Consider the following 56,012-nt stretch of genomic DNA (forward strand, 5'->3'; position numbering starts at 1 on the left):
CGCTCTTCAGCAAAGGCACCGACTGACGCTGCATGTTCGAACCCATCAGCGCCCGGTTCGCGTCGTCATGCTCCAGGAACGGAATCATCGCCGTCGCGACCGACACCATCTGACGCGGCGACACGTCCATGTAGTCGACCTCGGACGGGTGGACCGCCTCGAACTCGCCGCCCTTGCGGCGGGCGAGCACGCGGGTCTCGGCGAAGGTGCCGTCGGAGTTCAGGCCCGTGTTGGCCTGCGCCACGACGTGCCGGTCCTCCTCGTCCGCCGTCAGGTAGTCGATCTCGTCGGTGACCCGGCCGTCGACGACCTTCCGATAGGGCGTCTCGACGAAGCCGAAGGAGTTGACCCGCCCGAAGGAGGACAGCGAGCCGATGAGGCCGATGTTCGGGCCTTCCGGCGTCTCGATCGGGCACATCCGGCCGTAGTGGGACGGGTGCACGTCACGGACCTCGAAGCCGGCCCGCTCACGCGACAGACCACCCGGGCCGAGGGCCGACAGACGCCGCTTGTGCGTCAGGCCGGCCAGCGGGTTGGTCTGGTCCATGAACTGCGACAGCTGCGAGGTGCCGAAGAACTCCTTGATCGACGCCACGACCGGGCGGATGTTGATCAGGGTCTGCGGCGTGATCGCCTCGACGTCCTGCGTGGTCATGCGCTCGCGGACCACGCGCTCCATGCGGGCCAGGCCCAGGCGGACCTGGTTCTGGATGAGCTCGCCCACCGTGCGCAGACGACGGTTGCCGAAGTGGTCGATGTCGTCGGTCTCGACGACCACCGAGTTGTCCTGGCCCATCGTCTCCTCGCCGGCGTGCAGCCGGACGAGGTACTCGATGGTGGCGACGATGTCCTCGTCGGTCAGCGTGCCCTGGGTGATGTCGGCCTGGACGCCCAGCTTCTTGTTGATCTTGTAACGGCCGACCTTGGCCAGGTCGTAGCGCTTCGGGTTGAAGTACAGGTTCTCCAGCAGGGCCTGCGCCGACTCCTTGGTCGGCGGCTCGCCCGGACGCAGCTTGCGGTAGATGTCCAGCAGCGCGTCGTCCTGGCCGGAGGTGTGGTCCTTCTCCAGGGTCGCCCGCATCGACTCGTACTGGCCGAAACGCTCCAGGATCTGGTCGCTGGTCCAGCCGAGCGCCTTGAGCAGCACGGTGACGGGCTGCTTGCGCTTGCGGTCGATCCGCACGCCGACGCTGTCCCGCTTGTCGATCTCGAACTCGAGCCACGCGCCGCGCGACGGGATCACCCGGCAGCCGAACAGGTCCTTGTCGGAGGTCTTGTCGACCGAGCGGTCGAAGTAGACGCCGGGCGACCGGACGAGCTGGGAGACCACGACACGCTCGGTGCCGTTGATGATGAAGGTGCCCTTCGACGTCATGAGCGGGAAGTCGCCCATGAACACCGTCTGGCTCTTGATCTCACCTGTGGTGTTATTGATGAACTCCGCCGTCACGAACATCGGGGCGGAGTAGGTCATGTCCTTGTCTTTGCACTCGTCGACCGAGTACTTGGGTGGCTCGAACCTGTGATCCCGGAACGACAGGGACATGGTTCCGGAGAAGTCCTCGATGGGACTGATCTCCTCGAAGATCTCTTCGAGACCGGATTGGGTCGGAATGTCCTTGCGCCCGGCCTGGCGAGCCGCCTCGACCCGGCCCTTCCATCTCTCGTTTCCGAGCAGCCAGTCAAAGGACTCGGTCTGCAGGGCGAGAAGGTCGGGTACTTCGAGCGGCTCCTCGATACGTGCGAACGACACGGTACGGGGACCGGCGGGTACGGCGGAGGCGTTGCGCGAGGCTGCCAACAGATGTCCTTCCGAGGGCTCGCGGACTGACTACACGCACGCCAGACGACCAAGACTAAGAGTTACTCAGAGAGACGGTCGTCAAAGGGCAGCGCAAAGGGGCAGTGTAGCCGATCGGCATACACCTGTCCACTCCGCTATCGCTCTGCGCTCCACGTTGCTGGCAGCATCACCCGTCAGCGCCGAAACGTCAAGCCCGAGAGCCGACATTTCGCCTAACCTACGGGCGTCACGCTGGGTTTTTCCCGCCCTCGGGACCGAGCGGCCGTCAGGACCCTGTCCCTACCCGGGACCGGAGACGGGTAACGCACAGTCACGCGAACGGGCCAACGCTGACCGTGGGTCGACGCCGCCACGGCCTGGATACCCAGCACCAGCCCTGGCTTAAACGCCTTCTTTGCTAACAATTTAGCCACGGGCCTCAGGGAACGGGCGTGTCACCCAGGAGCGTGGACAGCCGGGAGACCCTCCAGCCGTCGCCCTGCGTCACCATGACCAGGCGCGCTCTCCCCTGGCTGACCTGCTGTTCAGGCTCCCCCTTGGCCGGTGCGGAACGTGTCGTGACCATGTTCACGAACAGCAGCACCCGGACCTCTTCCGGCGACGCCGACTCCACACCCGCGGCGGCCACGACCGCGTGCTGAACCGTCCGGCGCTCACGCGCACGGGGGCCGAGTGTCGCCGCGAGGGTCCGGTAGTGCTCCGCCAACTGCCCTGTCGCGTGCGCGCCGGCCCTCAGCATGTCGCGGTCGATCGTACGGTAGTCGTACGACAACATGTCGGGGGCGTAGGACCGGGCGGCCGCGAGAGCCTCCCGGGAGGCCGTCTCCGCGGCCCGGAGGCGGCGCAGGTCGAGCAGCAGCCATACGGCGGCGACGGCCAGCCCGGCCGCCACGAGGGCCGTCAGCGCCGTCAGGAGGCGTCTCACTGGACCAGCTCCGCGTGGGAGACCAGCCACAGGCCGGATGCCTTCGTGACGTCCATGCGCCAGCGGAAGAAGCGCTCCTCGGGAGGGGCCTTCCTGCCGTCCTCCCAGTGGATCACCGCGTCACCGACGATCAGCACCTGCGCCGTACGCCGGCCTCCGTCGAAGGAGGCGAGCGCGGAGGCACGCAGCACCCCCGTCTGCACGGCCTTGTTCCGCACCGTGGTGTCCCTCAGCGCCGCCTGCCCCGCGGCGTACCTCGCCCGCTGCTGACCGGTGGAGGTGGCGAGCGCCCGCTTGATGTCGTCGTCGATGCGCCGGTGGTCGACGGACATGAGACTCACCGCGTGCGCCGCGGCGGCCCGCACGGCCATCTCACGCTCCTGTTCCGCCGCCAGCGCCTCCGTACGGGCCTGGACGAGGCGCAGGACCGCCAGGGCCGACACGGCCACGAGGAGGACCAGCCCGACGGTGAGCGCGCGCCGCATCCCCGCACCTCCTGAGCACCGGTGGCCTCGGCCCGATCATGTCGCGCGGATCCTACGTCGCACCATAGGTCAACGATCGCGTCCTGCTCATATGGGTCTGGATCGAGTACGACTTACGGGCATGCGAAAGGGGCGGTCCCATCCGGCACCTGGATGGACCCGCCCCTTCGGTGAAGCGTGGAACTACTTGACCGTGACGGTCGCGCCGGCGCCCTCGAGGGCCGCCTTCGCCTTCTCGGCCTGCTCCTTGTTGACCTTGCCGTCGAAGACCGGCTTCGGAGCGCCGTCCACGAGGTCCTTGGCCTCCTTGAGGCCCAGGCTCGTCAGGGCGCGGATCTCCTTGATGACCTGGATCTTCTTGTCGCCGGCGGCCTCGAGGATGACGTCGAACTCGTCCTGCTCCTCGGCCTCCTCGGCGGCGGCCGGAGCGCCGGGGGCGCCGACGGCGGCGACGGCGACCGGGGCGGCGGCCTTGACGTCGAAGGTCTCCTCGAAGACCTTCACGAACTCGGACAGCTCAAGGAGGGTCATCTCCTTGAAGGTCTCGAGCAGCTCGTCGGTGCTGAGCTTCGCCATGATGTGTTCCTCCAGTGGATCTAGCAAAAAACGTGTAAAGGGACCGCGGTGCGCGCTTCCCCCGTCCGCTTCGCGGACCTACTCGCCGGCCTCTTCGCGCTTGGCGCGCAGAGCCTCGGCCAGTCGAGCCATGGTGGTGGGCAGCGCGGCGAAGGTGGCGGCAGCCTGGGACTGCTTGGCCTTCAGCGCACCGGCCAGCTTCGCGAGGAGCACCTCACGGGACTCAAGGTCGGCAAGCTTGGTGATCTCGTCGGGGGTCATCGACTTGCCGTCGACGACGCCGCCCTTGATCACCAGGAGGGGGTTGGCCTTGGCGAAGTCACGCAGACCCTTGGCCGCCTCCACGACGTCGCCCTTGACGAACGCGATGGCGGTCGGGCCCTGGAACAGGTCGTCCAGGGAGGAGATCCCGGCGTTGTTAGCCGCGATCTTGGTAAGCGTGTTCTTCGCCACGGCGAACTTCGCATTCCCACCGAGAGAAACGCGCAGCTGCTTGAGCTGGGCGACGGTGAGACCGCGGTATTCGGTCAGAACGGCGGCGCTGGATCCCTCGAACTCACTCTTGAGCTCGGCGATCGCGACGCTCTTATCCGCCTTCGCCATGGGCCTCCTTCCAGATGTGCCGCCGGCGAAGGCCCTCGGAAAACAGACAAGCCCCGGCGCAGGCGCACGGGGCTTGAACGGACGTCGAACGTCCTCAAGCTTCTCCACACCTACGCGGGCCGTCCACTCATCGTGGATCCTTCGGTCGCCTGGCTGTGGGCCCGGCGACGACCGGCGGTCTTTGGCAGGAGACAGACTACGTTGTCAACCGTCTGGACGCCAAATCAGCCGCCCAGGCCGGACGGCTGCTGTAGCGTCTGCGGCAGTTCGCCCACCTGGTCGGCGGCCGGCGCCTCGATCGAGACGGGCTCGTTGAACAACTTGAACATCGCGGTCGCCTTGAACGTGCCGGTGCCCGGCTTTCCGCCGTTCAGCTCGACCTTGCGAGGCAGGCCCTGGGCGTCGACCCACGCGTCGAACTTGACGTCCTTGGCGTTCGCGAACTCGCCCTGCATCCGGCCGCGCTGCTCCTCGGGAAGCTGCTTGACCGCCTCGTCCACCGGGAACGTGCCCGAGTAGTGGGTCGTCTCCACCCCGCCGACCTGCTCGGTGCCGACGGACTTGACGTCCTTGGACGCCGTCAGCAGGGCCGCGCTCGTCTTCAGGTCGAACTGCTGGGCCTGACGGAGGAACTGGTCGACGTTCACCCCGGCCTGCGAGCCGAGCTGGCCCAGGTCGAGCCTGATCCACGGCTTGGTGGCGCCCACCAGCGTCTTGAGCATGTCGAGCTTCACGTACGCCACGTCGTCCTGCAGGATCACCCGCACCCCGCCGGGAACGTCCTGCCCGTTGAACGACACCCTCGTGAGGTTGACGTCGGAGGCGATCTGCGGGGTCTTCTGGTAGCGCATCGTGCCCTGGACGACGCCGCCCTGACCGCCCCCGGTCTCGGTCACGTTGACCACCAGGTCCGCGGCATAGGTGTTCACCTCGTCGACCTTCTTCGAGGTCTGCTGGATGACCTCGGCGGCCGAGAGCTGCGCGTTCTGGAGAGACGGAGTCGCGGTCGTCCCGCATCCCGCGACCGAGAGCGCGGCCACCGCTCCGGCGGCCACCAGTATTCGTCGCATGTCTGTCATCCCTTCGGTTGCCCCCTTTACCTGCCCTTGACCCTATGCGGCTAACGCGCCGGGCGCGTTGCCCGAGGACGAACCGGCATGAGCTCTACACAAACCCTGCACAACAGACGAGGCGGTAGACGTGCGGAAGCCCCCGCCCGGGCAGGGCGGGGGCTTCCGTCGTCGTTCTTGCCGGGGTGACGGCTCAGGCGTCGATCTCGGCGGTCATCCCACGCGTCACGTTCGGGTCGACCGGGATGCCCGGGCCCATGGACGTGGTGAAGGTGACCTTCTTGAGGTAACGGCCCTTGGCCGCCGACGGCTTGAGACGCAGCACCTCGTCGATGGCGGCGGCGTAGTTCTCCACCAGCTGACGGTCGTCGAAGGACGCCTTGCCGATGATGAAGTGCAGGTTCGCGTGCCGGTCGACCCGGAACTCGATCTTGCCGCCCTTGATGTCGGTGACGGCCTTGGCCACGTCCGGCGTGACGGTGCCGGTCTTCGGGTTCGGCATGAGGCCACGGGGACCGAGCACGCGGCCCAGGCGACCGACCTTGCCCATCAGGTCCGGCGTGGCGACGACCGCGTCGAAGTCGAGACGGCCCTTGGACACCTCGTCGATCAGCTCGTCGGAGCCGACGATGTCGGCGCCCGCCGCGCGAGCCTCCTCGGCACGGTCACCGGTCGCGAAGACCAGGACCCGGGCGGTCTTGCCGGTGCCGTGCGGGAGGTTGACGGTGCCGCGGACCATCTGGTCGGCCTTGCGGGGGTCGACACCCAGCCGCAGGGCGACCTCGACGGTCGCGTCGAACTTCGTGGTCGCGGTCTTCTTGGCCAGCCGTACGCCGTCGAGCGGGTTGTACAGGGCCGTGCGGTCGACCTCGGCCGCCGCGTTCTTCCAGTTCTTGCTGCGCTTCACTTCATGCTCCTCGTGGAGATCGTGGTCGGGGCCTGCGCTTCGGCCCTCCCACAGCGTTTGATTGCCACGCCAGCGGCGCGGCGCCTCGGGGCGCTACGGGCCCTCGCGGAGATTCTCAGTCGGCGATCGTGATGCCCATGGAGCGGGCGGTGCCGGCGATGATCTTCTCGGCGGCCTCGACGTCGTTGGCGTTGAGGTCCTGCATCTTGGTCTCGGCGATCTGGCGAAGCTGCTCGCGCGTCAGCTTGCCCACCTTGTCCTTGTGCGGGTTCGCGCTGCCCTTCTGCAGACCGGCGGCCTTCTTGATCAGCTCGGGCGCCGGCGGCGTCTTCGTGATGAAGGTGAAGGAGCGGTCTTCGAAGATGGTGATCTCGACGGGGATGATGTTGCCCCGCTGGGCCTCCGTCGCAGCGTTGTACTGCTTGACGAAGTCCATGATGTTGACGCCGTGCGGACCGAGCGCGGTACCGACCGGCGGCGCGGGGGTGGCCTGTCCAGCGGGAAGCTGGACCTTCACCAGGGCCGCGACTTTCTTCTTTGGAGGCATTTATCCTTCTCCGGGTCCTTGTCCTACAGAAGCCTCACGGGCACGCCGAAGCAGGGCATGCGTGAGGACGGCTATCGAGTCTACGCGAGGCGGTCAGATCTTCGAGACCTGGTTGAACGACAGCTCCACCGGGGTCTCCCTACCGAAGATCGACACGAGGACCTTGAGCTTCTGCGACTCGGCGCTGATCTCACTGACCGTGGCCGGCAGCGTGGCGAACGGCCCGTCCATCACGGTGACGGACTCGCCGACCTCGAAGTCGACGGTCGCGGTGGTCGCCTTCGTCGTGGCCTTCTTCACTTCCTCGGAAGGCTCGGGGGCGAGCAGCTTGGCGACCTCGTCGAGGTTCAGCGGGCTCGGCTTGTTGGACAGTCCGACGAAGCCGGTCACACCGGGCGTGTTGCGCACCGCGGCCCAGGATTCGTCGGTCAGGTCCATCCGGACCAGGACGTAACCGGGAAGCACGCGCTCCTTGATCGGAGTCTTCTTGCCGCCCTTGAACTCGGTGATCGTGTGGGTCGGCACCTCGACCTGGAAGATGAAGTCCTCCATGTTGAGGGACCCGATGCGGCTCTCGATGTTCTGCTTCACCCGGTTCTCGTAACCGGCGTACGAGTGGATGACGTACCACTCGCCGAACTGACCGCGAAGCTGCCGCTTGAACTCCTCGACGGGGTCGACGTCCGGGAGGACGTCGCCGTCCTCGTCGACCAGCGGGGCGGCCTCGGCCGAGTCCTCGCCGCCGTCACCACCGTCCGGCGCGGCGACCGTGGTCTCCTCGGTCTCCTCGACCTCTGCTACGGCCTCGTCCTGCTCGGTGCCCCACTCGTCATCCTCGTCATGGGAGCGGTCGGCCGGCATCGGGGACTCGGACACGGGACTCTTCCTTCTTCGCTTGGTGTCTTGACGCGCTGTGACGTCTCGGGCGGGATCAGGATCCGCCGAAGAGCCAGAGCACAGCCTTACCCAGCAGCGTATCGATCCCGAACACGATCCCAACCATGATCACAACGAAGACCAGGACGACTACCGTGTACGAGATCAGTTCAGTGCGCCGGGGCCAGATGACCTTGCGCAGCTCGGCGACGACCTGCCGATAGAACAGAGCGGGCGAGGTGCGCTTTGCCTTCTTCTCATTGGTCGGCTTGCCTGGCTTGCCAGCGGTCTCGCCGCGGGTATCGATCGCCACAGTCCTCACCTGATCCGTCGTGTCCGTCGCAGTTGCGGCGCGCTTTCACGCCATTGTTGCGCGGACCGCACTCCGCAGGGCACGAGGGACTCGAACCCCCAACCGCCGGTTTTGGAGACCGGTGCGCTACCAATTGCGCTAGTGCCCTAAGCCGTGCACCACGATACCCGAGAAACGCGGAGAAGCGCCCATCCCGTCGTTCACGTGGCCCACTAGTCGGTGAAGTGTACGCGGGAATCACCGGTCCGTCGAACCACATGGTCGCCGCGCCGCCCCGAAGGTGGCGCGGGTGCCGTTCGTGCCGTTCAAAGCTACCGTGCCGAGCCGTCCGCATCCTGGATATGGAGACGAAACCGCATGGCGCGTCTGGAACGATGGAGGCATGACCCGACCTCGCATCTCCGCGCGTATTTCCGCGATCTCCGAGTCCGCGACTCTGGCGGTGGACGCCAAGGCCAAGGCGATGAAGGCGGCCGGTCGGCCGGTCATCGGTTTCGGCGCCGGCGAACCCGACTTCTCGACGCCCGCCTACATCGTCGAGGCGGCCGTCGAGGCGTGCCGGAACCCCAGATTCCACAAGTACACCCCCGCCGGCGGCCTGCCCGAGCTCAAGCAGGCGATCGCGGACAAGACGCTGCGCGACAGCGGGTTCCAGGTCGACGCCGCCAACGTCCTGGTGACGAACGGCGGCAAGCAGGCCGTCTACGAGGCCTTCGCCACGCTGCTCGACCCGGGTGACGAGGTCCTGGTCGTGGCGCCGTACTGGACGACGTACCCGGAGGCGATCAAGCTCGCGGGCGGCGTCCAGGTCGACGTGGTCACCGACGAGACGACGGGTTACCTGGCCTCGGTCGAGCAGCTGGAGGAGAAGCTGACCGACCGCACCAAGGTGCTGCTGTTCGTCTCGCCGTCGAACCCGACGGGGGCCGTCTACTCCCCCGCCCAGGTCGAGGAGATCGGCCGGTGGGCGCTCGACAAGGGCCTGTGGGTGGTCACCGACGAGATCTACGAGCACCTCGTCTACGGCGACGCGACGTTCTCCAGCATCGCCGCCGCCGTGCCCGAGCTGCGCGACCGGGTCGTCGTGCTGAACGGCGTCGCCAAGACGTACGCGATGACCGGCTGGCGGGTGGGCTGGCTCATCGGGCCCTCCGACCTCGTCAAGGCGGCGACGAACCTGCAGTCCCACGCCACCTCGAACGTCTCCAACGTCGCCCAGGCCGCCGCGCTCGCGGCCGTCTCCGGTGACCTGTCCGCCGTCGCCGAGATGCGGGCGGCCTTCGACCGGCGCCGGCAGACCATCGTCCGGATGCTCAACGAGATCCCCGGCGTGGTCTGCCCCGAGCCGCTCGGCGCGTTCTACGCGTACCCGTCGGTGAAGGCGCTGCTGGGCAAGGAGCTTCGCGGCAAGCGCCCCGCGACCTCGGCCGAGCTGGCCGAGCTCGTCCTGGAGGAGGCCGAGGTGGCGCTGGTGCCCGGCGAGGCGTTCGGCACTCCTGGTTACTTCCGCCTGTCGTACGCGCTGGGCGACGACGACCTGGTCGAGGGCGTCAGCCGGGTGGCCAAGCTCCTCTCCGAGGCGCACTGACAGACCGAGGCGCACTGAAAGTCCGAAGCGCACCGAAAGACCGAAGCGCCCCGCCACGGAGGCCCGGTCCCCATCACGCGGGACCGGGCCTCCGGCATGTCCGTCCCACCGCCCAGGCCCTCCGAAGGAGGCGGAGACGGCGGGACCCCGGGGTTCACTTCACGACGGCGACCTCCGCGGCGATCTTCTTGAGCTCCCTGTCGGCCGCGGCGGCGCCGATCTTCGCCGCGTAGTCGGGGCTCATCATGACCTCGACCCCGACACCGGGAGCGAGGTTCCACGCGATCGTCCTGGTGCCCCCGTCGTTGAGCTCGTCTCCGCCCTCCGACAGGCTGACCAGGTACGCCTTCCTGTCGCCGGCCTCGACCGCCTTGGCGCCCTGGGCGGCGAAGCCCTTGAGCCGCTCACCGAACTTCTTGGCGGCGTCCTTCCGGTAAATGACTATCTGGACGCTGTACATGCCGGGTTCCAGCCCCGGCTCCACCCAGCTGGTGGTGTAGCTCCGGGTGCCGAACCCGTCTTTTCCGGACCACTTGCCCCATTCGAGCCCGTCGGGCAGGTAGCCGACGCGCACGCCGCCGAGCGTCCGGCCGTCGCCGAGATCGCCGAGGTCCTGGGGCATCCCCGGGCTCTCCGTACCCTCCGTGGTGTCGGGGGCCGGCGCGGCCGTCGCGGCGACGATCAGCGTGACCGCCGCCCCGGGGGGAGCGCTCGTCCCAGGAGCCGGCGTCTGGTCGACGACCGTCCCCGCCGGATCCTTATCGCTGACCACCTTCGTGATCCGCACCGTGTAGCCGGCCTCCTTCAGGGCGGCGCCGCCCTCCTCGGCGCTCTTGCCGACCATGTCGGGGACGAGGTTCGCCGGCACGGCGACCGTGTCACCCGAGCCGGTCGCGGACGCGACCGGGGCCCCCTGGCCGGCGGCGGCACCGTTCCCCTGGCCGTCGCCCACGGCCGGGGCCGTGCCCGGCCCGCCGGTCAGCACCACGGGCACGGTCACCGCGACCGCCGCGGTGAGCAGAGCCGCTCCCGCCACGCGAAATCGCACCACGTGCCGCCGGTTGCGCCGCCGTACGGCCTGGCCCAGCGACGGCGGCGCCTGCACCCCGGCCACCTGAGCGGCCATCGCGTCTCTCAGCGCCTCTTCGACGTTCATGCGGACGCTCCTTCCAAGTTCTCCATGCGTGCGCGCACACGCGCCAGGCCGCGGGCGGACTGGCTCTTGACGGTGCCGACCGAGCAGCCGAGCAGCGCCGCGGTCTCGGCCTCGGACAGGTCCTCCCAGTAGCGGAGAACCAGGACGGCCCGCATGCGGGGCGGCAACTTCCTGAGTTCGGTCAGGAGCACGTCCCGCAGCCCGGGGTCGTGCGACTCCACGGGCGTCTCCGGCGGCTGGGCGAAGGTGATCTCCTGGATCACCCTGCGCCGCCTGGCCTTGCTGATCGCGCCGTTCACCACGACCCGGCGCGCGTACGCCTCCGGGTTGTCGTGCCGGATGCGCGGCCAGTGCCGGTAGACCTTCTCCAGCGCGCTCTGGACCATGTCCTCGGCGTCGGTCGCCGAGGCGCCGCAGACCAGGATCGCGGTGCGCAGAAGAGCGGTGCTGCGCGCGGCCAGGAACTCGTCGAATGCCGCCTCGTCTTCTTCGGTCATGAGCTCCCCTTTCGCCCCTCCCCAACGCGCCAACTCGGCAGCGGGTTGTCAGCGGAATGCGGCAACATATGGAGATGGCACGTCCACTCGACACGCTCCCCAAGGCACATCTGCACCTGCACTTCACCGGCTCGATGCGGCATTCGACGCTGATCGAGCTCGCCCGGGAGCAGGGCGTCCATCTCCCCGACGCGCTGGTGGAGGACTGGCCGCCGAAACTGCGGGCGACCGACGAGCGCGGCTGGTTCAGGTTCCAGCGGCTGTACGACATCGCGCGGTCGGTGCTGCGCCGTCCCGAGGACGTCTACCGGCTGCTGCGCGAGGCCGCGCAGGACGAGGCGCGGGAAGGCTCGCGCTGGCTGGAGATCCAGGTCGACCCGTCCGGGTACGCGAACCGCTTCGGCGGCCTGACCGAGACCCTCGAACTCGTCCTCGACGCGGCGGAGAAGGCGGCAGGCGAGTCCGGGACCGGCATCGCGGTGATCGTGGCCGCCAACCGCACGCGGCACACGCTCGACGCGAGGACGCTGGCCCGCCTGGCGGCGCGGTACGAGGGCAGGGGCGTGGTCGGCTTCGGCCTGTCCAACGACGAGCGGCGCGGCCGGGCCAGGGACTTCGAGCACGCCTTCCGCATCGCCAGGCGCGCCGGGCTGCTCGCGGTGCCGCACGGCGGCGAGCTGCTGGGCGCGGCGAGCGTCGCCGAGTGCCTCGACGACCTGGAAGCCGACCGGATCGGCCACGGGGTGCGCGCGGCCGAGTCGCCCCGGCTGATGGAACGGCTGGCCGACCGGCAGGTCACCTGCGAGGTGTGCCCGCTGTCGAACGTCGGCCTCGGGGTCGTCGAGCGCCCAGAGGACGTGCCGCTGCGGCGGCTGTTCGAGGCGGGGGTGCCGATCGCCCTCGGCGCGGACGACCCGCTGCTGTTCGGCGCCCGGCTGCTGCCGCAGTATGAGCTCGCCAGGAGCGCGTACGGCTTCACCGACGCCGAGCTCGCCGAGCTCGCCCGGCAGTCGATCAGGTCGTCGGCGGCGCCCGAGGGGGTCAAGAAGGATCTGCTGTCCGAGATCGACGGCTGGCTCGCCTCCCCCGGCTGAGTTCGCGCCTCATCGAACCGAGGAGGCGATCCGCACGGCCTCGTCGCGGTCCGGGCCCTCCAGCCGCAGGCCGACCAGGTTGTGCTGCCAGATGAGCGTAGGCCCCGCCGCCCGCTCCTCGTGCGGCGCGCCGCCGCCGTACGGCACGTAGGACACGCCGTGGGGCTGCTGGATCCACCAGCCGCCGACGGCGGCCACCTGCTCGGGGAACGGCTCGCCGAGCTCCTTGCGCCAGACGACGCCCAGCGTCCCGTCGAACTCGTCGAGCCGGACTCCCGGCCACAGCAGCGTCACCACCCGGCCGCCGTCGGCGAGCCGCACGTCGGCCGGATCCCCCAGCGCGGTGGGCACGGCGATGGGGAACCGTGCGGTCCGCCGCGCCTCCTCCAGCGTCACCCTGCGCTCGCCGGGCAGCGGGCCCGGCACCCCCGTGGGCAGCGGCCCCGGCCCTGCGACGCGGATCTCCACGCCCGCGAAGCGCAGCACGGACACCACCGCGGCCCGGCCCTGCGGGGTGGCCCCCAGCAGCACGGCCATCAGGACCGCCACCGACGCCGCCAACGCCCGCGGCGTCGGCCGCCGGCCGGCCCACCACCCGTGAACGCGCCGATCCGGCCTTGCCCGCTCGCCCTCCAGCCGGGCGCGTACGGCGCGGGCGACGTCGGCGGGGGGCGGCGCGGGCACGGTCAGGCCGGCGCCCAGAGCGCGCAGGCGGGCGTCGAGCGCCTCCCGCTCGTCGTCATCCGAGATGCTCACGGCCCACCTCCTCCCGCAGGCGCCGCAGGGCCCGGAACGTCCGCGACTTCACGGTGCCGAGCCGTACGCCGAGGACCTCGGCCGTCTCCGCCTCGGACAACTGCAGGAAATACCGGCAGACCACGGCCTCGCGTTCCCCCTGGGGCAGCGCGCGTACGGCCTCCAGCAGGCGGGACCTGCCGTCGGCCGCCACGGCCACGCTCTGCGGGTCCTCGGGTCCGTACGGCTCCCGCTCGCGGCCCAGCCGTACGGCGAGGTCGGAGCGGCGGCCGCGGGAGCGGGTGAGGTCGTGGGTCTCGTTGGCCACGATGCGCAGCAGCCAGGGCCGGAATGGCGAGCCCCGGCGGAAGCCCTTCAGGTGGCGGAACGCCTTGACGAACGCCTCCTGGACGACGTCCTCCGCCTCGGCCGCCGCGCCCAGCAGGTGCGCCGTGCGGTGGGCGACCGCGCTGTACCGGGTGACCAGGACTTCGTAGGCGTCGAGGTCACCGGCCAGGGCACGGGTCACTGCTTCGTCGTCATCCATTTGGGGGGCGAATCGGGGCGGATCTGCGGACGGAGGTGCAGCCTACGAGCAGCGGGGCATTCCGTCCACAGCGCCGCAGGCCGCACGCGAGCGGGCCCCTGCGGCGAAGCGGATACCCGCCGATGGGGTGGGCACTACACTTTCCAAGTCCGTCAGCGTGTAGATCGAGGATCTTATGTCTGGGTATGACCGAGTAGTCCAGCCCGCGGCCGGAGACGAGGCTCTGGAGAACCACCTCGGCGGCGACGAGGCCAAGAACTACCGGCAGTACGAGTTCGACATGGTCGCGCCGCACGTGGGGCGGTCGCTGCTGGAGATCGGCTCGGGTCTCGGGCATTTCGCCGAGCAGTTCCTGCCGCGCCTGGACAGGCTCGTGGTGAGCGACTTCGATCCTTACTGCGTCGAGCAACTGCGCAAGAGGTTCGCGGACCGCGACGACGTGTCGGTGCTCCAGTTCGGGCTGCCGACCGACATCCCGCTGGCCGACCCGGTCGACACCGTCGTGATGATGAACGTCCTCGAGCACATCGAGGACGACGCGGAGGCGCTGCGGTCGCTGGCCAGGGTCACCGCCCCCGGCGGCAGGATCGTCATCTGGGTGCCCGGCTACATGCAGCTCTACGGGGACTTCGACCGCAAGGTGGGGCACGTCACCCGCTACACCCCCGCCACGCTGCGCAAGACGGTCGTCGCCGCGGGACTCGACATCCAGGTGCTCAAGCCGATCAACTTCCTCGGCGGCATCGCGTGGTGGGCGGCCGTGCGGCGGGGCGGCGTGGGGTATCCCGACCCCCGGCTCGTGAAGATCTACGACAGGACCGTCGTGCCGATGACCCGGCTCATCGAGCGGTTCGTCCGCCCGCCGTTCGGCCAGACCGTGTTCTGCGTCGCCAGGGTGCCCGGGTAGGGCGCCCATCGGGTTCCGTACGCCACGGGAGCAGTCCGCCCGGAATCCCGAATTGCGCGACAAAGGCCTCCTGCCTGCACAATGGGTCCCGCATGAGTGAAACCAGGATCCTCGTGGTCGAGGACGAGCCGAACATCCGGGACATCGTGGAAGTCGCCTTGCGATTCCACGGCTTCCGGGTGACGGCCGTGGGCACAGGGGCCGCGGCGCTCGCCGAGGTCGTGCGGGACCAGCCCGATCTGGTCGTCCTCGACGTCATGCTCCCCGACATCGACGGCTTCGAGGTGTGCCGGCGGATCCGGGCCGGCGGCGTCCATCCTCCTGTGATCTTCCTCACCGCCCTCGACGCGGTCGCCGACACCGTACGCGGGCTGACCCTCGGCGGCGACGACTACGTCACCAAGCCCTTCTCCGTCGAGGCGCTGGTCGCGCGGATCCGCGCCGTGCTGCGCCGTACGAGCGTGCCGGAGGCCGAAGAGCGGGCGCACGGGCCGATCCTCCAGGTCGCCGACCTCGAGCTCGACGAGGCGCGCTGGGAGGTGCGGCGCGGCGGCGTCCCGGTCGAGCTGTCGCCGACCGAGTTCCGCCTGCTGGCCTTCCTGATGGCGAACGCCGGCCTGGTGCTCACCAAGCGGCGCCTGCTCGAGGAGGTCTGGGGATATGGCGGCAGCTCGCAGGTGCTGGAGACCTACATCTCCTACCTGCGCCGCAAGCTCGACCCGCTGGGTCCGCCGCTGATCCACACCCAGCGCGGCATCGGATACGCGCTACGCCCGCCGCAGGGCACGTGACGGGCCCGTGATGTCGCTCAGGACGCGCCTGCTCGCCGGACTGCTGGGAGTGAGCGCGGTCCTGCTCGTCGTGCTGTCCCTCGTCAGCGTCGTCGTCCTGCGCGGCCACCTGCGTACGCGCCTGGAGGGGCAGGTGGTGGCGGCGACGGTCACCGCCGCGCGCCGGGTGGTCGTGGGGGACCCGCTCGCGCAGGCGCTGACGGGCTCCACCTACGCCGTCGCCGCCTACGACCTCACGGAGAACCGTGCCCATCTGATGGGCGGGGACGCCGACGACGCCGCGGTCGTTCCCGGCCTGGCGGAGCGGCTCGGCAGGGACGTGCTGCTGGCGTACGCCGCGCAGGGCAGCACCTTCGACCTCGACCCGAGCCGCGGCCGCGAACTGATCGCGGCCGCGTCGCTGTCGCCGAGCGGCCTGCGGGTGGTGGTCGTCGCGGTGCCACTGGACGCGGTCGACGACCCGGTGCGCCACCTCCTGATCAGCGAACTGGCGACCGGCGGGGTGCTGATCCTGCTGCTGGCGGCGGGTGGCCGGTTGCTGATCGCGGGTGGCCTGGCGCCCCTCGGCAAGATGGCGCGGACCGCGCGTCTCGTGGCGGAGCGAGGCGACCTGTCTGCCCGGATGCCGGAGGGCCCTTCCGAGGTCGGCAGGCTCGGCGCGGCGATCAACCTCATGCTCGACCGGATCGCCGGCGCGTTCCGCGACCGCCAGGCGTCGGAGGACCGCGTGCGCCGGTTCGCCACCGACGCGTCCCACGAGCTGCGGACTCCGCTGTCGACCATCTCGGGTTACGCGGAGCTCTACCGAGCCGGGGCGATCCCGCCGGAGGACCTGCCCAAGATCATGGGACGGATCGAGGCCGAGGCCAACCGCATGGGCCGCCTGGTGGGCGAGATGCTGGAGCTCGCGCGGCTCGACCGGGGCGCCGCGCTCGCCCTGAGCGAGACCGACCTGGCCGAGATGGCCCGCGAGGTGGCGGCGGACTCGATCACTCTCGATCCCGCCCATCCCGTGACGGTGGACGCCCCGGTCTCCCTGGTCGCGACCGTGGACGAGGCCAGGGTCCGCCAGGTGCTCGTCAACCTGCTCGGCAACGTGCGCGCGCACACCCCGGAGGGCACGAAGACCGCCGTACGGCTGGCGCGCGTCCGGGACTCGGTGACGATCGAGGTGCGCGACAACGGTCCCGGCATGCGCCAGGAGCAGGCGGAACGCGCCTTCGACCGGTTCCAGCGGGGAGAGGACCACCTGTCCGGCGGCGCGGGGCTCGGCCTGTCGATCGTGAAGGCCATCGTGGAGGCGCACGGCGGGCGATGCCGGATCGACTCCTCTCCCGGCGGGGGCACCTCCGTACTGATCGGGCTCCCCGCGGTGCAAGAGGCTACTGGCGGGTAGGTAACGGGTACAGCTCGTTTCACCGCCGAGGAGGTCGAGGATGACGACCGATTACGCCAAGGCCAGGGAGGTGGCCGAGCAGGCGCGCGAGACGGAATGGACCCGCCCGAGCTTCGGCAGGCAGCTCTTCCTCGGGGACTTCCGGCTGGACCTCGTGTATCCCGCTCCCCGCCTCACCGAGGAGCAGGTCAAGAAAGGGGACGACTTCCTGCGCGCCCTGCGGGCGTTCCTGCTGGAGAAGGTCGATCCCGCGCTCATCGAGCGCACCGCCGTCATCCCGGACGAGGTGATCAAGGGTCTGGCGGCGATCGGCGCGTTCGGCATGACCATCGAGGAGGAGTACGGCGGGCTGGGCCTCAGCCACCTCTACTACTGCAGGGCGCTGGAACTCGTGACGTCGTGCTCCCCCGCGCTCAGCGCGCTGCTGTCGGCCCATCAGTCGATCGGGGTGCCGCAGCCGCTGCGGCTGTTCGGCACCCCCGAGCAGAAGCGCCGGTTCCTGCCGCGCTGCGCCCGCGGCGAGATCTCGGCGTTCCTGCTCACCGAGCCCGACGTCGGGTCGGACCCCGCCCGCCTGTCCACGATCGCCGTACGCGACGGCGACGCGTACGTCATCAACGGCGTCAAGCTGTGGACGACCAACGGCGTGGTGGCCGACCTGCTGGTCGTGATGGCCAGGACGGGAACGAAGATCTCGGCCTTCGTGGTCGAGGCCGACGCTCCCGGCATCACCGTCGAGCAGCGCAACCAGTTCATGGGCCTGCGCGGGATCGAGAACGGCGTCACCCGGCTGCACCAGGTGCGGGTGCCGGTGGAGAACCTGATCGGCCGCGAGGGCCAGGGCCTCAAGATCGCCCTGACCACGCTCAACACCGGGCGTCTCTCGCTGCCCGCCACCTGCGTCGGCGCCGCGAAGTGGGCGACGAAGATCGCACGTGAGTGGGGGCGCGAGCGGGTCCAGTGGGGGCGGCCGGTCGGCCAGCACGAGGCGGTGGCCCGCAAGGTCGCCTTCATCGCCGCCACCACGTACGCGCTGGAGTCAGTCGTCGACCTCGCCGCCCGGATGGCCGACGACGAGCGGAACGACATCCGGATCGAGGCCGCGCTGGCCAAGCTGTACGGCTCCGAGCTGGCCTGGCGGCTGATGGACGAGCTCGTGCAGATGAGGGGCGGACGCGGCTACGAGACCGCCGAGTCGCTGCACGCCCGCGGCGAGCGCGGCGTGCCGGCCGAGCAGATGCTGCGCGACCTGCGGATCAACCGCATCTTCGAGGGCTCCACCGAGATCATGCATCTGCTCATCGCCCGCGAGGCGGTGGATGCCCACCTGTCGGTCGCGGGCGAGCTCGTCGACCCGAAGGCCGGCCTGCGGGCCAAGGGCAGGGCGGCCACCCGGGCCGGCGCCTTCTATGCCAGGTGGCTGCCGAGCCTGGTGACCGGGCCTGGCCAGGTGCCCACGTCGTACGCCGAGTTCGGGCCGCTGGCCCCGCACCTGCGGTACGTCGAGCGGACCAGCCGCAAGCTCGCCAGGTCCACGTTCTACGGCATGTCCCGCTGGCAGGCGCGGCTGGAGCACAAGCAGGGGTTCCTGTCGCGGATCGTCGACATCGGCGCCGAGTTGTTCGCCATCACCGCGGTCTGCGTGCGCGCCCAGGAGGAGTCGGCCGAGTTCGGGCGCAAGCCGTACGAGCTCGCGGACACCTTCTGCCACCAGGCCAGGCAGCGGGCCGACGCGTTGTTCGACCGGCTGTGGGACAACACCGACGCCCAGGACGTGCGGCTGGCCCGCCGGGTGCTCGACGGGCGGTACACGTTCCTGGAGGAGGGCATCGTCGACCCGTCGCTGGAGGGCCCGTGGATCGCCCAGCAGCGCACCGGGCCTTCGACGTTCGAGGATGTCCACCGGCGAATCGGCTGACGACGACCGAGGGCAACGCGACGGCCCCGCCCCGCGCGAGCGCGGGACGGGGCCGTGGTCGGTCTGGGATCACACGTCGTAGCAGTACATCCAGCCGTGGCCGGAGACCCAGCAGCGGTACCAGCCCTCGGGGGCCTTCGCCTGGGCCGGGGCGGACAGAACGCCGAAGGTGGTGACCGCGATGGCGGTGGTGGCGAGGACGGCCGCGGCGCGCTTGATGGACTTCACTGGAATCTCTCCTGTACGGGGAACGTCTCTTTTGACATCTCCGAGTACACAGGAGGCCACTTGTCAGAACCTGGCGGGCGACTTGGAGACCACTTGGACGGGTCTGAGCCCTGAAAAACCCTTTGTGGCACGATGCGGCGGCTTGTTACTGTCACCCGCATGTGGATTCTGTACGGCGACCGCTGATCAGCCTCTGAGACGCTGATCCGCTCAGCTTTTCCGGCCCTGTCCATCCGACGCGGCAGCTGAGTGACGGCACCTCGGTGCCGCGTTCCCGACGTACCAGGAGATCCCTTATGCGTACTCGCATGTCCGGCAAGAGCGGCAAGAAGCAGAACCCGCGCACGCCGCAGCCCCAGCGCTCCTTCCCACCGCCGCCGCGTCAGGTCCCGGCCCCGCCCATGCGGCCGGTACGGCCGCCGCGGCGGCTGCCCAAGGGCAGGTAGACGGCCACCACCATCCGCAGACGAAGGACAGGGCACCCCGGCGATCGCCGGGGTGCCCTGTCTCGTGAGCGTCAGAGACGCTCGATGATCGTCACGTTGGCCTGGCCGCCGCCCTCGCACATCGTCTGCAGGCCGTACCGGCCGCCGGTGCGCTCGAGCTCGTGCAGCAGCTTGGTCATGAGAACCGCGCCGGTGCCGCCCAGCGGGTGTCCCAGCGCGATCGCGCCGCCGTTGGGGTTGGTCCGGGCGGGGTCGGCCCCGATCTCCTTGAGCCAGGCCAGCGGGACAGGGGCGAACGCCTCGTTGATCTCGATGACGTCGATGTCCTCGATCGAGAGCCCCGCCTTGGCCAGCGCCTTCCTGGTGGCCGGGATCGGCGCCGTCAGCATGTAGACGGGGTCGTCCCCGACCAGCGTCAGCGTGACGATCCGGGCGCGCGGCGTCAGTCCGTGGTCGCGCACCGCCTGCTCGGAGGCGATGAGCAACGCGCCGGAGCCGTCGGAGATCTGCGAGGAGGTGGCCGCCGTGATCCGGCCGCCCTCGCGCAGGGTCTTGAGCCCGGCCATCTTCTCCAGCGTGGTGTCCGGCCGCGGCCCCTCGTCGTCGGTCACGCCGTTGACAGGGGCGATCTGCTCCTTGAAGTAGCCGTTGGCGATCGCCTTCGCGGCCCGCTGGTGGCTCTCGTAGGCGAAAGCGTCGAGGTCCTCCCGGGACAGGTCCCACTTTTCGCACATCAGTTCCGCGCCGCGGAACTGGGAGATCTCCTGCTTGCCGTACCGCTCGACCCACTTGTCGCCGAACGGGAACGGCATGCCCTTCTCCAGCGCCGCCGAGATGCTCGACCCCATCGGGACGATGGACATCGACTCGACGCCGGCCGCCACGACGAGGTCCTGAGTGCCCGAAAGGACGCCCTGCGCCGCGAAGTGGATCGCCTGCTGCGACGAGCCGCACTGCCGGTCGATGGTGACCCCGGCCACGGTCTCGGGGAGGCCCGCGCTGAGCCACGCGTTGCGCGCGATGTCCATGGACTGCGGGCCGAACTGCATCACACAGCCCATGATCACGTCGTCCACGGCGGCGGGGTCGACGCCGGTGCGCTCCACTAGCGCGGAGAGAGTGTGCGCGGCCAGGTCGACCGGGTGGACGGTGGAGAGCCCGCCCTTCTTCTTTCCGACCGGCGAGCGGACCGCCCCGACGATGTACGCCTCTGCCACAGCGCCTCCATAAGAAACCGAGCAATGTTCGGTTAATCAGAGGTTACATCAGAACTTTCGTCGGGGCGGATGAGGATGCGAGCACGGCGCACGCGCCGCGCTCGCGGCAGGGTCAAGCGTGACGCCCGGGGAGCACGTCGGCGGGCTCGGCGAGCTGGAAACCCCGGCTGTCGGCCGCGATCCCGCTGAGCTCGTTCGCCAGCGTCACCGCGACGGCCGCCCTCGCGAGCAGATCCGCCCGCGCGTCGTCCTCACGCACCGCGTCCTCGTCCACGTGCTCGTCCTCGTCCACCTGCTCGTCCTCGTCCACGAGGTCCGCGGCGTCCTCGGCGCCCCCGTCCGCTCCGCCCGCCGCCTCCGGCACGGTCTCCGGTGCGGGCTCCGGTGCCGTCTCCGCGCTCGCGGCGTCCTCGGCGTCCGTCTCGTCCGTCTCGTCCGTCTCGTCCGTACGGGTGACGGGCGAGATCCGCGCGACGGCGATCTCCGTGAGGTACGGCCAGCGAACGCGGGCGGCGGGCGGAATGCGGCGCCCCTCCTCGACGGTGAGGACGAACGCGTCGCCCGCGTAGACGTCGGCCACCCTGCCACCACGGACAGGGACGTGGACGACGCCGTCGACGAGTTCTCCCTCGGGCCACCGCTCGGCGTCGACGGCCTCGACGGGACCCAGCAGCCCGGCCAGGAGCGGCAGGATCTCCTCGGGCTCCGGCGCGGCCGGCAGGTAGACCAGGAGGTCTCCGCCGTCCTCCGCGGGATCCAGCGGCTCGCCCTGGCAGATCGACCAGCCGCCCAGCCGGTACGCGATGCCCTCGGCCAGGCTCTTGTCGAAGAAGTCGACAGGCAACGGGCCCTCGGCGGTGATCCGGCAGGCCCAGAGCCTGTCTTCGTCCGGCACCCCGAGCTTGGCGAGGATGTCGCCGGTCAGTTCGATGGGCGGCTGGACGCGCGATCCGCCCGCGACGATGTCGTCACCGTCGGCCCTCGCCTCGGGATCGGCGAGTTGCGCCACCGCCAGCAGTGTCTTCTGGTCCGGCCGGGCGGGCAGCAGCGCCGTGGGTCCCGCGCGCAGCCGACCGGGGAGCAGGACTTTCGAGAACCAGCCCACAGGCCCCTCCTCATGATCGGTGGAAGAGACCATAGCCGCGATGGCCGCCGGCCACGAGCCCTTCCGGCGAGGTGCTCGCGCCTCAGGACTTCGGCTTCGCCAGCCGCGTGCCGGTCATCGTCGCGTAGACGATGACGTTGTCGACGTAGTGCCCGGTCGACCGGTTGTAGCTGCCGCCGCAGGTGATCAGCCTGAGCTCGGCGTTGTCGGCGTGCCCGTACACCCGGTTGGTGGGGAACGTCTGCTTGTTCGCCTGCTCGATGCCGCCCACGGTGAAGACGGCCACCGTTCCGTCGAGGCGGTAGACCTCGATCTTGTCGCCGTACTCCAGTTCGTGCAGGCGGGTGAAGACGGCGCTGCGCGTATTGGTGTCCTTGTGCCCGAGCATGATGGCCGGGCCCGCCTCACCCGCCGTCGGACCGCCGCGGTACCAGCCGACCAGGTTCGGGTTGCTGATCGGGGGTGTCTGGATTGCCCCTGCGCGGTCGAGACCCAGCGACTTGATCGGCGCGTTTACGCCCAGCTTGGGGATGACGAGGCGCTTGGGCGTGGACGGCTGCATCGCGGGAACCGCGGGGATGTCCGGGACCGGCGGCGGCGCGTCGGCGACCGCCTGGGTCAGCGGCTGCCCCTCGCCGCCCGGCCCCACCGAGGGGGCGAGCCCGTTCTGCGGCGCGGCCAGCTTCAGCGACGAACGGGCCGGCGTCGTGTACTCGTCGGGGTTGTTCACCATGAGCACGACCCCGACGATCACGATGACCAGGCCCACGACGGCCGACGTGATCAGCAACCGCCGGATGGTCTGCGCGCCGCCGCCGGGAGGCTCCTCCTCCGGCGGCGGGGACGCGGTCTGCGCGGGTTGCATCTGGGGCAGCATCACCGGATGGAAGACCGGCTGGCCGTAGACCGGCTGCGGATAGCCCTGCCCGCCCGGCCCTTGAGGCATGCCGTACGGCTGGCCCGGCGGGTACTGCCCAGGAGGCGGGGTGGTCATCGGCGGTCCTAGTGCCGCACCGGCCTGCGCCGGGTCCTGAGCACGAGGCCGCCGGCCGCCGCCGCCAGCATCAGCGCGGTGCCGGTGAGCATGAACAGACGGGCGTCGGGGCCCGAGTCGCCGCCGCCGCCGGTGGCCGCGCCGCCGCCGGGCGTGTTCTCTATCTGGACCGACTTCGTCGTCTTGGTCTTGACCGGCGTGGGCGACGCGAAGACCGTCTCGTACACCGTCCGGGTGCCGCGCGGCGAGGGCGAGGCGCTCGCGGAAGGGCTGGCGCTGGGGCTCGCGCTGGCGCTGGCGCTGGGGGACGGCGACGCGTGCGTCACCGGCATCGTCGCCACGGCGGGCAGCGTGCTACCCGTGGCCGCGACCGCGCAGTTGTAGAGCGTGGTGGGCGTCACGGTCGTGCCACCGGCGGCCGGCGCGACCATGTTGATCTTGAACTCCTTCGCGGTCAGCACGACGGAGGTGGCCCCGGCCGAGGGCGTGACGGTCAGCGTCGCCGTGGGGAGCGGCGGCATGGTCGCCGCGGCCGGGACGTCCGAGGTCATGGCCGTACCCGTTGGCGTGGGCGTGGACACGCCCGCGCCCATGCCGGCCGGCAGCGCCGACGCCAGAACGGACGGCTGCAACTGGATCGCCGCGCCGCTCGCGATCTCCACCGGCACGGGGAACGCGGAGCCGGTGAGCGCCTGGACGCTCAGCGTCGCGGTGTACAGGGTGCCGGAGGCCGTAGAGGTGAGCGACACGGTGAAGTCGTGCGTGACGGGCGTGCCGCCGGTGGTCGACGGCGTGCAGGTGTACGTCACGGTCTTCGTGTCGGCTTGCGCGCCGAACGCGGTCAGGCCCAGGAGAAGGCCCGCGCTGACCACTCCGGCCGCGGCGACCCTCCCGGCGACACGGCCGCGCGCCTTTGACTTCAGCACTGACTTCTCTCCACTTCGATGCTCGCAGTCAACAGGCGTACCAGCATGCCAGCATACGGTCACGGTCAGGTAGAGATGTTACGGACAAAAACCCCAAGACCCCCTCCAATTGCCTAAACATTCTCCCGCTAGTCCCATGTCCGTGTCAGGCGGACGCCAGGTCGCGTCCGGACACTTCCTATCGTCTGCCGTACGAGCCGGGGTTCGGGCCGAATCTCCGCAGCAGCAGCCCTCCGGCCGCGGCGGCGGCCGTCAGCGCCAGGCCGGTGAGCACCACGAGCCGGGCGTCCGGCCCCGCGTCGCCCCCGGCGCCGGTCTGCGCGCCGCCCACCGGCGTGGCCCTGACCTGCGTGGTCGTCGTACGGGAGACCGTCGCGGTGACCTTGGCCGTGGCGGTCACGGTGGTCGTCGCCGTGGTCGTCGCCGTGGCCACCGTGCTCGGGGTCGTCGTCGCCGCGGTCTGAGTCGGCGAAGGGCTCGGGTCGTCCCCGCCGGACGGGCTCGGCGAGGGGGAGGGCGAAGCGGACGGCGAAGCGGTGGAGACGGTGAACGCGAGCGACGCGCGGGTCGCGGAGTCCGGCAGCGTGCACGTGTAGAGCGCCTCGCCCGCTCCGTCGGCGCTCCCGGCCGGGCGCAACCTCAGCGTGAACTCCCCTGCCGCGACTCCCACCGTGCCCTCCGCCGTCGGGGTCAGCGTGACGAGCAGTTCGGGGATCGGCGACAGAGTGGCCGACGGCGACAGTGACGCCGGCACGGCGGTGGACGCGGACGGGCTCAGCGTGACGACGCTCGGGGACGCCGTGTCATCCGTGCCGTCCGCGCCGGGCGACGCGCTAGCGGACGCGCTCGGCGACGGCGACGCACTCGCGGACGCACTGGGGGACGCACTGGGGGACGCACTCGGCGACGCGCTTGGGGACGGCGACGGGCTCGCGGACTCCGAGTCGCCGGGAGACGGCGTGGCCGAAGGGGACGGGCTGGGCGACTGGCCGGACGCACCGGACCCGCCCACGACGGGAGCGCCGGTCACCTCCACGAGTCCTTCCGCGACCAGCACGTCGTCCTGCGCGATGCCCGTCGCGGGCGCCACCAGCGCGCTCTGCCCGTCCGACGGCGGGGCGGGATCGACCCGCCAGGTCACGATCGCGGCGCTGTCGGGCACCGGGTTCTCCGGCGCGACCAGGGTGACGCTCACGGGGTAGGTCGCGGCGGCGCCGCCTGCCGGAGTGCAGGAGTACGGCACGGTCGTGGTCTCGCTCGCCGCGAGGGCCGGCCAGGTCATCAGGGCCAGCGCGGCCGTCACTCCCGCCGCCGAACGGGCGGCGATGCGGCGCCGGGCGCTCCCGCGCCGGGCACTGGGGTCGGGCACGACGTCTCTCCTGCCACCAGGGTCGCGTACACGTGGCCACCAGTGTCCCAGTGGTTGACCACCGGTATAACCGGCTGGAGATTCAAGTCAGGAAATTCTCAGGGAACGTTCACCGCTCTCCCACAGTGGGGGGAGGAAAGCGGGAGAAAAGGGTGACCGGCGCGAACCGGCCACCCGGCGATCACTTGCCCTTGATCTCCGTCAACGTCGCGTAGACGATGATGTTGTCGGTGTAGTGATGCTGCTTGGCGTTGTAGACCCCGCCGCAGGTGATCAGCCGCAGCGAGGACGTGATCGTGTTGCTGTAGACCCGCTTGGTCGGGAACGTCGACTTGCTGACCTGCTCGATCCCGTCCACCGTGAAGATCGCCATCTTGCCGTCCGCACGCAGAACGGCGATCTTGTTGCCGCGCTTGAGCTCGCGCAGCCGGCTGAAGACGGCGGGGCCCTTGCGGGTGTTCACGTGCCCGAGGATGACCGACGGGCCCTGGTCGCCGGGCGCGGGCCCGAGGCGGTACCAGCCGGTGAGGTTCGGCTTGCTCAGCGGAGGCGTCTCGATGACGCCCTGCTTGTCCACGCCCACCGAGCCCACGGTGGCCTTCACACCGATCGCCGGAATGCTGATCTTGAGCGGCCTGCCGGCGGCCTTCTTGGTCGTCGTCTTGGCGGCGGTCGGCGACGACGACACCGGAGACGAGGACGACGAGGCCGCGCTCGTGAAGCTCAGCGGGGCGATCGGCTTGATCGCGGGCAACGGCGCGGGCGCGTCCGGGGCGGCGGCCGTCAGCGGCACGCCCGGTCCGCCCGGGCCCACGGTCGGCGGCAGGAGGGCCACGCTGCCCGCGTCCCGGATGTTCACCTGGCCGCCCGGCACCGGCCCGGTCTCCTGCGGATCCGAAGGGCTGATCACGACGAGCATGCCGGCCATCACCGCCGCGATGCCGCCGAACGACCCGGCCACGAGCAGGGTCGCGAGGACCGGCTGGGGCAGCGACTTGCGCGTCTTCTTGGCGTCGCCCGCCGTCCCCTCAGGGACGGGAGCCGAGCCGCCGTCAGGAGTCTCGTTCATCGTCACTCTCCTCAGCTCCGCTCGCCCGCGTGCGCCGCCCTGCGCCGCAGCATCGCCACACCACTGAGCATGCCGACGATCAACAGTGCGCCACCGGCACCGATCAGCAGCACCGCGGAAGCGGCCGTCCGCTCCGGCGCCTCACCGGTCTGCGCCCCGCCCTGTGGCGTGACCGCCACCTGTGCCACGGTCGGCGTCGCGGTCAGCGTCACCGTCCTCGTCGCCGTCGGCGAAGGACTGCCCTGCGGCAGCACCGCCACGACGTAGTTCTGCGTCGCCGACAGGTTCGGGCTCCTGGAGGGGGAAGGCGACGGCGAAGGCGACTGGTCGCCCGGCGTGGGCGAAGCCGACGGGCTGCCCGAGGGGCTCGGCGAAACGCCTCCCGAGGGGCTGGCCGAGGTGTCCGGAGAAGGCGAACCGTCCGGAGAAGGCGAGCTGTCCGGCGTCGGGCTGCTGTTCGTCCCGGCGATCGTCACCTGTACGGCGACCGGCGCGCTGATGAGCGTGCACTCGGCGCGGTACTGCGGCGGCGGGCCGGGCAGCTCACCGGTGATCACGCGGAACGCGTCGAGCAGCGTCCGCTTGTCCTCGACGTTCTTGATGGTGATCGTGTGCTGACCGTACTCGAGTCCGGTGAAGCTCCACAGCGTCTGGCCGCCGACGTTCGAGTCGTTGACCAGCGTGCCGTCGTCGTTCCTGGAGGGGTCCACCCGCGGCGGAGTCGCGAGCTGGTTGTCGACCCAGATCTCCACCGGTCCTCCGCGCCGGTCCTTCTGCGCGACGTACTCGATGCCGGTGCCGGTGAAGGTGAGCTCGGCCCACGCGCCGGCCTTGTTCGTCTGGTGGAAGTCCAGGTGGTAGTCGTTGTCCCCGCTCGGGCGGTCGTTGACGTCCACCCAGTCGCCGGGGCTGTAGTAGATCTTCGGGTCGGCCTGGTCGTCGTTGACCATGACCTCGGAGGCGGGCGGCCGGAAGTCCACGTAGAGCTTGCCCGGCTTCAGCGTCACCGTGCCGGCGCGGGTGGTGTACGCGAAGTCCGAGATGGTGGACGGCAGGTTGAGAGGGGTCCCCTTCTTCATCGGCCCGTCCTGGTCTACGTTCCCCACCGGCTGCAGCTGTCCCTGCCAGCCGTCGCTGAGGTTGACCTCACCGGTCACGTAGATCCGGCCGCCGTTGGGCAGCAGGGTGGGCGCCCCGAAACGCGTCGCGTCTCTGTAGCCCAGATTCCAGGCGACGTTGAGGGGGTCACCGACCTTCAGCGTCGTGGGAACGGTGAGCTTCGTCCGTAGATGGACGGTCCCGGAGCCCGACGAGGCGACACCCTGGTTGCAGGCGTAGTCGACGACAAGGTCGGCGGTATTGGCCTGCGCCGTCACCGCCGGTACGACAATCGCCGCCGTACCAGCAAGGCCGAGGGCCAGAGCGGCCATGGTCCTAGGAAGACCAGCTCTCCACCGAATCACCGCATACTCCGATCACAGGTCCGTCACAGCGGGCCTATAGCAAACCGAAGGTAGATCTTAGAGGCACTGAAGTGGTCAAAGGGGTAGTTATCACGATGGTTTCGGAGTTGTGACCAGCCGTACGCTCCGGTGTCCATCGACCCGAGGAGCGCCAGAACCGTATTCTGGTGCGGCCAACAGCCGAGCCGGAAGGCGTACCCGATGCGGCGAGACCTCTTCGACGAGGAGCACGACCTCTTCCGCGAGACCGTCCGTGAGTTCATGGCCCGCGAGGTCGTCCCCCACCACGCGCAGTGGGAGAAGGACGGCATCGTCCCCCGCGACGTGTGGAAGAAGGCCGGCGAGCTGGGCATGTTCGGCTTCTCCGTCCCCGAGGAGTACGGCGGCTCCGGGATCACCGACTTCCGCTACAACGTCGTGATCGTCGAGGAGATCATCAGGGTCGGCGCCTCCGGCCTCGGATTCGGCCTGCACAACGACATCATGGCGCCGTACCTGGTCGACCTTACCGACGACGAGCAGAAGCGGCGCTGGCTGCCCGGCTTCGCGTCCGGCGAGCTGATCACAGCCATCGGCATGACCGAGCCGGGAGCCGGCAGCGACCTGCAGGGCATCCGCACCACCGCCGTACGCGAGGGCGACCACTACGTGGTGAACGGGCAGAAGACGTTCATCACCAACGGCATCAACTCCGACCTCGTCGTGGTCGTGACCAAGACCGACCCCGCGGCGGGCGCGCGCGGCACCTCGCTGCTGGTGGTGGAGCGCGGCATGGAGGGCTTCACCCGCGGCCGCAACCTGGAGAAGGTCGGCATGCACGCGCAGGACACCGCCGAGTTGTTCTTCGAGAACGTCCGGGTGCCGGTGTCCAACCTCCTCGGCGGCGAGGAGGGGCAGGGCTTCTTCCAGCTCATGAACAACCTGCCGCAGGAGCGGCTGTCGATCGCGGTGGCGGCCGTCGCCGCGGCCGAGACGGTGCTGGAGCAGACGATCGAGTACTGCCGCGACCGCACGGCCTTCGGCCGGAGCATCGGCAGGTTCCAGAACACCCGGTTCCTGCTGGCCGAGCTGTCCACCGAGGTGGAGATCGCCCGCCACTACGTGGACAAGTGCGTACGCGCCCTCAACGCCGGGGAGCTGACGGCGGTGGACGCGGCCAAGGCCAAGTGGTGGACGACGGAGCTGCAGAACAAGGTCGTCGACCGGTGCGTCCAGCTCCACGGCGGCTACGGCTACATGCTGGAGTATCCCGTCGCCAAGGCCTGGCTCGACAGCCGCGTGCAGACGATCTACGGCGGCACCACGGAGATCATGAAGGAGATCATCGGCCGCTCCTTCGGCTTCTGAGGACCTTCTGAGGACCTTCTGACGGCCTGCTGACGGGCTTCCGGCACGCTTTCCGGCGGCGCGAGCCGGGCGGCGGATCAGCCCTGCTGCTGCCCCCAGATCAGCAGCATGGCCACCACGAACACGACCATGACGCCCCCGTAGGCCACCGGGCCCAGCCGGAAGAACCGGCGCACCTTGTTCAGCAGCCAGGCGAACAGGAGCGCCAGGAAGACCAGAAGGATGAGTCCGGAGTCCACACTGATCAGTATGCGGCGGCCGTCCCGCCCCCGCGCGCCCGTCGGCACAACCGGGGCCGGGAGACGACTCAGGGAGGGTCCTCGCTGCCTTCGAGGATGACCCGCGCGACCAGTTCCGGATCGTCGCTCATCGGCAGGTGGCCGCAGCCCCGCAGCAGCAGCGCCCGCTGCCCCGCCCACCGCGCCGCCCGTACGGCCTGGCGGCGCGGCAGCAGCCGGTCGCGCTCGCCCCAGGCAATCGTGACCGGCACCCTGGGCGGCGCGGGCGGCGCGATCCACGCCATCGAGTCCAGGGTCTCCTCGAAGCCCACGCAGTCGCGCAGCGCCGTCGCCGCCATGAGCACGGCCTCACGCGACAGCCGCTCGGGACGGGCCACGAGCAGGCCCATCGACACCGCCCTCCCCTCGTCCGTGCCGGACACGAGCGTGGGCAGCCCGTCGGCCCGCACCGCCAGCCGCAGCAGGCGCAGCACGGCCCGCGCGTACGCGTGCTCCGGCCGGGACCAGAACCCGGCGGGGGACAGCGCCACGGCCGTGCGGACGTCGGCCGAGGCCGCCAGGTCGAGCGCGATGTAACCGCCCAGCGAGTTGCCCGCGACGTGCGGCCGGCTCAGGCCGAGCCCGGTCCAGAACTCCCGCACCGCGCGGCCCAGCGTCTCCACGTTGTACGGCGTGCCGTACGGCAGCGGCGGAGAGTCGCCGGAGCCGGGCAGGTCCACCGCGATGACGTCGTGCCGCTCGGCGAGCAGGTCGAGGACCGGCAGCCAGCCGTGCCGGTGGTGACCGATGCCGTGGAGGAGGACCAGCGGCGGGCCGCTGCCGCGGCGGTCGTGCGCGAGCTCCATGCGTCCGAGTCAAGCACCCGGGACGGCAGGAAAGAAGCGCGTGGCGCGCCGCGTCCGTCTTCGTCCGTCCTCGTCGGTCGACGCGGACTCGACATGTGCTGTTTACACGGGCCTGCAATCATGTCCCGTCGCAACAGTCAAAGATGAAATGAACGGACAAATGACCATCACCAAGGCCGAGGAGCACGCGGACCTCGCCGACCTGCCGGAACCTGACGCCAAAGCCGGCGTCGTCGATCCGCCGGAACCTGACGCGAAAGCCGGTGTCGTCGATCTGCTGGAACGCAGCGGATCGGTCATCGTTCCCGTCGGCATCGCCCTCTACGCACTGCTCTACCTCGGCATCCAGCAGGTCTACGGGATCTTCAACATCAGCCCCGAGCAGGCCGGCATCGACCAGGCCACCATGTTCGGCCGCCTGGTGGGGACGCTGATCCTGCTCGTCATCGGCGGCGCGCTGATCGCGGGCGTCGCCGTGGCAGCCGTCTGGCTGCTCGACAAGGCCACCCTCGGCCACCTGTCCCGCCTGATCCAGGCCCTACGCGAGCGCCCGTGGGCCGCCGCGGCCCTCGGCGCGCTCTGGTGCGGGGCGAGCTACTGGGGCTTCCTCGGCTACCTCGGGCTGGGCGAGGGCGCGTCGCTGGCCGCAACCGTGATCACCGCGGCGGTGATCGGCGCCCTGTCCTTCCTCGTGCCGTTCCGGCTGCTGCGCCGGCGTCCGTCCGGCCGCGCGGGCATGAAGATCGTGGTGGCCGCGTTCACCGGCATCGGGCTGGGCTTCGCGCTGATGGGACAGATGGAGAGCGACGCGATCGCCGTCGCGGAGAAGGGCAGGCCCGCGAGCCTGCTCCTGTCCATGGTGGGATTCCAGGACCAGTGGGTGGTGCTCAACGACCGCGAAAGCGGCAAGGTGCTGCGCGGCGGCGCCCAGGTGCTGCTGCTCGGCGAACGCGAGGGCACGTACGCGTTGTACGACTGCGAGCGCCAGGAGACCTTCCGCATCTCCATGGAGGCGACCGTGCTGCGGCAGGTGACGCTCGAACCCGAACGGCCGGACGGATACAGCTGCATGAAGCAGGCCGGCTGACCTCGACGCGCGCTCCCGGGCCGGGAGCGCGCCTCCCCGCTCAGGCCGTGCCCGACACCCCCTGAGGCTCCCTAACGACCGCCGATCGGGATCTCGAACCAGACCGCCTTGCCTTCGCGGGTCGGGCGGGAGCCCCAGCGCCGGGCCAGCTGGTCGACGAGGTAGAGGCCGCGCCCGCCCTCGTCGTTCTCCCCCGCGCTGCGGATCCGGGGCAGGCGGAGATCCTGGTCGAAGACCTCGACCCAGACGGACTCCGCGCCCCTGCGCAGCCGCAGGGTGAACTCCTTGTCGCCGGTGATCTCCTCCTCGAAGCCCGGCACGTCCCACGACTCGTCGAACGGCAGCGGCGGCCCGTCGAGCACCAGCTCGCGGCGCGGCACGCTGGCGCTGGCGGCGTGCAGGACCACGTTGGTGACGACCTCCGAGACGAGCAGGCAGGCCAGCTCCGCGCGTTCCTCAGGCACCTGCCACCCGTCGAAGGCCTCGGACGCCATCCGCCGCGCCTCACTCACCATGATCGGCTGGGCGGGGAACGTCCGCTCCTGCGACTGCAGCTCCGTACCGGCCGCGCGGACGACGAGGATGGCCATGTCGTCGTCGATCTCGCCGGGGACGGCGACCGTGGCCAGGTCGGCGATGCGCTCGACCGACTCCCCCGACGCCTTGGCCAGCTTCTCGCGAAGGATGCCGAGCGCCTCGTCGTCGTCGGGCGCGCTTGTGGAGGAGTCGCGTGGCGGCCTGCGGTCGACCAGGCCGTCGGTGTAGAGGAGGAGGGTCGCGCCCGGAGGCAGGACTATCGTCTCCTCCTTGTAGACCAGGTCGGCGTGCACGCCCTTGGCCCGCACGCCCAGGGGCTGGCCGACCTCGTTGATCTCCAGGTCCTTGACCTCGCCGTCCACCATCAGCAGCGGCGGCGCATGGCCCGCGTTGGCGAACGACAACTGCCTCGACCACGCGTCGTACACCATGTATTGGCAGGTGACGATCGGCGGGTTGGTGATGTCGGCGCCGAAGTCGTCATGCTCCGGCGAGGCCACCACCCGGGTCCACTCGTCCAGGCGGGCGAGGATGTCTGCAGGCGACTTGTCGTCCTGCGCGAAGGCCCGCAACGCGGCCCTGAGCTGGCCCATGACCGCCGCCGCCTTGGCCCCTCGGCCCTCGACGTCGCCGATCACGATGCCGACCCGGCCGGCCGACAGCGGGATCACGTCGTACCAGTCGCCGCCCACCTGGGTCTGGATGCCCTGGCCGTGCGAGGCAAGCGGCGCCGCTGGGTAGTAGCGGACGGCGATCTCCAGGCCGTCCAGCGTGGGCAACTGGCGCGGGAGCAGATGCTTCTGGAACGACTCGGCGGTGTGCCGCTCCTCCTCGAACAGCAGCGCGTTGTCGACGGCGAGCGCGACACGGGTGGCGATGGCGCCGACGAAGTCGCGGTCGAAGGTGTCGTAGTGGGGCGAGTGCCGGCTCGTGAGGTTCGACATGGCGAGGCACATCAGCCCGAGCGTCTCGCCGCGCACGCAGAGCGGGGCGACGATGACCGAGGTCATCCCGAGCTCGCCGCACAGCCGGGCCGCGCCCTCGCTCGGAGCCGGGTAGCTGACCTGGGAGAAGTCCTCGATCAGGATCGTCTCCTGGCGGCGCAGCGCGGCCTCGGCGTAGTGCCCCAGCGGGTATCTGATGTCCGCGCCCACCGGGCGCCACGTGTCCGGCGGCGGCGCCCAGCCGTTCACGTGGCTGGAGACCTTCCGCACCAGACGGTCGCCCTCGACGAGTTCGATGAAGCAGTGGTCGGCGAACTGCGGGACGAGCATCTCGGCGACCCGGTCGAGCGTCTCCTCGACGTACAGGGAACTGGCGAGGCGCTCGCCGACCCGCTCGAGCAGGCCGAAGCGGTCCTTCTCGCGCTCGTTGCTGCGCATCGCCTCGCGCGCGGTGATCACGATGCCGGCCACCGAGCCTGAGGGGTGCCGCAGCGGCACGGCCTGCGCGCGCACGTAGATCATCGTGCCGTCGGCGCGGGCCACGTCGAACGTGCCCTCCCAGACGTTGCCGCGCAGCACGTGCTTGGCCAGTTCGGCCGCGATCGGATGGTCCTTCTCCGGGATCCCGAGGGTGAGCAGCGACTCCTTGCCGGTGGGCGCGCCCACCCGGCCGAACAGCTGCTCGGCGAAGGGATTCCAGTACAGGACGTTGCTGAAGCGGTCCGTCACGACCACGGCCATCTCCGCCTGGTCGAGGACGGATCCGGCGGAAAGGTGGTCGTCGGCGTCCTGTGACAGATCTCCCCATCGCCTCATGCCACGACCGTCCCTTGACGAGGTGGGTTCGCTATGCCGGGCACGGGCGCTCCTGCGAAGGCTGGGTCGCGAGAAATGAATGACTCCCTAGGGGATTCAACCAGGCACAACTCATTCCGTCATCGTCTGGTGACAAAAACGTGCGAGGCGACGTCCCTCGGAAGATCCGCGGTCGTGGTCCCCACCTCACCATCACCTGTCACCGTCACACCGTTGTCGCTGGCCGCGAGCGTGACCTCGCGTCCGGGTTGTATCCCGACTTGCTTGAGTTTAAGCATCAGGACCGGGTCGCTTTGCACTTGTTCGCTGATGCGGCGCACTACAACGGGCACGGGAGCCTGTCCCGCGAGGGTCACCATGGGCGACACCATCTCTTCTCCGGTCGAACCGGGCGGCGACACGCCGAGCTCGTCGAGGCCGGGGATCGGGTTGCCGTGCGGGCACACCCGGGGGTTCTTCAGCAGGTTCACGAGCCGGGTCTCGACCGACTCCGACATCACGTGCTCCCACCGGCACGCCTCGATGTGGACCTCCTCCCACGGCATGCCGATCACCTGGGTCAGCAGGCACTCCGCGAGGCGGTGCTTGCGCATGACCCGGATGGCGAGCGTGCGGCCCAGCTCGGTCATGCTGAGGTGCCTGTCTCCCTCAACCTTGACCAGGCCGTCGCGTTCCATGCGGGCCACTGTCTGGCTGACGGTCGGGCCGCTCTGCTGCAGGCGCTCTGCGATGCGCGCGCGGAGCGGGACGATGCCCTCCTCTTCGAGTTCGAAGATCGTGCGAAGGTACATCTCAGTCGTATCGATCAGGCCGTGTGCGGTCAAAGCTCCTCCAGTGCCACAACGATGCTACGACCTCCCCCGTGTTCGCAGCCGACCCTATTGGGGAAGCGACCCAGGATGGGAAACATCGGAGCGCAGCGATTCCTTCCGGAGGAAACCAGCCTGCCCGCTCTGAGGGAGGCCGCGCGGCACTGCGAGGGCTGCGATCTCTACCGCGCCGCCACCCAGACGGTTTTCGGCGAAGGCGTCCCCGATGCGCGTTTCATGCTGGTCGGCGAGGAGCCGGGCGACCAGGAGGACCGCGCCGGCACGCCGTTCGTCGGGCCGGCGGGGCGCCTGCTCGACAAGGCGCTCGAGGAGGCCGGCGTCGAGCGCGAGGCGGTGTACGTGACCAACGCGGTCAAGCACTTCAAATACGAGCCGCGCGGCAAACGCCGGATACACAGGACGCCCACCGTGGGAGAGATCAACGCCTGCCGGCCCTGGCTTGAGGCCGAGATGAGCCTGGTGGACCCGGAGGTGACCGTGGTGCTGGGGGCGACCGCCGCCAGGGCCCTGCTGGGCCCGGACTTCCGCGTCACCAGGCACAGGGGAGAGCCGGTCCCCCGGCGCGAGGGCGCCTTCTACGTGGCGACGATCCACCCCTCGGCGATCCTGCGCTCACCCGACAGGGACGAGGCCTACTCCGGCTTCCTCACCGATCTCCGGGTCGCGGCCGGGCTGCTCTGATCGTCATGGGGCCAGCCGCTCCAGCCGCCACGTCCCGCCGGTCCGCCGGTAGCGGAGCCGGTCGTGCATGCGGTCGGTCTGGCCCTGCCAGAACTCCACCTCCGCGGGCACCACCCGGAAGCCGCCCCAGAAGTCGGGCAGCGGCGGGTCCTGCGGCCAGCGGGCGGCCAGTTCCCGGAACCTGGCGTCGAGCCACTCCCTCGACTCCACGACCGCCGACTGCCGGGAGGCCCACGCGCCGATGCGGGAGCCGTACGGGCGAGAGTGGAAGTAGGCGGCGCTTTCCTCGCGCGGGAGCCGTACGACGGAGCCCTCCACCCGGATCTGCCGCCTGATGGGATGCCACGGGAACAACAGACAGGCACGCGGGTTCTCCGCGAGGTCGCGGCCCTTGCGAGACTCGTAGTTGGTGAAGAAGACGAAACCACGCTCGTCGAATTCCTTGAGGAGGACGGTGCGTGCGGAGGGACGGCCCCCGGCGGAACTGGTGGCGACGACCATGGCGTTCGGCTCCGGCAGGCCCGCGGCGACGGCGTCCGCGAACCACAGCGCGAACTGCGTCACCGGGTCGGCCGCCATACCGGATTCGAGCAGGGGCTCACCTTCGTAACTGTGCCGGAGCCCCGGGAGGTGCGATGCGCTGTCCACGGAAAGGTATTCTCGCGTGTTCGGCGTACGTCTCACTCGGTGCCCCCCACCAGGGGGAACTCCGTTCGGCAGGGCCGGGGGCGCGACAGTCCGGCGCTGCGGGTTAAATTGACCCGCCGGTATCTCGACATCAAGGCTCTGGACTTCACAAGAGAGGGAGGCGGCCGAGAATGTCCGACTTCAAACCCGGGCTCGAAGGCGTGGTGGCGTTCGAGACCGAGATCGCGGAACCGGACAAAGAAGGGGGCGCCCTGCGTTATCGGGGCGTCGACATCGAAGAGCTCGTAGGCAACGTCTCCTATGGACACGTCTGGGGCCTGCTCGTCGACAACTCGTTCCAGCCGGGTCTTCCCCCGGCGGAGCCGTACCCCGTTCCCGTCCATTCCGGCGACATCCGAGTAGACGTACAGAGTGCGCTGGCCATGCTGGCGCCCACCTACGGCTTCAGGCCGCTGCTCGACATCGACGACGACCAGGCCCGCGACGATCTCGCACGCGCCTCGGTCACCGCGTTGTCGTTCGTCGCGCAGTCTGCCCGCGGCCTGGGACTGCCCATGGTGCCGCAGAAGCGCGTGGACGAGGCCGAGAGCATCGTCGAGCGCTTCATGGTCCGCTGGCGCGGTGAGCCCGATCCGAAGCACGTGAAGGCCATCGACGCGTACTGGACGTCCGCGGCGGAGCACGGCATGAACGCCTCGACGTTCACCGCCCGTGTGATCGCCTCCACCGGCGCCGACGTGGCGGCCGCCCTGTCGGGCGCGGTCGGCGCGATGTCCGGCCCGCTGCACGGCGGCGCGCCGGCGCGGGTGCTGCACATGATCGAGGGCGTCGAGAAGATGGGCGACGCGCGCAAGTACGTCCAGAGCGAGCTGGACAAGGGCCAGCGGCTCATGGGCTTCGGCCACCGGGTCTACCGGGCCGAGGACCCGCGCGCCCGCGTGCTGCGGCGTACGGCCAAGGAGCTCGGCGCGCCGCGCTACGAGGTCGCCGCCGCGCTGGAGACCGCCGCGCTGGAGGAGTTGCACGCCCGCAAGCCCGACCGGGTCCTCGCGACCAACGTGGAGTATTGGGCCGCGGTCGTGCTCGACTTCGCCGACGTGCCGTCGAACATGTTCACCTCGATGTTCACCTGCGCCAGGACCGCCGGCTGGGCCGCCCACATCCTGGAGCAGAAGCGCACGGGCAGGCTGGTCCGCCCCAGCGCGAACTACGTGGGCCCGAAGCAGCGCTCGATCAACGAGGTGCCCGGCGCGTCCGAGGTCGTCGGCAAGGTCTGAGCCCCCGCGTGGGTCAGGCCCAGCGGCGCGCAGAACGCTCCGAGACGCCGCCGGGCCACCCCGCGTACATAGAACGGCCCGTCCCCGCCCGGGGGCGGGCCTTCGCCGTCTCAGGACGCCCTGTCCGGCGTCGCGGCGTCACCGGCCGGGGCCCGCGGCCTCCTCGCGCGTGCTCGCGGACGCGACCGGACCCACCGGCGGGTTCACCGGCGGGTTCACCGGCGGCCGCGCGGAAGGCGCCGCCACCGGGGCGTTCGTGGCCGTGCGCTCCCCCGCGTCCCCGTCGAGGTCGCGGCAGATCTCCCTGGTGTCCTGTGGCTCGGTGGTCGCCAGGCGCCCGCAGCGCACCGCGACCTCGGAGCCGCCCGAGTCGTTCACTCTCAGGATCGCTATGGCCTTGTCCTCGGGCTCGTGGGCGGCGGCGCCGAAGGAGATCACCCCGCTCGACCCGTTCCACCTGTCGCGCGGGGAGACGAGGGAGATCTGGTAGAGCACGTCTCCCCTGCTGGGCAGACCTCCCCGATAGGCCGCGTTGACGCGCTCGTAGAAGAGCTTGGCGGCGTCGTAGCTGAGGATGAGGTTGTCGTCCGACTCGTTCGGGTGTTTCGGGTCGCGGGCGTCCAGGAGGCTCTGCACGAAACCCGTCGGCGTCGCCGCTCCGCCGCGCCACAGCTCGCGGCTCGCCAGCGCCGCGTAGTAGACCCGCACCCGCCGGTAGTCGCCGATCACCGCGCCGCTGTTGGCCACCGCCTTGATGACGTCGTCGCCCGCGAGGACCTTGATCGGCGCCCTGCCGCAGTCCTTGCCCTCCACGTAGCGGAGGAAGTCGAGGAAGTCGGCCGCGCGCCCCGCGTAGAGCAGCAGGTCGGGCCCCTGGGCGCAGGCCCGGCTCACCGCCAGGTCCATGCCCGTCCCCCGGTCCTTGTACGCGACGCGGTCGCCGACCGTGATGCCCACCGCGCCCGCCTCCTCCGCGTAGTCGTCGGCGAGGTTGTTCGTGTAGTCGTCGTCGTCCGTCTGGTCCTGCACGATCACCGCGGACGGCCTGTCCACGCCGTCGAGAAGCCGGTCGTGGGCGAACCGGGCGGCCAGCCGCGCCTGCCGCTGGTTCGACGGCCCCAGGCGGAACACGTACGGGGAGGGGTAGCCGGGCCCGGAGCCGCCGGCGCCGTCCGGCAGGTAGCCCAGCCGGTCGGCGGTCGCGGTGGTGACGAGCATCGGGATCTTCGCCTCGTGCAGCGTCCCGATGGCCTCCTTGACGCCGCGCACGCTGCGCTGGAAGCCGATCACCCCGAGGACGCGGGGGTCCTCCGCCGCCATCTCGCTGACCAGCTCCGCCGTGCGCCGCCCCTGCTGGAAGTTAGTGCCGGCGTTGGCCACGAGCACCTGGAGGCGGGGCGCGCCCGACACGCCGCGCTGGTACTCCTCCACGGCCGTCAGCTCAGCCCTGGCCCCCACGAACGCGCTGTCGTTCCGGTCCTGCGCGACGGAGTACTCGCCGAAAAGCACCACGCTCACGTACGTCCCCGCCTCCCTGGCCAGGGCGTTGTTGTGGTCGATCCTCGCGACGAGCTCGGTGATCTCCTTCGACGAGAAGAGCCCGCCGGGGGCGGGCCCGTCGGCGTTCACGACGCCGACGCACTCCCCGCCGGTGCGCTCGACCCAGGACAGGCCGCCGCAGTGCGCGTTCCTGTCCTGCTGGATGCGTCCGAGCAGGACGACCGGGCCGATGAGCAGCAACGCCATCACGCACCAGTAGCCGATCGCCCGCATCCTGCTGCCCAGCAGGCGCGGGCGGTAGTCGTCGTCCGGGGGCGTCGCGGGCGCCCTGACCATCAGCCGCAGCGGCGGCACCCGCCGCCGGGCGGCCGTACGCCACGTCGTCACCAGGGCGGGCAGGTCCGCCAGCGGCCCCGCGGTGACCGGCCTGCTGCCCGGCGCGAACGACTCGGGCACCGCGGCGAGCACCAGGAGCGGCGGCAGCAGCCCGGTCTCCTCGACCGTCTCCTCCAGGGTGCGCAGGAACCGCTCGTTGACGTCGCCGGACCACCGCGCGTCGAGGACCAGCATCGCGTAGAGACCGCGGCCCCAGCTCGGCCAGGGGATGAGCCACTTCTGGTACGCCTGGCGCAGGTCCTGGCACAGCGCGTGGACGAGCAGCCGCTCGACCTCCGCGTCGCTCGCGCCGGCGATGCGCAGCGCGTACTTCGGCAGACGTTCGAAGCGCTTCCTTGTCAGGTACGGCTGTTTCCCGAACCAGCCGTTGAAGAAGGACCCCCTGATCGACAGCATGGCCTGGATCGCCGTGCCGATGACGGCGACGAGCACACCGAGCGCCCACGGGATCAGGCCGACCAGGTCGGAGGAGCCGCCGAGCCACCAGGCGGCGAGCGTGCCCACCGGCACCCAGGTGGTGGCCGCCCGGCCGAGGAAGTCCGCCGCGGTCCTGCGCCCCCGGTCCCCGCCGTACCTGCCCCGGCGCCAGTCCTTGAGCCGGTCCTTGAACTCCTCCTGGCCCGTACGCGACCGGGGGTCGGGCGGCCAGGCCACGCCGGGCGACGGCTCGTCGCGCTGACGCCGCGCCCACAACACGAACTGGACCAGCGGAAACCGCGGCGGAGGCAGGAACGAGCCGCCGACGGGCTTGCCGAGCTGGCCGTGTTCCCCCGCCAACGCCGCGACGAGCTCGTCCAGCGTGTCGTGCTCCCCTGCCCTGACCGTGGCGTGCGGAAGGGAGTCCTCGAAGGGCGCGGCGAGCCGCCGGGCCGCGTCGAAGGGGCCGCCGTCGCGGCCGACGACCAGGACGAGGGGCAGGGCACGATCGGGCCGCCAGAAGAACGGTCTGCGGACCAGTGCCTCGATGACGGCGTGCGGGTCGGCCACGCGGATGTCTCCCGGGGGGGCGGAGTCCATTCCTGAGGTGGTGCGTGATCTTAAAACGACCATGATGTCTCACGATCCGGACCATGGTCTAGAGCATTCGCACGCCTCACTACGCTTGAACTGTGGCTGACATCGTGATTCCCGCTGACATCAAGCCCGCCGACGGCCGTTTCGGCTGCGGGCCCTCGAAGGTACGCCCCGAGCAGCTCGCCGCTCTCGCCGACGCCGGAGCGAAGGTCATGGGCACCTCCCACCGGCAGAAGCCGGTGAAGAACCTCGTCGCGCGCGTCCGCGCCGGGCTCGGCGACCTGTTCTCCCTTCCCGAGGGGTACGAGGTCGTGCTCGGCAACGGCGGCACCACGGCGTTCTGGGACATCGCCTCCTTCGGGCTGATCCGGGAGAAGTCGCAGCACCTGCACTTCGGGGAGTTCTCCTCGAAGTTCGCGACCGTCGCGAAGAAGGCGCCCTGGCTCGCCGACCCCTCGGTGATCAAGTCGGAGCCGGGCAGCCACCCGCTGCCGGTCGCCGAGGAGGGCGTGGACGTCTACGCGCTCACCCACAACGAGACCTCCACCGGCGTCGCGATGCCGATCAAGCGCGTCGCCGACGACGAGTCGCTCGTCCTGGTCGACGCCACCAGCGGCGCGGGCGGCCTGCCGGTCTCCGCCGAGGAGTTCGACGTCTACTACTTCGCTCCGCAGAAGAGCTTCGCCTCCGACGGCGGCCTGTGGATCGGGCTGTTCTCGCCCAAGGCGCTGGCCCGGGTGACGGAGATCGCCGAGAGCGGCCGGTTCGTCCCCGAGTTCTTCAGCCTGCCCACCGCCATCGACAACTCGGTCAAGGACCAGACGTACAACACGCCGGCGGTGGCCACGCTGTTCCTGCTGGCCGACCAGATCGACTGGATGAACGCCCAGGGCGGCCTCGCCTGGACCACCGCCCGTACGGCCGAGTCCGCCTCGCGCCTGTACACCTGGGCCGACAAGACGTCGTACACCTCGCCGTTCGTGGCCGACCCTGCACAGCGCTCCAACGTCGTCGGGACCATCGACTTCGACGACGCGGTGGACGCGGCGGCGGTCGCGAAGGTGCTGCGGGCCAACGGCATCGTGGACACCGAGCCCTACCGCAAGCTCGGCCGCAACCAGCTGCGGGTCGCCATGTTCCCGGCGATCGACCCCGCCGACATCGAGGCGCTGACCTCCTGCGTCGACTACGTGGTCGAGCGTCTCTGACGGTCCTCACGGCGGCCGCCTTCCCGGCGGCCGCCCCTTCTCGCCGACGGTCTCCTGGCCGTCGGCTTTTCTTTTCCACCGGCCCCGGGGTAGCGCCCGGACTGTAACCCCCGGGTCCTGAGCCCGCTCCTCAGTAGGCCCGTCGGCGTCGTAGCAGCCAGGCGGCGATCACTCCGCCGATGAGGCCGAACAGGTGGCCCTGCCAGGAGACGCCCGGCTGGGTGGGCAGGGCTCCCCACAGGATCGAGTAGTAGAGCACGGCGACCACGACGCCGAGGACGATGTCGAGGGCCCGGCGATCGAACAACCCCCGGGCCACGACATAGCCGAAATATCCGAAGACGAGGCCGCTCGCGCCGATCGTCAGGGTGTCCGGCGGGCTGGTGAACCACACGCCCACCCCGCTGACGAGGATGATGACCAGGCTCGCCGCGAGGAACCTGCCGATCCCCCGGATCGCGGCCAGGAACCCCAGGATCAGCAGCGGCAGCGAGTTCGCCATCAGGTGAGCGAACCCGGCGTGCAGGAACGGCGCGAACAGGATGCCGGGCAGGCCGTCCGGCTCGTGGGCGACGATGCCGTACCTGTCGAGCCGTCCGTTCTGCATGTAGTCGACGATCTCGATGGCCCACATCACCGCGACGAGCACGATCATCAGGATCGCGCTGCCGAGGGCGCCGGTGAGCAGCGCGGACGTCCGCTGCCGCATCGACCGGCCCGTAGCCGGGGGCAGCCCGGGCCCGGAATCACTCATGGCTTCACCGTACGCAGTCCCGCTCACGAACGAGCGGACTGCCCGGATCCGGGGTGATTATGCGAACCGGCTTGCCGCATGGGGAGAGCGGGCTGTATTAATAAATGAACAGTCATTTATGAAAGGCGGAGGCCGTGGCGGGACGCCCTCGGGGAGTGGACGACTCGGTGATCCTGCGCGCGGCGGCCGAGGTGATCGGCAAGGTGGGTCCCGCCGGGCTCACCCTCGCCGCCGTCGCCGACGAGGTGGGGCTGGTGCCCGGCACCCTCGTGCAGCGGTTCGGGTCCAAGCGAGGGCTGCTGGTGGCGCTGGCGAGGCGGTCCGCGCACGAGGCGGAGGCGCACCACGAGCGGCCGCGGCAGGGACGCCCCTCCCCGCTGGAGGCGCTGCGGGCGCTGGCCGAGGAGTCGATGGCCCTCATGGACACCCCGGAGCGCTTCGCCAACCACCTGGCGTTCCTGTGCATGGACCTCATCGATCCCGAACTGCACGAGTACGCCCTGTCCGTCCACGAGGCGCAGCGAAGGGCGATCGTGGCCCTGCTGGAGGAGGCGGTGGCCGAGGGAGAGTTGCGCGCCGGCACCGACACCGTCGCCCTGGCCGGGTCCGTCCAGGCGCTGATCGCCGGCACCGGCCTGACGTGGGCTCTCGACCGGCAGGGCACGCTGCCGGAGCGGCTCCGGCGGGCGCTCACCGGCCTCCTCTCGCCGCACACCCCTTCGAAGGAGATGTCGTGACAGACGGACAGCCGCTCGCCGGGAAGGTCGCCCTCGTGGCCGGAGGCACGCGGGGCGGCGGACGCGGCATCGCCGTCGAACTCGGGGCCGCGGGCGCCACGGTCTACGTCACCGGCCGCAGCAGCGCGGCCGGCCGCTCCGACCTGGACCGCCCGGAGACCATCGAGGAGACGGCGGCACGGGTCACCGCCGCCGGCGGCGCGGGCATCCCCGTGCGCACCGACCACAGCGACCCCGGCGAGGTGCGCGCCCTGGTCGACCGGATCGCCGCCGAGCAGGACGGGCGGCTGGACGTCCTGGTCAACTCGGTGTGGGGCGGCGACGCCCTGACCGACTGGGAGCATCCGCTGTGGGAGCAGGACCTCGACACCGGCCTGCGGCTGCTGCGCCGGGCGGTGGAGACGCACATCGTCACCAGCCGGTTCGCGCTCCCGCTGATGGTCGCCCGCCGCAGCGGTCTGGTCGTCGAGGTCACCGACGGCAACACCGCCCGGTATCGCGGCTCGTTCTTCTACGACATCGCCAAGTCCACCGTCATCCGCCTCGCCGTCGCCCAGGCCGCGGAGCTGAAGCCGTACGGTGTGGCGGCGGTCGCCGTCACCCCGGGTTTCCTGCGGTCGGAGGCGATGCTGGAGCACTTCGGCGTCACGGAGGACACCTGGCGGGACGCGGTGGCTCAGGACCCCCACTTCGCCCACTCGGAGACGCCGGTTTACCTGGGCCGGGCGGTGGCCGCCCTGGCCGCCGACCCCGGCGTGATGGCCAAGACCGGACGCGCCCTGGCCACCTGGGGGCTGTACCAGGAGTACGGCTTCACCGACGCGGACGGCGCCCAACCGGACTTCGCCGCGCACTGGGCGAACGCCCTGGAGGCCGAGCACGGCCCGCTCGGCGACCCGCTCTGACGCCTCGCTCGCGCCCGCGGGAGGCGAGAGCGAGGCCGCCGGGCACCTCGTGACGGGCGCAGTCGTCCGCCGACCTTGTCAGAGCCTAGGCGTGGCGGTCGGATTGGTGGACGGCGTGACGGACGGCGTAGCGGTCGGATTGCCGGACGGCGTGACGCTCGGCGTGGCGGACGGCGTAGCGGTCGGATTGGTGGACGGCGTGACGGACGGCGTAGCGGTCGGATTGGTGGACGGCCAGGCGACGACCTCGGGCACGCTGGTCGCCATCAGCCTGGCCTCGGCGCTGACCCGGACAGGGTCGCTACCGGTGTAGGTGCGGCATGTGAGAACCACAGGGCCGGGCGCGCCCAGCGTCGCGGTGACGAAATAGGCGATTGAAATGGTCGACACCGGTTCGTCGATGGCGGACTGCTGCGGCCTGGCGGAAGTGACGCCCGTGGGCGTACTGACCTCACACTCGACGGTGAATCCCGTGCTGGCGGCGGCACGATGATTCCGGGCGCTGACACCGACCTGGATGGCGTAGTTTCCCGCGGGGACCTGGGGGATCCGCACGAGTTCCTGTGACGTCCCGTCGTGATCGAAGGTGTTGTCGTGGTAGGCGATGTAGGTCTGCCCGTACGCGGCGCCCGGCTCGCCCTTGTCGCCCTTCGGGCCCTGGGGTCCGGTCTGGCCCTGGAGCCCTTGCGGACCGGTCTCTCCCTTGGCCCCCTGGGGTCCGGCCGGCCCGACGGGGCCCTGAGGTCCGGCGGTGTTCCAGGAGACGGTCCGGTACTCGACGGGACACGTGCCGGCGGAGACCGGCGCGGCGACCTGCGCGTCCGCAGTACGGCCCTGGACCGACTCCTCCAGCGCCTGGGGCATCCGCATGACGCCGTCGGGGCCCACGCAGGCCACGATGGACGATGTCGTCGTCGTAGCCACGGCGATTCCCCCGCCGCCCACGAGTAGCCCCGCCGCCGCCCCCACCGCCAGCCAGGCACTACGGCCAGTTCGTACCCTCATCATCGTTCCCTCAAGTTTGTGATCTTCCTGGGGGAACATAGATGAGCGGGACGGGAGGGCACGTCATCATCACGGCGGACAAGCCGTCCGCCATCCGGGTTAGGACGCGCGTCCCAGCCGGACACAGACACTGTTCCGAGTCGGAACGGCGACGCTTACGACCCCCGGACACGACTTGGGGCGCCCCAGCGCGGAGCGCCCCAAGTAGGCACTGCGCGGAGCGCCCCGAGCGGATCAGCGGCGGAGGGTTACTCGCCCTTCCAGACGGGGGCGCGCTTCTCGGCGAAGGCCGCCGCGCCCTCCATCGCGTCCTTCGAGGTGAAGACCGGGCCCACGATCTCGCCCTGCCTGCGGAACATCTCCTCGCGCGACCAGTCGGCCGACTCGACGATGACCCGCTTGGTCGCGGCGAGCGCCAGCGGCGCGTTCGCGGCGATCGTGCGGGCCAGTTCGAGCGCGCCGTTGAGCGCCTCGCCGGCGTAGGTGACCCGGTTGACCAGTCCCAGCTCGTACAGCCTGGCCGCCGGGTAGTGGTCGCCGGTGAGGGCGATCTCCATGGCGACGTGGTACGGAATGCGGCGCGGCAGCCGCATGACGCCGCCCGCGCCGGCCACCAGGCCGCGCTTGGGCTCAGGCAGGCCGAACTTCGCCTCCTCGGACGCGACGATGATGTCGCAGGACAGCGCGAGCTCGAAGCCGCCCGCCAGCGCGTAGCCCTCGACCGCCGCGATGATCGGCTTCTTCGGCGGCGCCTCGGTGATGCCGCCGAACCCCCGGCCCTCGGCCACCGGCATGTCCCCGGTGAGGAAGCCTTTCAGGTCCATGCCTGCCGAGAACGTGCCGCCGGCCCCGGTGAGGACGATCACGGACACGTCGGGACTGTCGTCCAGCTCGTCCAGGGCGGCCGCGATCCCGCGCGCCACCGCGCCGTTGACGGCGTTCCTGGCCCTGGGCCGGTTGATGGTGACGACGGCCACGCCGCCGTCGACGATCTCTACGAGCACCTCGTCCGGCTCGGCCGCCGGCCCGGAGTTGACCTCGGACACCTGACCTCACCGGCTCACTTGGGCTGGAAGCGAATGCCACCGTCGAAACGGATGACCTCGCCGTTCATGTAGTCGTTCTCGATCAGGGCGCGGACCAGGTGGCCGAACTCGGACGCCTTGCCGAGCCGCTTCGGGAACGCCACCGGCCCGATGAGCTTGGCCTTGAAGTCCTCGGCGTTCTTGTCACCGATCTTCCCGTAGATCGGGGTGTCGATGATGCCCGGCGCGATGGTCAGCACGCGGACGCCGACGGCGGCGAGGTCGCGGGCCGCGGGCAGGGTCATGCCGATGATGCCGCCCTTCGACGCCGAGTAGGCGACCTGGCCCGTCTGGCCCTCGATGCCCGCGACCGACGCGGTGTTGACGACGACGCCGCGGGAGCCGTCCTCGTCGACCGGCTCGGTCCTGGCCATGGCGGCGGCGCCGATGCGCATGAGGTTGAACGTGCCGATCAGGTTGACGTCGATCACCTTGCGGTAGGACGCCAGGTCGTGCGGGGAGCCGTCCCTGCCGACGGTGCGCTGCGCCCAGCCGATGCCGGCGCTGCTGATCACGGCCCGCAACGGCTTGCCGGTGGCGACCGCCGCGTCGACCGCGGCCTGCACCGACGCCTCGTCGGCCACGTCGGTGTGGACGAACACACCGCCGAGCTCGTCGGCCAGCGCCTTGCCGCGCTCATCGTTCAGGTCGGCCACGACCACGGTCGCGCCGACGCGGGCCAACTCCCGGGCCGTGGCCTCGCCGAGGCCGCTGGCACCACCCGAGATGATTGCTGCTGCTCCGTTCAGATCCATAGCCGGACCTTAACGCGCGAACCGAATGAAGTTCTACTCGGACTGCTGCAAAATCGCCGTATCGACGTCGGGGTAGACCTTAATCCGCCGGTCCAGCCCGGTCGTGCGCAGGATGCGGGCCACCGGAGGCTGCGGCGAGGCGAGAGACACCGTGCCGCCCTCGCCGGTGGCCAGCCTCCACGCCTCGATCAGCACGCTCAGCCCGCTGGAGTCCATGAACGACAGCTGGCCGAGGTCGAGCACGAGGGTCGGGCCGTCGTCACGTATGGCGTCGCGTATCTCGTCACGCAGGAACGGAGCCGTGAACAGGTCGAGCTCCCCCTCCACTGCCACGACCACGGCATTGGAGAGCGATTGGCGCGCGAGCCGCAGCTTCATCGTCGGGACCTCCTCAGCTCCGGCCCACTTTACTTATCCATCACCCCGGCTGAGCAGGGACGGCGAACCCGTAGGGAAGTTCGAGCCGGTGCGCGGCGAGCAGACTCTCGTCGGCGAGCAGCTCCCGCGTCGGCCCGTCGGCGGCGATCACCCCCTCGGACATGATGAGCGAACGCTCGCACAGCTCCAGCGCGTACGGCAGATCATGGGTGACCATCAGCACCGTCACGTCCAGGCTCTTGAGGATCTCGGCCAGCTCACGGCGGGACGCCGGGTCGAGGTTGGACGACGGCTCGTCGAGCACGAGGATCTCCGGCTCCATCGCCAGCACGGTCGCCACGGCCACCCGGCGGCGCTGGCCGAAGGACAGGTGGTGGGGCGGCCGGTCGATCGCGTCCAGCATGCCGACCCGGTCCAGCGCGCCACGCACGCGGCGGTCGAGCTCCGCGCCGCGCAGCCCGAGGTTGGCCGGGCCGAACGCGACGTCCTCGCGCACGGTCGGCATGAACAGCTGGTCGTCCGGATCCTGGAACACCAGCCCGACCCGGCGGCGGATCTCCCGCAGGGTGTCCGCGCGCACCGGAAGCCCGGCCACCTCCACCGTCCCGTGGCCCGGGGTGAGGATGCCGTTGAGGTGCATGACGAGCGTCGTCTTGCCCGCGCCGTTCGGGCCGAGCAGGGCGACCCGCTGCCCCCGCCCGATCGTCAGGTCCACGCCGTACAACGCCTGCGTCCCGTCGGGATAGGCGTACGCGAGCCTGCTCACGGTGAGAGAAGGGCTGCCGGAGGTCACGTCGTGCTCCACGCCAGTAGGGCCGTCGCCACGGCGAGACACGGAAGCATGCCCGCCATTGCCCAGTTTCGCCCAGTTGCCGATATATCCCTAATCGTCGGCATCTCGCCCGTGTAGCCCCGGCTCAGCATCGCGAGGTGGACCCGCTCCCCCCGCTCGTACGAGCGGATGAACAGGGCGCCCGCCGACTTCGCCAGCACGGGGGCCTGCCGGAGGTCCCGCGCGAGGAAGCCCCGAGACTCCCTGGCGATCCGCATGCGCCGCATCTGGTCGAGGATCACGTCGAGATAGCGCAGCATGAAGGTGGCGATCTGCACGAGCAGCCGGGGCAGCCGCAGCCGTTCCGCGCCGAGCAGCATCATCCGGGGCTCAGTCGTGGCCGCCAGCAGGATCGAGGCGACCACGCCCAGCGTGGCCTTGGCCAGGATGTTCCACGCGGCCCACAGGCCGGGGACGCTCAGCGACAGGCCGAGCACCTCGACCCGCTCGCCCGTGCCGATCAGCGGGATCGCCACGGCGAACAGCACGAACGGCACCTCGATGACCATGCGCCGCGCGATCACCCCGGCGGGCACCCTGGCGACCGCCGCCACGGCGGCCAGCAGCAGCGCGTAGACGGCGAACGCCCAGAAGGTCTCGCGTGGGGTGGCGACCACGACCACCGCGAACGCGATGACCGCCACCAGCTTGCACTGCGGCGGCAGCCCGTGGACGGGTGTGTCCGCGGGCCGGTAGATCGGGTGATGGTGACCGGCGCTCACTTCGCACTCACAGAGCCATCATCGCCGAACCGCGCCGGCCGCCCGCGCCCAGGGCGCTCGCGGCCGGCTCGACGGGGTCGCCGGACCCGGCGGGATCGCGCGTCGTCCTGACCAGGCCTCGGCGTGCTCACCATGCCCTCACTGCGCGTTCGCGGGGGTCATCCCGTCGGTCAGGCGACGCCGGCGGCGGACGGCGTAGAACACGCCGCCTCCGGCCGCGACGGTCAGCGCGACGCCCGCCACACCGGCCAGGCCGCCGGACAGCCGCTCGTTCTCCACGCCCTTGACGGAGTAGTCGGCCAGGGGGCCCTCCTCCACCGCGTGCGGCTTCTCCCCCGCGCTCAGGCCCTTGTCCGCCGCCACCTTCTCCAGCCCGTCGGGGGAGCTGGAGGCGTAGAACGAGACGACACCGGCCATCAGCACGGCCACGAGCCCTCCGCCCACGAGGACGGTGCGCAGGCCGATCCCGGCCGAGGGAGCCTCGGGGGCCGTCTGCCCCACCTGCACGTCCCCGTCGGGGGTGCGCAGCGTCAGCGCCCTGGCCATCCCCCGCGCGCCGTACACGAGGTCGGGGCGCACGGCCAGCACGCTGCTGACGGTGAGCGCGGTGATGAAGCCCTCGCCGAGGCCGATGAGCAGGTGCACGCCGCCCATCGCGGCGGCCACCGATCCCAGCTCGATGGGCGCGGTGCCGCCGAGCCAGAACAGGCCAGTGAACACGAGCGCCGACGCCGGGACGGACAGCAGCGCCGCCACGAACGACGCGGCCACCAGCGTGGCCCGCCCGCGCGGCGCGCCCCGGACGATCAGCCGGAACACCGCCCAGCCGACGACCACGGTCACGATCGCCATCAGCGTGATGTTGACGCCCAGCGCGGTCAGGCCGCCGTCGGCGAAGAAGAACGCCTGGACGATCAGTACGACCGCGACGCACAAGACGGCGGTGTACGGCCCGACGAGTATCGCCGCCAGCGCCCCGCCCAGCAGGTGGCCGCTGGTGCCCGCCGCGACGGGGAAGTTGAGCATCTGCGCCGCGAAGACGAACGCCGCCACCAGGCCGGCCATCGGGGCCGTGCGGTCGTCGAGCTCCCGTTTGGCGCCCCGCAGGCACACGGCCACCCCGGCGGCCGCGATGACCCCGGCACCAAGCGACACGGGGACATCAAAGAACCCATCGGGCACGTGCACGGCTATAACCCCCTCGTAACGGACGAATCCCCTCCCACTTTAGAGCAGTGAGTTGTAGTTGCAAATGATTCGCAATAATGCCGCCGCAGGGCCCTGACCATCCGTCTGGCCACGGTCAACGGCGTGGCCACCCGCACCGACACGCTGAGCCGCCGGTTGACCGCCGTGGCGTACGGCCGGACGGTCCACTGCGCGGGCACCCACCGCGAAGAGCCCCGCCGGTCCAGCGGCGCAGGGCCGCGCCACCACCGCGCAGGTGGGGCGAGCGCGTCCGCGTCGGCGACCTTGACGGGAAAGCGCACCGAAGGGCCGCCGAGGTCGAGTTCGAGATAGGCGTCCCACGTGCCGGGCGGCAGGGCGGCCGTCTCCGCCGCGAACCCCCGCGGCCCGGAGGCCACGGCCCGCTCCCGGTGCTCGCGCCCCGACGTCCGCTCGCGCCAGATCAGGTGCCGTACGGCCGCGGCGGCGGCCTCGTCGCCCACTGTCGCCCTGCCCTCCACCCGCAGCCGCCTGCCCCGCCACCCCGCCCGCGTCAGCCGTACGGCCGCGGGGACCCGCACGACGTGTCCTCCGACGTCGAGGCCGAGATGGCCGTGCGACCGGGTCAGGAAGGGAACCGCGACGACACCGCCCACCAGGTGGGCGGCCGGAACTCCGGCGCCGTCGTCGCGGCGCGAGCCGAGGCGGACCGGCCTGCGCGCGCCCTCGCACTCGACGACGACGTGGACGTCCCACACTCCCCGTGGCAGCGCGGCCACGTCGACCACGGCCGTGAACGACCCGGCGGCTCCGGTCCCGCCGCGGGTCACGCGGGGCTCTCGCTCCGCACGCGACAGGCGTTCGCGGAGCACCAGGCCCACGGTGGCGTCCTGCGCGGGGACGTCCAGACCGGCCAGGGCGGCCCAACCCTCGATCACCAGATGGTCGCCCCGCCACTCGACGCCGGTCAGCCGGTGCCGCAGCGGCGCGGCCTCGACGCGCGCGAGCCGCAGGAGCCGGTCGGGGTCGTCGAGCGCGGCGACGCGGGCGGCGTCCACGCCGTCGAGACCGGCACGCACGCCGGGCGTCATCCACTGTCCGCAGATGTCGGCGACCTCGACGGCGATCTTCTCGCGGTGGGCCTCGCACGCGGCCAGGAACGGCGTCCCGAGTTGCGCGAGGACGTCGCGGCGCAGGTGCCGCAGGAGCAGCCGGTCGCGCAGCGCGCCGGGCGGCACGTGCCGCGCCATGACCTCGATGGGCGTGCGGACCACGCGCAGCCAGCCGAGCGGGTCCCGCGCGGACGCGTCGCCCCCGCCCTCGGCGTGGTAGCAGTCCTGGTCGGCGACCACGGAGATGACCTGGGCGTGGCAGTACGCGTGGACGGCGAAGGTCATGTCCTCGCCGCGTCGCTGCGTCTCGTCGAAGCGGACGGCGTGCCGGTCGAGGAAGTCCCGGCGGAACAGCTTGAAGCAGGATAGATCGTCATAGACGGCGGTTAAGGAGGCCCTGTCGGCGCTGTCGCGCAGGCCCTGGCGGGCGCCGGCGATCCTCCCCACCACGACGTCGGCGCCGGTCCTGTCGGCCGTGGCGACCAGGCGGGCCAGCGCGTCGGGGGCGAGGTGGTCCCCGGCGTCGCAGAAGAAGACGTACCGCCCCGCCGCCCGTTCGAGGCCGCGGTTGCGCGCGCCGCCTGGCGTGCCCGGCTGGGCGTCCCTGATCACGGTGATCAGCCGGGGATGGTGCGCGGCGTAAAGGTCGAGGAGCGCCGGGGTCCCGTCCCGCGAGCCGCCGTCGATCACGACGATCTCCTTGGCGACCCGCTGCACGAGCAGCGAGGTGAGGCAACGGTCGAGTGACGCCCGGCGGTTGTACGCCGGGACGACGACGCTGACGTCGATCCCCCGATCGGCGCGCTGGCCACTCCCCGTATCCATCGCGCTTCATTATGTGCCGACGACCCGCGCGAAGGTCGCCTCCGCCGCGCCGGGCGCGTCGCATCGCGCCAGGTCCGCCGCATGCCGAGGCGGTGGCGAGGCCCGGGGAAGGATCCATGGAACCGGACACACGAGGAGGGACCGTCATGAGCGAGACCATCGCGGGGGTCGCCGTTCCCGATTCGACGCTCGCCACGGAGGCGACCGAGCTGGTGCGCGAGGCGGCGCCCGATCTGCTCTATCACCACTCACGCCGCGTGTTCCTGTTCGGCTCGCTGCGAGGCCGGCGGCTCGGGCTGCGGGCCGATCCCGAGTTGCTCTACGTCGGGGCGATGTTCCACGATCTCGGGCTCACCGAGCGATACCGGCGTACGGACCAGCGTTTCGAGATCGACGGCGCGGACGAGGCCCGGCGGTTCCTGTCCTCCCACGGCGTGCCGGAGCACGACGTCCGCAAGGTGTGGGAGGGCATCGCCCTGCACACCACGCCGGAGATCCCCTACCGGCTGGAGCCGGAGGTGGCCCTGGTGACCGCCGGCGTGGAGGCCGACGTTCTCGGCCTCGGGCACGCCGACCTGGCCCCCGAGGACATCGCCGAGGTCGTGGCCGCCCATCCTCGCCCCGACTTCAAGCGGCGAATCCTGGCGGCGTTCACCGAGGGGTTCAAGGACCGGCCGGACACCACGTTCGGCACCGTCAACGCCGACGTGCTGGAGCACTTCGTGCCCGGGTTCCGGCGCATCGACTTCGTGGAGGTGATCCAGGACTCCGCCTGGCCCGAGTAATCGGCCCACTATCGATCTTGTTCCCGGTACGGCATAGTTTGTCCATGTCGTCCCCGGTGTGAAGGCAGGTCGTTGTGAGTCAGGAACTCAGCCACGAGCGGTTCGAGGCCCTCAAGCGCGATTTCGACGCGATCGACGACGACGGCGACGGCTTCATCACCGAGGCGGAACTGCTGTCGCACTTCCCCGGCCTGCCGCCGGAGGCGATCGGCGCGCTCGACCGGGACGCCGACGTGGACGCCGACGGCCGGTTCTCGCTGGAGGAGTTCATCAGGCTGGCCGGCGCCCGCGACTGACGCGCCGAGCGCACAGCCTCCCGCCGGTGGCGGGACCCCCGTCTCCTCAGCCCGCGGCGGCCCGGTCACGGGCCTGGTCAGAGGCTTGATCGCGGGCCTGCTCAGAGTCATGCTCGCGAGCCTGCTCACGGCCGAAGACCGGCACCGCGCCCGCGCCGACGCAGACGAAGCCGGCCGCCGCTGCCGCCGTACGCGGGTCGTCGCCCCGTACGGCCCGCTGGGCCTCGGCGAGAGCGGCGGCGGGCGGACACCCGGCGGCCAGCCGTTCGTGGAAGGCCACCATGACGGGGGTCGTCGCCGCATCGGGGATCGGCAGCACCGAGGCGACGAGCTGGGACGTGCCTCGGGCGAGGAACGCCACGGCGAGGCCCATCAACTCGTCTCCGGTGCGCACCACGGAACGGCCGCTGTCGCAGGCCGCGAGCACCAGCGTGTGCGGCACCCGCGGCAGCCGTTCCACGTCGTAGGCCATCAGCGGCCCGTCGGCGAGCGCGATCCCGGAGAACAGCGGGTTCTCCGCGGACAGGTGGCCGTGCGTGGCGAGGTGCGCGAGCCCGGCCCGCGACAGCGCGGCCGAGACCGCCTCGACCGACGCCGCGGCTCCGGCGAGCACGGCTCCGGCGTGGATCGCGCCGACCGCCACCGCCTCAGGCCCCGCGGCGGCCAGCCTCGGACCGGCCACCGCGACCACCGGTCCCCCCTCCGCCGGCGCGCGGCGGGTGCGGGCGAGGTGCCACAGCGTCGCGGACGGCGCGACGGTCACGGGCCGGCCCGCGCAGGACGGCAGCAGGGACCACGGCAGGCTGTGCAGCGGCCCGGTGGGCACCACGACGAGCGGGCGGTCCCCGATCTCGGCCAGCGGCCCGAGCAGCAGGGCGTCCAGCCGGGCGGACGCGGCGTCCAGCAGCGCGGCGGACGCGGCCAGCGCCTCGGGCCTGGCGTCCGGGCGCGCGTCGCGCCGTACGGCGAACGCGAGCCGCTCGATCAGGTCGGCCGCCTGGGCCGTCGCCCCCAGGCGGCGGACGCCCACGCGGCCGTCCACCATGGTGAGCACGTGCAGGTCGGCGCCCCTGCGGACATACTCGACCAGCGCCCACGAACCGAGCGACGCGGCGAGGTCCCGTGGCGTGACCGGAGCCGTGGGCACGCCGCCTGGAGCGCCGGCGCGCCTGCGGCTGTGGTCGCGGACGCGCCGCTCCAGGTCCGCCTGCCGGGCGAGCAGCGGGGCGGGCGCCGCCGCCTGACCGGCCAGGTCCCTCGCGACCGAGCGCAGCCGGGCCAGCAGCGCGGTCAGCACCGGGTCGTCGGGCGGACGCACCGGCGCGGCCGGCAGACGGCTGGCCCGGGCGCGCTCCGACCATTCGAGTAGCCCATCGGGGCGGCCGGCCTCGAAGGCCACCTCCAGTCCCAGCGCTACCAGGTCGGCCCGGTGCGCCGCCGCGTGCACCCGCAGGTCGGTGGCCCCCATCGCCGAGGCGTGCTCGTCCAGGACCCGCAGGCCCGTGCGTACGGCGGCGAGCACACCGCGCGCGTCGCCCTCCGCCCGCCGTTGGAGCGCCCGCGCGTACCAGCCGCGCGCCCGGACGAGCGCCGGTCCCCGGGACCTGGACGCCGCCGCGGCCCTGGCGAGGTAGGCGGAGGTCGCGTCCGCCGTCCTGGCGCGCCGCCCGGCGGCGGGCGCCGCCCGCGCGTCCCCGGCGTCTCCGTCACGGCCCGGCCCTTCCGCGCCCCGCGCGACGCGGCGGTCGGCGGTCACCTGGGCGGCCACGATCGCGGCGTCCAGCGCCGCCGCCGGCCATCCCGCCGCGTCCAGAGTGGCGACCATGACGTCGATGACCGCCGACGGAATGCGCGGCCGCTTGCCCGCGGCGCGCTGGGCGGTCAGGACGGACAGCCGGGCCAGTTCGGTCCATTCCCGCCGCTCCTGCGCGCGGAAGCGGCGCAGCGCGGCGCGGGCGTGGCCAAGCGCGGCGGCCGGATCGCCAAGCAGGATCTCGGCCCGCGCGAGCAGCAGCCGCACCTCGGGCACCTTGAGCGAGCGGCGCTCGCGGCGGTAGGCGTCGACCGCGCGTACGGCGGCCGCCTTCGCCTCCGCCGCGAGCCCCACCGACAGCAGCAGCTCGGCCCGGTCCTGATGCAGCGTGCCGAGCTGGGCGCCGTGCGCGCCGATGATGCGCTCGGCCCGGTCGAGGTGGCGCAGCGCGGCCGGCACGTCGCCCCGCAGCGTCTCCATGAGTCCGAGGTTGTTGGCGATCAGCCCGATGGTCAGCGGGCGGCCGAGCTCGCGCGCCAGCGCCTCCGCCTCAAGCAGGTCGCGTTCGGCGGCGGCGAAGGCGTGGCGGTCGGAGTGGACGAGCGCCCGGTTGATCAGCATCCGCTGCACGCCGAGCAGGTCGGCGTGCAGGCGCAGCACCGGCAGCGCCTCCTCGAACTCGGCGAGCGACTCGTCCAGGCGGCCCATCACGTGCAGCACGATCGCGCGCTGCGCGCGGGCGCGGGCTGCCGCCATGCCGGTCAGGTCCGGCAGCGCGGCGTCGATCTCGCGCAGCGCGGCCTGCGGCCTGCCCCGTTGCAGGACCGCGAAGGCGAGCTTGTAGCGCGCCTCCGCGGCCAGGTCGGCCCGGCCTGCCCGCACACCCCAGGCCGCGGCACGGCTCAGGTGCCTGATGGCGTTGTCGAGCTCGCCCACGTGCAGGAGCGCGTGCCCCCAGGCGCGTTCGGCCGTGGACGCCGCCACGGCGTGACCGGCGCGGGCCGCGCGCCGGGCGGCCCTCTCGGCCGCGGGGAGACCGGAGACGGGGTCGCGGTCGACCGCGGCCAGCGCCGACTCGGCCTCGGCCAGCGACTCGACCGCCCGCTCGACCGCCGACTCCCCGCCGTCGATGGGAACGGCGGATGCGCGTGCTGGAGCGTTCCCGTGGGCCCTTGCGCCCGGCGGCGTTTCCCGCGTTGGATGTATCACGGCCAGGCCCTCGTGGTTCCGTCTGAGGAAGTTCGCGTTCCGGACGAGTCATGACCCCGGGAAGGACACTATCCAGATGCCAGTCGGCGCGGGTACCACATCACACCAACCGGACCAACTCATCGTCGACCTCTCGCACCTGGAGGTCGTCGAGCGCATGCTGGCCGACTTCGGCGTCGCGTACGCCGCCCTGGCCCCCGACGACCGGGACGAGCCGCTCGGGCTGGCCCGCCTGCGTGACCTGAGGGACTCCGACGACGATCCCGTCGAAGTCGGCGAGCTTCTCGCCCTGCTGCGGGAGAGGGCGGCGGCCGACCGCGGCGGCTGGGTGCCGACGATCGGCAAGAACCGGGTCGTGGACGCGGTCATCGGAGACGGCCACAAACCGATGTCACTGCCGGACGACGCGATCCTGGTGGGCGGCGGGATCTCCACCCTCGGCCACAAGCCCATGTCGGCGGGCGGGGTCGGCGTGCTGGGGCACAAGCCGATGAACGGCGGGCAGCCGGAGCCGGTGGGCCCCGGCGACGTGCCGCGGATCGCCGCGGGGCACGAGGACGCCGGGCGCGGCGTGCGGATTGGCGTCGTCGACACCCCGCTCCCGCCCGCGGAGCCGGGTACGGCGCAGCACCCGCTTCCCTACCGCTCGGGACACTCCGCGTTCGTGCGCAGCCTCATCGAGCGGGAGGCGCCGGCCGCCGAACTCTCCGTCGAGGGAGTGCTCGACCCCGGCACGGGCCGGGCCGACTCGTGGGACACGGCCCGGGCCAT

Annotated in this window: 54 protein-coding genes, 1 tRNA gene and 1 pseudogene (1 of these 56 running past the window's edge); 17 read left to right on the plus strand and 39 right to left on the minus strand. The window is 71.1% G+C overall.

Annotation, left to right across the window (positions count from 1 at the left end; translation table 11 throughout):
• The 11 genes and pseudogenes from HHX31_RS31760 to HHX31_RS31810 all read right to left on the minus strand — a co-directional run.
• Positions 1 to 1,801, minus strand: a pseudogene (locus HHX31_RS31760) (DNA-directed RNA polymerase subunit beta); the annotation flags it as partial.
• A gap of 421 nt (positions 1,802 to 2,222) precedes the next feature.
• Positions 2,223 to 2,729, minus strand: coding sequence for a hypothetical protein (locus tag HHX31_RS31765; protein ID WP_169953185.1), 507 nt, complete (start codon positions 2,727 to 2,729; stop codon positions 2,223 to 2,225).
• The gene (locus tag HHX31_RS31770) at positions 2,726 to 3,214 is read right to left on the minus strand and encodes a hypothetical protein (protein WP_169953187.1); all 489 of its coding nucleotides are present in this window, start codon (positions 3,212 to 3,214) and stop codon (positions 2,726 to 2,728) included. The genes HHX31_RS31765 and HHX31_RS31770 overlap by 4 nt, the downstream gene beginning before the upstream one ends.
• 183 nt (positions 3,215 to 3,397) lie before the next feature.
• Complete coding sequence (rplL, locus tag HHX31_RS31775; protein ID WP_169953189.1) at positions 3,398 to 3,790, minus strand: 50S ribosomal protein L7/L12; 393 nt, start codon at positions 3,788 to 3,790, stop codon at positions 3,398 to 3,400.
• A 78-nt stretch (positions 3,791 to 3,868) separates the two neighbouring features.
• Positions 3,869 to 4,393, minus strand: coding sequence for a 50S ribosomal protein L10 (gene rplJ, locus HHX31_RS31780; protein WP_169953190.1), 525 nt, complete (start codon positions 4,391 to 4,393; stop codon positions 3,869 to 3,871).
• Positions 4,394 to 4,617: 224 nt separating this feature from the next.
• The gene (locus tag HHX31_RS31785) at positions 4,618 to 5,463 is read right to left on the minus strand and encodes a DUF1396 domain-containing protein (protein WP_169953192.1); all 846 of its coding nucleotides are present in this window, start codon (positions 5,461 to 5,463) and stop codon (positions 4,618 to 4,620) included.
• Positions 5,464 to 5,656: 193 nt separating this feature from the next.
• The gene (gene rplA / locus HHX31_RS31790; protein ID WP_169953193.1) at positions 5,657 to 6,370 is read right to left on the minus strand and encodes a 50S ribosomal protein L1; all 714 of its coding nucleotides are present in this window, start codon (positions 6,368 to 6,370) and stop codon (positions 5,657 to 5,659) included.
• A gap of 115 nt (positions 6,371 to 6,485) precedes the next feature.
• Positions 6,486 to 6,917 carry a 50S ribosomal protein L11 gene (gene rplK, locus HHX31_RS31795; protein WP_139580512.1) on the minus strand — a complete coding sequence of 144 codons (432 nt, stop codon included), beginning with the start codon at positions 6,915 to 6,917 and terminating at the stop codon, positions 6,486 to 6,488.
• 93 nt (positions 6,918 to 7,010) lie between these two features.
• Positions 7,011 to 7,793: a transcription termination/antitermination protein NusG gene (gene nusG / locus HHX31_RS31800; protein WP_311932424.1), complete on the minus strand. Its 783-nt coding sequence runs from the start codon at positions 7,791 to 7,793 to the stop codon at positions 7,011 to 7,013.
• A gap of 55 nt (positions 7,794 to 7,848) precedes the next feature.
• On the minus strand, positions 7,849 to 8,106 hold the full coding sequence (gene secE, locus HHX31_RS31805; protein ID WP_169953195.1) for a preprotein translocase subunit SecE: 258 nt from the start codon (positions 8,104 to 8,106) through the stop codon (positions 7,849 to 7,851).
• Between the two features lie 75 nt (positions 8,107 to 8,181).
• Positions 8,182 to 8,254 (minus strand) — tRNA-Trp (locus tag HHX31_RS31810).
• A 234-nt stretch (positions 8,255 to 8,488) separates the two neighbouring features.
• Here HHX31_RS31810 and HHX31_RS31815 point away from each other — a divergent pair.
• Positions 8,489 to 9,694 carry a pyridoxal phosphate-dependent aminotransferase gene (locus HHX31_RS31815; RefSeq protein WP_169953197.1) on the plus strand — a complete coding sequence of 402 codons (1,206 nt, stop codon included), beginning with the start codon at positions 8,489 to 8,491 and terminating at the stop codon, positions 9,692 to 9,694.
• Between the two features lie 154 nt (positions 9,695 to 9,848).
• On the opposite strand, the gene HHX31_RS31820 is transcribed toward HHX31_RS31815, so the two are convergent.
• Both HHX31_RS31820 and HHX31_RS31825 read right to left on the minus strand, forming a co-directional pair.
• Complete coding sequence (locus HHX31_RS31820; protein ID WP_169953199.1) at positions 9,849 to 10,850, minus strand: PASTA domain-containing protein; 1,002 nt, start codon at positions 10,848 to 10,850, stop codon at positions 9,849 to 9,851.
• Positions 10,847 to 11,347 carry a SigE family RNA polymerase sigma factor gene (locus HHX31_RS31825; protein ID WP_169953200.1) on the minus strand — a complete coding sequence of 167 codons (501 nt, stop codon included), beginning with the start codon at positions 11,345 to 11,347 and terminating at the stop codon, positions 10,847 to 10,849. The genes HHX31_RS31820 and HHX31_RS31825 overlap by 4 nt, the downstream gene beginning before the upstream one ends.
• 74 nt (positions 11,348 to 11,421) lie before the next feature.
• Between HHX31_RS31825 and HHX31_RS31830 the strand changes: the two genes are divergently transcribed.
• Positions 11,422 to 12,441 (plus strand): adenosine deaminase, encoded by a 1,020-nt coding sequence (locus HHX31_RS31830; protein WP_169953202.1) that lies wholly within the window; start codon positions 11,422 to 11,424, stop codon positions 12,439 to 12,441.
• 9 nt (positions 12,442 to 12,450) lie between these two features.
• Here the strand turns inward: HHX31_RS31830 and HHX31_RS31835 are convergent, their stop codons facing one another.
• A complete protein-coding gene (locus tag HHX31_RS31835; protein WP_211590613.1) occupies positions 12,451 to 13,197 on the minus strand; it encodes a hypothetical protein in 747 nt (248 codons plus the stop codon).
• Positions 13,181 to 13,723 (minus strand): RNA polymerase sigma factor, encoded by a 543-nt coding sequence (locus tag HHX31_RS31840; RefSeq protein WP_169953204.1) that lies wholly within the window; start codon positions 13,721 to 13,723, stop codon positions 13,181 to 13,183. Before HHX31_RS31840 ends, HHX31_RS31835 begins: the two co-directional genes overlap by 17 nt.
• 175 nt (positions 13,724 to 13,898) lie before the next feature.
• Here HHX31_RS31840 and HHX31_RS31845 point away from each other — a divergent pair, with 175 nt between their 5' ends.
• The 4 genes from HHX31_RS31845 (at position 13,899) to HHX31_RS31860 (ending at position 18,735) form a co-directional block, all read left to right on the plus strand.
• Entirely contained in the window at positions 13,899 to 14,630 is a 732-nt protein-coding gene (locus tag HHX31_RS31845) for a methyltransferase (RefSeq protein ID WP_169953206.1), read from the plus strand.
• Between the two features lie 92 nt (positions 14,631 to 14,722).
• Entirely contained in the window at positions 14,723 to 15,421 is a 699-nt protein-coding gene (locus HHX31_RS31850) for a response regulator transcription factor (protein ID WP_169953208.1), read from the plus strand.
• A 10-nt stretch (positions 15,422 to 15,431) separates the two neighbouring features.
• Positions 15,432 to 16,817, plus strand: a complete 1,386-nt coding sequence (locus HHX31_RS31855; protein ID WP_169953210.1) for a cell wall metabolism sensor histidine kinase WalK — start codon at positions 15,432 to 15,434, stop codon at positions 16,815 to 16,817.
• Positions 16,818 to 16,857: 40 nt separating this feature from the next.
• Positions 16,858 to 18,735, plus strand: a complete 1,878-nt coding sequence (locus HHX31_RS31860) for an acyl-CoA dehydrogenase family protein (RefSeq protein WP_169953212.1) — start codon at positions 16,858 to 16,860, stop codon at positions 18,733 to 18,735.
• A 69-nt stretch (positions 18,736 to 18,804) separates the two neighbouring features.
• Here the strand turns inward: HHX31_RS31860 and HHX31_RS31865 are convergent, their stop codons facing one another.
• Positions 18,805 to 18,963: a hypothetical protein gene (locus tag HHX31_RS31865; RefSeq protein ID WP_169953214.1), complete on the minus strand. Its 159-nt coding sequence runs from the start codon at positions 18,961 to 18,963 to the stop codon at positions 18,805 to 18,807.
• Between the two features lie 296 nt (positions 18,964 to 19,259).
• Between HHX31_RS31865 and HHX31_RS31870 the strand changes: the two genes are divergently transcribed.
• Positions 19,260 to 19,409 (plus strand): hypothetical protein, encoded by a 150-nt coding sequence (locus tag HHX31_RS31870; protein ID WP_169953217.1) that lies wholly within the window; start codon positions 19,260 to 19,262, stop codon positions 19,407 to 19,409.
• Between the two features lie 71 nt (positions 19,410 to 19,480).
• Here HHX31_RS31870 and HHX31_RS31875 read toward each other — a convergent pair whose 3' ends face one another.
• From HHX31_RS31875 to HHX31_RS31905, 7 genes are all read right to left on the minus strand, one after another.
• Positions 19,481 to 20,626: an acetyl-CoA C-acetyltransferase gene (locus HHX31_RS31875; protein WP_169953219.1), complete on the minus strand. Its 1,146-nt coding sequence runs from the start codon at positions 20,624 to 20,626 to the stop codon at positions 19,481 to 19,483.
• A 112-nt stretch (positions 20,627 to 20,738) separates the two neighbouring features.
• Positions 20,739 to 21,731 carry a hypothetical protein gene (locus HHX31_RS31880; RefSeq protein ID WP_169953221.1) on the minus strand — a complete coding sequence of 331 codons (993 nt, stop codon included), beginning with the start codon at positions 21,729 to 21,731 and terminating at the stop codon, positions 20,739 to 20,741.
• A gap of 82 nt (positions 21,732 to 21,813) precedes the next feature.
• On the minus strand, positions 21,814 to 22,725 hold the full coding sequence (locus HHX31_RS31885; protein WP_169953223.1) for a class F sortase: 912 nt from the start codon (positions 22,723 to 22,725) through the stop codon (positions 21,814 to 21,816).
• 8 nt (positions 22,726 to 22,733) lie between these two features.
• Positions 22,734 to 23,651 (minus strand): hypothetical protein, encoded by a 918-nt coding sequence (locus tag HHX31_RS31890; RefSeq protein WP_169953224.1) that lies wholly within the window; start codon positions 23,649 to 23,651, stop codon positions 22,734 to 22,736.
• Between the two features lie 178 nt (positions 23,652 to 23,829).
• Positions 23,830 to 25,020, minus strand: coding sequence for a hypothetical protein (locus tag HHX31_RS31895; protein ID WP_169953226.1), 1,191 nt, complete (start codon positions 25,018 to 25,020; stop codon positions 23,830 to 23,832).
• Between the two features lie 181 nt (positions 25,021 to 25,201).
• Complete coding sequence (locus tag HHX31_RS31900) at positions 25,202 to 26,089, minus strand: class F sortase (protein ID WP_169953228.1); 888 nt, start codon at positions 26,087 to 26,089, stop codon at positions 25,202 to 25,204.
• Positions 26,090 to 26,100: 11 nt separating this feature from the next.
• Entirely contained in the window at positions 26,101 to 27,519 is a 1,419-nt protein-coding gene (locus HHX31_RS31905) for a hypothetical protein (protein ID WP_169953229.1), read from the minus strand.
• A gap of 234 nt (positions 27,520 to 27,753) precedes the next feature.
• Between HHX31_RS31905 and HHX31_RS31910 the strand changes: the two genes are divergently transcribed.
• Positions 27,754 to 28,899, plus strand: coding sequence for an acyl-CoA dehydrogenase family protein (locus HHX31_RS31910; protein WP_169953231.1), 1,146 nt, complete (start codon positions 27,754 to 27,756; stop codon positions 28,897 to 28,899).
• Between the two features lie 77 nt (positions 28,900 to 28,976).
• Here HHX31_RS31910 and HHX31_RS31915 read toward each other — a convergent pair whose 3' ends face one another.
• Together HHX31_RS31915 and HHX31_RS31920 are read right to left on the minus strand one after the other, a co-directional pair.
• Positions 28,977 to 29,138 (minus strand): hypothetical protein, encoded by a 162-nt coding sequence (locus HHX31_RS31915; protein ID WP_169953232.1) that lies wholly within the window; start codon positions 29,136 to 29,138, stop codon positions 28,977 to 28,979.
• Positions 29,139 to 29,206: 68 nt separating this feature from the next.
• Positions 29,207 to 29,983 (minus strand): alpha/beta fold hydrolase, encoded by a 777-nt coding sequence (locus HHX31_RS31920; protein ID WP_169953234.1) that lies wholly within the window; start codon positions 29,981 to 29,983, stop codon positions 29,207 to 29,209.
• 160 nt (positions 29,984 to 30,143) lie between these two features.
• Here HHX31_RS31920 and HHX31_RS31925 point away from each other — a divergent pair, with 160 nt between their 5' ends.
• Positions 30,144 to 31,070: a hypothetical protein gene (locus HHX31_RS31925; protein ID WP_169953236.1), complete on the plus strand. Its 927-nt coding sequence runs from the start codon at positions 30,144 to 30,146 to the stop codon at positions 31,068 to 31,070.
• Positions 31,071 to 31,141: 71 nt separating this feature from the next.
• Here HHX31_RS31925 and HHX31_RS31930 read toward each other — a convergent pair whose 3' ends face one another.
• Both HHX31_RS31930 and HHX31_RS31935 read right to left on the minus strand, forming a co-directional pair.
• Entirely contained in the window at positions 31,142 to 33,367 is a 2,226-nt protein-coding gene (locus tag HHX31_RS31930) for a SpoIIE family protein phosphatase (protein WP_169953238.1), read from the minus strand.
• A 119-nt stretch (positions 33,368 to 33,486) separates the two neighbouring features.
• The gene (locus HHX31_RS31935; protein WP_169953241.1) at positions 33,487 to 34,191 is read right to left on the minus strand and encodes a metal-dependent transcriptional regulator; all 705 of its coding nucleotides are present in this window, start codon (positions 34,189 to 34,191) and stop codon (positions 33,487 to 33,489) included.
• A 75-nt stretch (positions 34,192 to 34,266) separates the two neighbouring features.
• Here HHX31_RS31935 and HHX31_RS31940 point away from each other — a divergent pair, with 75 nt between their 5' ends.
• On the plus strand, positions 34,267 to 34,878 hold the full coding sequence (locus HHX31_RS31940) for a UdgX family uracil-DNA binding protein (RefSeq protein ID WP_169953243.1): 612 nt from the start codon (positions 34,267 to 34,269) through the stop codon (positions 34,876 to 34,878).
• A gap of 3 nt (positions 34,879 to 34,881) precedes the next feature.
• Here the strand turns inward: HHX31_RS31940 and pdxH are convergent, their stop codons facing one another.
• Entirely contained in the window at positions 34,882 to 35,526 is a 645-nt protein-coding gene (gene pdxH / locus HHX31_RS31945; protein ID WP_169953245.1) for a pyridoxamine 5'-phosphate oxidase, read from the minus strand.
• A 170-nt stretch (positions 35,527 to 35,696) separates the two neighbouring features.
• On the opposite strand from pdxH, the gene HHX31_RS31950 reads away from it, so the two are divergent.
• Positions 35,697 to 36,803: a citrate synthase 2 gene (locus tag HHX31_RS31950; RefSeq protein WP_169953247.1), complete on the plus strand. Its 1,107-nt coding sequence runs from the start codon at positions 35,697 to 35,699 to the stop codon at positions 36,801 to 36,803.
• Between the two features lie 138 nt (positions 36,804 to 36,941).
• Here the strand turns inward: HHX31_RS31950 and HHX31_RS31955 are convergent, their stop codons facing one another.
• Positions 36,942 to 39,716 (minus strand): ABC transporter substrate-binding protein, encoded by a 2,775-nt coding sequence (locus tag HHX31_RS31955; protein ID WP_169953249.1) that lies wholly within the window; start codon positions 39,714 to 39,716, stop codon positions 36,942 to 36,944.
• Between the two features lie 92 nt (positions 39,717 to 39,808).
• Between HHX31_RS31955 and serC the strand changes: the two genes are divergently transcribed.
• Positions 39,809 to 40,921, plus strand: coding sequence for a phosphoserine transaminase (serC, locus tag HHX31_RS31960; protein WP_169953251.1), 1,113 nt, complete (start codon positions 39,809 to 39,811; stop codon positions 40,919 to 40,921).
• A gap of 130 nt (positions 40,922 to 41,051) precedes the next feature.
• Here serC and HHX31_RS31965 read toward each other — a convergent pair whose 3' ends face one another.
• Positions 41,052 to 41,675: a rhomboid family intramembrane serine protease gene (locus tag HHX31_RS31965; protein ID WP_169953253.1), complete on the minus strand. Its 624-nt coding sequence runs from the start codon at positions 41,673 to 41,675 to the stop codon at positions 41,052 to 41,054.
• Between the two features lie 134 nt (positions 41,676 to 41,809).
• On the opposite strand from HHX31_RS31965, the gene HHX31_RS31970 reads away from it, so the two are divergent.
• Together HHX31_RS31970 and HHX31_RS31975 are read left to right on the plus strand one after the other, a co-directional pair.
• Positions 41,810 to 42,412 (plus strand): TetR/AcrR family transcriptional regulator, encoded by a 603-nt coding sequence (locus HHX31_RS31970; protein ID WP_169953255.1) that lies wholly within the window; start codon positions 41,810 to 41,812, stop codon positions 42,410 to 42,412.
• Positions 42,409 to 43,317, plus strand: coding sequence for an SDR family oxidoreductase (locus HHX31_RS31975; RefSeq protein WP_169953257.1), 909 nt, complete (start codon positions 42,409 to 42,411; stop codon positions 43,315 to 43,317). Before HHX31_RS31970 ends, HHX31_RS31975 begins: the two co-directional genes overlap by 4 nt.
• Before the next feature lie 78 nt (positions 43,318 to 43,395).
• Here the strand turns inward: HHX31_RS31975 and HHX31_RS33910 are convergent, their stop codons facing one another.
• The 8 genes from HHX31_RS33910 to HHX31_RS32015 all read right to left on the minus strand — a co-directional run bounded on the left by HHX31_RS33910 (position 43,396) and on the right by HHX31_RS32015 (position 51,198).
• Positions 43,396 to 44,241 carry a hypothetical protein gene (locus HHX31_RS33910; RefSeq protein ID WP_211590614.1) on the minus strand — a complete coding sequence of 282 codons (846 nt, stop codon included), beginning with the start codon at positions 44,239 to 44,241 and terminating at the stop codon, positions 43,396 to 43,398.
• 329 nt (positions 44,242 to 44,570) lie between these two features.
• Positions 44,571 to 45,368 carry a crotonase/enoyl-CoA hydratase family protein gene (locus tag HHX31_RS31985; protein ID WP_311932444.1) on the minus strand — a complete coding sequence of 266 codons (798 nt, stop codon included), beginning with the start codon at positions 45,366 to 45,368 and terminating at the stop codon, positions 44,571 to 44,573.
• A 14-nt stretch (positions 45,369 to 45,382) separates the two neighbouring features.
• Complete coding sequence (locus HHX31_RS31990) at positions 45,383 to 46,162, minus strand: SDR family NAD(P)-dependent oxidoreductase (RefSeq protein WP_169953259.1); 780 nt, start codon at positions 46,160 to 46,162, stop codon at positions 45,383 to 45,385.
• 33 nt (positions 46,163 to 46,195) lie between these two features.
• Complete coding sequence (locus tag HHX31_RS31995) at positions 46,196 to 46,540, minus strand: STAS domain-containing protein (RefSeq protein WP_169953261.1); 345 nt, start codon at positions 46,538 to 46,540, stop codon at positions 46,196 to 46,198.
• A gap of 40 nt (positions 46,541 to 46,580) precedes the next feature.
• Positions 46,581 to 47,345 carry an energy-coupling factor ABC transporter ATP-binding protein gene (locus HHX31_RS32000; protein WP_169953264.1) on the minus strand — a complete coding sequence of 255 codons (765 nt, stop codon included), beginning with the start codon at positions 47,343 to 47,345 and terminating at the stop codon, positions 46,581 to 46,583.
• Positions 47,330 to 48,094, minus strand: a complete 765-nt coding sequence (gene cbiQ, locus HHX31_RS32005; RefSeq protein WP_169953266.1) for a cobalt ECF transporter T component CbiQ — start codon at positions 48,092 to 48,094, stop codon at positions 47,330 to 47,332. The genes HHX31_RS32000 and cbiQ overlap by 16 nt, the downstream gene beginning before the upstream one ends.
• 138 nt (positions 48,095 to 48,232) lie before the next feature.
• Positions 48,233 to 49,282 carry an energy-coupling factor ABC transporter permease gene (locus HHX31_RS35880; RefSeq protein WP_169953268.1) on the minus strand — a complete coding sequence of 350 codons (1,050 nt, stop codon included), beginning with the start codon at positions 49,280 to 49,282 and terminating at the stop codon, positions 48,233 to 48,235.
• A gap of 2 nt (positions 49,283 to 49,284) precedes the next feature.
• Complete coding sequence (locus HHX31_RS32015; protein WP_169953270.1) at positions 49,285 to 51,198, minus strand: glycosyltransferase family 2 protein; 1,914 nt, start codon at positions 51,196 to 51,198, stop codon at positions 49,285 to 49,287.
• A gap of 146 nt (positions 51,199 to 51,344) precedes the next feature.
• On the opposite strand from HHX31_RS32015, the gene HHX31_RS32020 reads away from it, so the two are divergent.
• Positions 51,345 to 51,983, plus strand: a complete 639-nt coding sequence (locus HHX31_RS32020; protein ID WP_169953272.1) for an HD domain-containing protein — start codon at positions 51,345 to 51,347, stop codon at positions 51,981 to 51,983.
• Between the two features lie 74 nt (positions 51,984 to 52,057).
• The gene (locus tag HHX31_RS32025; protein ID WP_169953274.1) at positions 52,058 to 52,279 is read left to right on the plus strand and encodes an EF-hand domain-containing protein; all 222 of its coding nucleotides are present in this window, start codon (positions 52,058 to 52,060) and stop codon (positions 52,277 to 52,279) included.
• Between the two features lie 46 nt (positions 52,280 to 52,325).
• Here HHX31_RS32025 and HHX31_RS35885 read toward each other — a convergent pair whose 3' ends face one another.
• The gene (locus HHX31_RS35885; protein WP_169953276.1) at positions 52,326 to 55,241 is read right to left on the minus strand and encodes a CHAT domain-containing tetratricopeptide repeat protein; all 2,916 of its coding nucleotides are present in this window, start codon (positions 55,239 to 55,241) and stop codon (positions 52,326 to 52,328) included.
• A 76-nt stretch (positions 55,242 to 55,317) separates the two neighbouring features.
• Here HHX31_RS35885 and HHX31_RS32035 point away from each other — a divergent pair, with 76 nt between their 5' ends.
• A protein-coding gene (locus HHX31_RS32035; protein ID WP_169953278.1) for a S8/S53 family peptidase crosses the window boundary here: on the plus strand, positions 55,318 to 56,012 show its 5' portion. The gene runs 535 nt beyond the window's last position; 695 of the gene's 1,230 nt are visible here — the first part of the coding sequence; the start codon lies at positions 55,318 to 55,320; the stop codon falls past the right edge of the window.

The sequence above is a fragment of the Microbispora sp. H11081 genome (assembly GCF_012999535.1).
In the GTDB taxonomy this organism is placed as follows: domain Bacteria; phylum Actinomycetota; class Actinomycetes; order Streptosporangiales; family Streptosporangiaceae; genus Microbispora.

Excerpts from the sequence above, each read along its gene's own strand:
- HHX31_RS31885 (WP_169953223.1), bottom strand. The coding sequence starts at position 22,725 with ATGACCACCCCGCCTCCTGGGCAGTACCCGCCGGGCCAGCCGTACGGC.
- HHX31_RS31925 (WP_169953236.1), top strand. The coding sequence starts at position 30,144 with ATGACCATCACCAAGGCCGAGGAGCACGCGGACCTCGCCGACCTGCCG.
- HHX31_RS31965 (WP_169953253.1), bottom strand. The coding sequence starts at position 41,675 with ATGAGTGATTCCGGGCCCGGGCTGCCCCCGGCTACGGGCCGGTCGATG.
- HHX31_RS32015 (WP_169953270.1), bottom strand. The coding sequence starts at position 51,198 with ATGGATACGGGGAGTGGCCAGCGCGCCGATCGGGGGATCGACGTCAGC.
- HHX31_RS31920 (WP_169953234.1), bottom strand. The coding sequence starts at position 29,983 with ATGGAGCTCGCGCACGACCGCCGCGGCAGCGGCCCGCCGCTGGTCCTC.
- HHX31_RS31870 (WP_169953217.1), top strand. The coding sequence starts at position 19,260 with ATGCGTACTCGCATGTCCGGCAAGAGCGGCAAGAAGCAGAACCCGCGC.
- rplK (WP_139580512.1), bottom strand. The coding sequence starts at position 6,917 with ATGCCTCCAAAGAAGAAAGTCGCGGCCCTGGTGAAGGTCCAGCTTCCC.
- HHX31_RS31930 (WP_169953238.1), bottom strand. The coding sequence starts at position 33,367 with ATGAGGCGATGGGGAGATCTGTCACAGGACGCCGACGACCACCTTTCC.
- HHX31_RS31825 (WP_169953200.1), bottom strand. The coding sequence starts at position 11,347 with ATGACCGAAGAAGACGAGGCGGCATTCGACGAGTTCCTGGCCGCGCGC.
- HHX31_RS31990 (WP_169953259.1), bottom strand. The coding sequence starts at position 46,162 with ATGGATCTGAACGGAGCAGCAGCAATCATCTCGGGTGGTGCCAGCGGC.
- HHX31_RS31855 (WP_169953210.1), top strand. The coding sequence starts at position 15,432 with ATGTCGCTCAGGACGCGCCTGCTCGCCGGACTGCTGGGAGTGAGCGCG.
- HHX31_RS31820 (WP_169953199.1), bottom strand. The coding sequence starts at position 10,850 with ATGAACGTCGAAGAGGCGCTGAGAGACGCGATGGCCGCTCAGGTGGCC.
- rplJ (WP_169953190.1), bottom strand. The coding sequence starts at position 4,393 with ATGGCGAAGGCGGATAAGAGCGTCGCGATCGCCGAGCTCAAGAGTGAG.
- HHX31_RS31770 (WP_169953187.1), bottom strand. The coding sequence starts at position 3,214 with ATGCGGCGCGCGCTCACCGTCGGGCTGGTCCTCCTCGTGGCCGTGTCG.
- HHX31_RS31995 (WP_169953261.1), bottom strand. The coding sequence starts at position 46,540 with ATGAAGCTGCGGCTCGCGCGCCAATCGCTCTCCAATGCCGTGGTCGTG.
- HHX31_RS31860 (WP_169953212.1), top strand. The coding sequence starts at position 16,858 with ATGACGACCGATTACGCCAAGGCCAGGGAGGTGGCCGAGCAGGCGCGC.
- HHX31_RS31840 (WP_169953204.1), bottom strand. The coding sequence starts at position 13,723 with ATGGATGACGACGAAGCAGTGACCCGTGCCCTGGCCGGTGACCTCGAC.
- HHX31_RS31850 (WP_169953208.1), top strand. The coding sequence starts at position 14,723 with ATGAGTGAAACCAGGATCCTCGTGGTCGAGGACGAGCCGAACATCCGG.
- HHX31_RS32020 (WP_169953272.1), top strand. The coding sequence starts at position 51,345 with ATGAGCGAGACCATCGCGGGGGTCGCCGTTCCCGATTCGACGCTCGCC.
- HHX31_RS31910 (WP_169953231.1), top strand. The coding sequence starts at position 27,754 with ATGCGGCGAGACCTCTTCGACGAGGAGCACGACCTCTTCCGCGAGACC.
- HHX31_RS31785 (WP_169953192.1), bottom strand. The coding sequence starts at position 5,463 with ATGCGACGAATACTGGTGGCCGCCGGAGCGGTGGCCGCGCTCTCGGTC.
- HHX31_RS31815 (WP_169953197.1), top strand. The coding sequence starts at position 8,489 with ATGACCCGACCTCGCATCTCCGCGCGTATTTCCGCGATCTCCGAGTCC.
- HHX31_RS31940 (WP_169953243.1), top strand. The coding sequence starts at position 34,267 with ATGGGAAACATCGGAGCGCAGCGATTCCTTCCGGAGGAAACCAGCCTG.
- HHX31_RS31845 (WP_169953206.1), top strand. The coding sequence starts at position 13,899 with ATGTCTGGGTATGACCGAGTAGTCCAGCCCGCGGCCGGAGACGAGGCT.
- HHX31_RS31950 (WP_169953247.1), top strand. The coding sequence starts at position 35,697 with ATGTCCGACTTCAAACCCGGGCTCGAAGGCGTGGTGGCGTTCGAGACC.
- HHX31_RS31830 (WP_169953202.1), top strand. The coding sequence starts at position 11,422 with ATGGCACGTCCACTCGACACGCTCCCCAAGGCACATCTGCACCTGCAC.
- rplL (WP_169953189.1), bottom strand. The coding sequence starts at position 3,790 with ATGGCGAAGCTCAGCACCGACGAGCTGCTCGAGACCTTCAAGGAGATG.
- HHX31_RS31900 (WP_169953228.1), bottom strand. The coding sequence starts at position 26,089 with ATGAACGAGACTCCTGACGGCGGCTCGGCTCCCGTCCCTGAGGGGACG.
- HHX31_RS31955 (WP_169953249.1), bottom strand. The coding sequence starts at position 39,716 with ATGGACTCCGCCCCCCCGGGAGACATCCGCGTGGCCGACCCGCACGCC.
- HHX31_RS31905 (WP_169953229.1), bottom strand. The coding sequence starts at position 27,519 with ATGGCCGCTCTGGCCCTCGGCCTTGCTGGTACGGCGGCGATTGTCGTA.